Here is a 54,866-nt window from a genome sequence, read left to right on the forward strand (position 1 = left end):
TGGCAGCTGGGACGTCGCCCTGCACCCCAACGGGCACGAGGTGTGGACCTCCCACGGCGACGGGCACAGTGTGATCACCGAGGCCGAGGGGCCGCTGGGGCGGGAGACCTTCGCCCAGCGCAACGTCCGCAAAACCAAGGCGCTGGCCGAGTACCACCAGGCGATCGAAGAGCAGGAGGGCGGGCCGTCATACTGAGGTAGGACACGCAAGATCAACCCCTCGTCCGATGTGGGAACACCACCCCGGGCGGCAGCATGGGAACCATGATCATTGTAGAAAACCTCACCAAGAGGTACGGCAAGAAAACAGTAGTCAACGACCTTTCATTCACCATCCCGGACGGGCAGGTGACCGGCTTCCTCGGGCCAAACGGCGCGGGCAAGTCCACCACCATGCGCTGCATGCTCGGCCTCGACAAGCCGAACGCCGGCAAGGTGACCTTCAGCGGCAAGGGATACGCCGGCGATTTCGCAGGCCTGGATAACAAGTCCAGCATCGCCGGCGCAGTCCTGGACGCCGCCTGGTTCACCCCGGCCCGCAGCGGCCGCAACCACCTGCGCGTCATCGCGAAGGGTGCGGGCATCTCCGACAAGCGCGTGGACGAATGCCTCGACATGGTGGGCCTCACCAGCGCGGGCAAGAAGAAGGTCGGCGGCTACTCCCTCGGCATGAAGCAGCGCCTCGGCCTGGCCGCCGCCCTCCTTGGCAACCCGCAGCACCTGATTCTCGACGAGCCGGTCAACGGCCTCGACCCGGAGGGTGTGTCCTGGATGCGTCGCACCATCCGCCAACTCGCCGACGACGGGCGCGGCCTGCTGGTTAGCTCCCACCTGCTCAGCGAGATGCAGCAAACTGCCGACCGCCTCGTACTGATCGGCCAGGGCAAGCTCATCGGCGAGCAGACCCTAGACGAGTTCCTCGCCGGTGGCGCCCACGTGGAGGTCGAGTGCAAGGAAGCGGTCCTGCTGGCAGACAGCCTGCGCAGCCGCGGCTTCCAGGTCGATCTGGATCGCGAGCGGACGCTGCGTGTGGGCGTCAACAACATTCCAGAACACGAGGTGCGCGCAGCGATCGCGGCAACGGCGCTGGAGGAAAAGTTCGCGGTGACCAAGCTCGCGACTACCGCAGACAACCTGGAACAGCGCTTCCTCGCCGCGACGGCGGGGCAGCAGGAATACCGCAGCAACTAGGCCTGCACCGACCTCACACAGAAAAGAGACAAACCATGCTCAAAGCAATCTCCTCCGAAACTACGAAGCTGCTAAGCCTCCGCAGCACCTGGATCTACGTGATCCTGTTCACGGGGTCGCTCTACGGCCCGACCACTCTCTACATGCTGTTCAACGACTCCCCGCGACTCGACGGTGGCTGGCCTGACCTGCTTTTCGGCGGGATGATCTTCCTGATGATCGCCATCATTTTCGGCGCCTCGACGACCGGCGGCGACATCAGTAACCACATGACGGCCCACGCCTTCCTCACCCAGAAGAACAGAAGCTCCTGGTTGCTGGCCCGCGCGCTGGTGGCGGCGGTGTTCGTGGAGCTGAACTACATCCTCGGCGTGGCGCTCAGCTGGGCGGTGTTCAATGTATTCCCGGCCGGGCACTTCACTGGCGAAGATCAGCTGCTGCTGTGGGGATACGCGGTGGGCGCCCCCGCTTTCGCCGTGATGGCCGTCGGCATCGCCGCACTGCTGCGCAACCGCGTGGGTGCCATCGCGCTGCCGCTGGTGTGGATGCTGGTGGTCGAGGGGCTGCTGTACAGCGCTGGCGACAGCATCCCTTTCCTGAAGACCCTGTACCACCTGTCCCCGGGCAGCCGCGTGCAGGACATGCAGACCTGGATCTACGCCCAGGACCACACCGACATGGTCAGCCCCGGCTTCGGCTTCGCGGTGATGGTCGCCTGGATGGTCGCACTGCTGGTGCTGGGGCTATACAGCAACAAGACCCGAGACGTGAAATAGGTTTCAGTTAGACTGGCGTCATGATCGCAGTAAAAGAATTAACGAAAAAGTATGGGTCCACGGAGGTTCTCCATGGACTCACTTTTTCTGTCCCAGACGGGCAGGTCACGGGCTTCTTGGGCCCCAACGGTTCCGGCAAATCCTCAACGATGCGCTGCATCCTGGGGCTCGACACGATAGGCAAGGGCGAGGTTACCTTCGACGGCCAGCCCCTTAGCGCCTACCGCGCCCAGCGCCCGCACATTGCCGGCGCGCTGCTAGAACCCACCTGGTACATGCCCGGTCACTCCGCCAGGGCGCACATTCGCTCCATCGCGCAGGCCGCCGGGATCTCGCAGTCCCGCGCCGACGAGTGCCTGGAGCTGGTGGGCCTTGCCGGGGTGCAAAAGCGCAAGATCAAGAAGTTCTCCCTCGGCATGAAGCAGCGCCTGGGCCTGGCCGTGGCTCTGCTGGGCGACCCGAAGCACCTGATTCTCGACGAGCCGGTCAACGGCCTCGACCCGGAGGGCGTGCACTGGATGCGCGAGCTCATCCGCCGCAGCGCCTCCGAGGGCCGCGCCGTGCTGGTCAGTTCCCACCTGCTGCACGAGATGGAGCTCACCGCCGACCGCCTGGTTGTCATCGGCAAGGGCTCCCTCATCGGCGAATACACGATGGACGAGTTCCTGCGCACGGGCGCCCAGCCCGCCATCCGGATGCGCGTGGCCGATCCCGATTCTTTTGTGGACGCCACCTCGCGCGTCGATGGCATCAACCTCACACGGCGCCCCGACGGATCCCTGGAGTTCGCCTCCGAGGCCCCCGACTTGGACCGGCGCCTCGGCGAACTGGCGCGCGATACCGGCGCGGTGGTGCTGGAAATGACCCCGCAGCGCGCGGGCCTGGAGCAGAAGTTCCTGGACGCGACCGGGCAGGCAGTGGAGTACAGGACTCAAGACAGGAGGGGCCAGTAATGCTAGGAATCATCCGCAGCGAATGGACGCGCTCGCGCGTCATGTGGGGCACCTGGATCATGCTGGGCTTCGTCCTGCTGTTCTATATCGGTGCCAACGCGCTGACTCTGAGCTACTACCGGTCCGAATACGGGATGAACGAGCCGGAGGTGGGCCTGACGGAGCTGGGCGTGGGCCTCATGCCGGCCTACCTGATGATCCTGTCGCTGTCCGCCGTGCGGGTCAGCGGTACGCGCGGGCACAACCTGCACGCGCAGTCCTTCCTGGTGATCCCCGCCCGCTGGCAGCAGCTGTTCGCGCAGATGTTCGTCAACGCAGCCCTGGCGATGGTGACCATGGCCGTGGCGGTGGGAGTCTCGGTGGCGATGATGGCGACCCTGCCGCAGGAGATCAACACCGACCAGCTGCCGCTGCTGGGCTACACGATCCTGTTCGCCGGGCTGATCAGCCTGATGGCCTCGGCGATCGGCGTGTTGATTCCCTCCACGGCCGGCGCGGTGGCGCTGCCGCTGGTGTGGGCGACCGCGGTGGAGCTGATCTCCCAGCAGCTCAGCCAATGGATCGCCGACAACATCGCGCCCTACCTGCCGTTCAACAACATTTGGATGATCCTGGGCGGCAACGTCTCCATCGGCGGGCACGACACCCCCGTTAGTGTGGCCATCGTCTGCGCCTGGACGGTGGTGCTGGTGGCCTGGGCCTTCTTCGTCCACCAGCGCAAGGACGTTAAATAGTCGCGTTCTCCGCCGCTGCGATCTCGGCCGTGGGCTCGGTGGCCATCACCACCGACCCGCCGTCGCGCAGCGGCTTTAGTGTATCCAGCATCGACTGGGTATCGGTCCACGCGGGCACCAGCACCCGCGGACCTTCTGGGGCGGGGGCGGCCGCCGGGCCGGGGTAATCATCGGGCTGCACGCGCAGCTCGGGGGAGAAGTCGTTCACGCCGAAGGGCAGCTCGCCGCCGGACTCCTCCACGCCACGACCGAAAGGATCGTCGGAGAGCACGTAAACCTCACCCGAGTGGGTCTCCGCCAGAGCTAGGTCGTCGGTAAAAAGCACGTCGCAAGAGTCGGCGTCAACAATAGAAACACCAGTCCGCCAGCAACCCAGAACGATCATGAGCGGCTGCCAACCAGGGGCGCAGGCGATCCCGACCGATGCCGGGGCGAGCGAATCCAGCAGGTGGGCGGCCTTCGATTGCCAGTTGTGCAGGGTCTGGGCGGACAGCTCCATGCGGCCGGCGGGGGTGTAGGTGGTCAGGCGCGGGCTGGCCGGGTCCTGGGCTACGAGCGGGGCGATAATATCCATTAGTTCACACACATCGGACCGTCGCCGCCGGCGTCGATCGGATCCTTTCGGTCGATGCCCTCGCCGGAGCCCGGCGTGCCGACGGAGGCGGGCTTGTCAGAGTCGGAACCAGAGCCAGAGCCAGTAGTGTCGGTGCCGGTCTGGGCTGCGGAGGTGTCCTCGTCCGGGATGCCGTCGCCGTCGAGGTCCTTGATGCCCTTGGTGAGCGTGCCGACGTTCGGGTCGTCCGGCTTGGTCAGCGGGGCGGACTGCTCCAGGATGCCCGGGCCGGCGTAGGTGCCGGACAGCGTGACGGAGAGCTCGTGTTCGTCCAGGGAGGAATCCTCCACCACGTTCAGCCCGCCCAGCTGCTTCGCCAGCGCGCGAGCCGCCGGATCGTCGGGGTTCTTGGCGTTCACCTGGGACTCGGAAATGCCCGTCTCGGCGTGGTTGCCGACCTTGCCCGCCTTGTAGCCGTAGTCTTTCGCCAGGTCCGACACTCGGGCGGCGAGACCGGGCGCCTCGGAGGCGTTAAAGACGTTGACCTTGTAGTCCTTGGCCTTGTAGTCGGTGATGTCGGCGGGCTTGTCGGAGGAAGTGCTTTCCTCGCCCGGCTTGTCGCCCAGCAGGTCCTCGAAGAACTCGTGGACCTGGTCGTTATCCACCGTCACGACGGATTCGCCGTAGTCGCCCGTGCCGTCGATGCTGGTCACGGGGATGGTCTGGAAGCTCACGTCGCCGCCGGCCATGTTCTGCATCTGCGTGGCCAGGCCCATCACGTCCCAGCCACTGTCCAGCACCACGGAGCGCTGCACCGCGTCGTTGAGCTTGGACATGCTGCCCGGATCCGTCAGTGTCTTGGAGGAAAGCACCTTGTTGGCCAGGCTTGCCATGTAGGCCTGCTGGCGGGTGATGCGATCCAGGTCGCCGCGCGGCAGTTCGTGGCGCTGGCGGACGAAGCTCAGCGCATCCTGGCCGTTGAGGGTCTGGCGGCCCTTCTTGAACTTCGCGCCGGACAGTGGCTCGTCGACCTTGTTCTTCAGGCACACGTCCACGCCGCCGACCGCGTCGGTGAGCAGCACGAAGCCCAGCAGGCCGACCTCCGCGTAGTGGTCGACGTTGATGCCGGTGAGGTCCGCCACCGAGCTGATGAGCGCCTGGCGGCCCGCTTCGGTCGACTTGTGGTCGATGTCGGACTCGCTGTAGTCGCTGTTCTTCGCCAGCTCCTGGGACTTCTCGAACTTGGCGGTGCCATACACGCCGTTGAGCTTCATGTTGCCGTTGTCAGGGGTGCTGACGTACGTGTCGCGGGGCAGCGACACCGCGGTCGCCGAAGAGCCATCGTTCGGGATGCGGATGAGAATCATCGTGTCCGTGTTCGTGGCTTCTTCGTCGCCCGCACGGAGCATGTCGATTTCCTTCTGGGACAGCGGTTTGCCCTTCGCATCCGTACGGGAATCCACGCCCACCAGCAGAATGTCGGTCGCTCCATCCGGCTGGTTGCCGAGGTTCAGGTTGTCCGCCTGGGCCAGCCCACCGTTCAAGTTGCCGACCGCCATGTAGCCGATACCCATCACGACCAGCGCGAGTGCCGAGACCGCAGCCAGCACCCCGCGCGACCAGCCGGGGCCGATCTGCTTGGCTTCTACGCCACCGGGGGCTGCCTGGATACGCCGTGAATGGCGGCTTCTCTGATGCCCTGTCTGCTCTGTCATTATTCACACTTTAGCGGCAAAGATGCCGCTGGTGTAGTACTGATTTTATGAGTGTTTTGGTTTTCGGAGCTTCCGGTCAGGTAGGCCGGGCCCTGCTGCGTCTCCGCCCCGACTTTGTGCCGGTAGGGCGTGCGCACGCGGACCTCGCCGTTGCGGGATCTGTGGATTCTTTCTTATTGACGCCGCCGTCTGACGTGGAAGCCATCGTCAACCTCGCTGCATTCACAGCCGTGGACGCTGCCGAGAAGCCTGAGAACGCGGGCGTGGTGCACCAAGTAAATGCGGTAGCCCCGGGGAGGATGGCCTCCTGGGCCGAGGTGCACGGGGTGCCGATGTGGCACGTCTCCACTGACTACGTTTTCTCCGGAAATCTGCCGGTGGGCTGCGAAAATCCGGTTGACGGTCAGCCCGGCCCGCTGAACGCCTACGGGCGCAGCAAGCTGGAGGGGGAGCGGCGAGTGCTGAACCTCGGCGGGCACGTGGTCCGCACGGGCTGGGTTTACGACGCGACTAGGCGCAACTTCGCCACCACCATGGCGCGCCTGGCGCGGGCGGGCGTGAATCCCTCGGTAGTGGACGACCAGTACGGCCGGCCCACCCACGCCGACGTGCTGGCAGCGGAGCTGGCGGCGATGGTGGACGGGCGGCAGTCTCCGGCGATCAGCCACGTGACTGGTTCCGGGCCGCTGACCACATGGTGCGGCTTCGCCCGCGAGATCTTCGCCACACTGGGGTGCGATCCGGCACGGGTGAAGGCCATTCCGAGCAGCGAGTATCCCACTCCCGCGCGCCGGCCCCGCAACAGTGCCCTGCAGATTCCGGCGACCGGCCTGCCCGCGTGGCGGGATAGTTTGCGGGCTGCCCTGGGGTAACCTCAACGGCCATGACAGAGGCACCCATCGCGATTATCACCGTGACCTATTCACCGGGGGAGTACCTAAACAAGTTCCTGGACTCGGTGCCAACTAACGCGCGGGTCGTCATGGTGGACAACGGTTCTACGGACGGAGCTCCCGAGGCGGCTGCGGAGGCCGGGCGCGCGGAGTTGATCTACAGCGGGGGCAACGTCGGCTACGGGGCCGGCATGAACCTCGGCTCCCGGCATCTGCGCGCGGCCCGCGAAGCCGGAGAGATCAACCCGGACTACCTGGTGATCTCCAACCCGGACGTCGTGTTTAGCGAAGACGCGATCGAGAAACTATTGGAGGCGGCGCGGCGTCACCCTCGTGCAGGAGCGCTGGGCCCCCGCATCGTAGAGGCAGACGGCAGCGCCTACCCGTCCGCCCGCGCGGTGCCGCAACTCGGCTCCGGCATCGGGCATGCGCTGCTGGGCAAGATCTGGCCGACCAATCCCTGGACCAAGCGCTACCTGGACGACGAAGACATGGACAGCGAGCGGACCGCAGGCTGGCTGAGTGGCTCCTGCCTGCTGCTGCGCTGGGATGCCTTCGAGGCCCTGGGCGGGTTCGACGAGCGCTACTTCATGTACATGGAAGACGTGGACCTGGGCGACCGGCTGGGGCGCGCGGGTTGGCTGAATGTTTTCGTTCCGAGCGCGGAGATCCGGCACGCCAAGGGGCACGTGGCGGGCAAACACCCGGACGTGGTGCTGAAGGCCCACCACGACAGCGCCTACCGCTTCCAGGCGGATCGGCTGCCGGGGTGGCGCTACCTTCCGGTGCGCATGGTGCTGAAGGCCGGGCTGAAGATCCGCGAGAAGATTGCAATTGCGGCAGCGCACGGCGTGGGTTGAACGCCACGGCAAAAACAGTGACTAGTGTGTGAAAACCAATAGTAAAAAGCAGTAAGGAACAGAAAGGCCAAAGAAGTGGTAGATCTCGCAGCCACGACCGACGCAGTGATCCTGGTCGGAGGCAAGGGCACCCGACTGCGCCCCCTGACTAACTCCATCCCGAAGCCGATGCTGCCGGTGGCCGGTGCACCATTCCTGGAGCACCTGCTGGCTCGCATCAAGGCCGCCGGGATGACGCACGTGGTGCTCGGCACATCGTTCAAGGCCGAGGTCTTCGAAGAGCACTTCGGCGACGGCAGCCACCTGGGCCTGGAAATCGAGTACGTGGTGGAGGAGGAGCCGCTGGGCACCGGCGGCGGTATCCGCAACGTGCTGGACCACCTGCGCTACGACCGCGCGATGGTTTTCAACGGCGACGTGCTGGGCGGGACGGATCTGAATGCCGTGTTGAAGACCCACGTGGAGCAGGAGGCCGACGTGACGCTGCACCTGCTGCGCGTCTCCGACCCCCGCGCCTTCGGCTGCGTGCCGACGGACGCCGAAGGCCGCGTGAGCGCGTTCCTGGAGAAGACGGAGGATCCGCCGACGGACCAGATCAACGCCGGCAGCTACGTGTTCAACCGCTCCGTGATCGAGAAGATCCCCGCCGGCCGCCCGGTGAGCGTGGAGCGCGAGATCTTCCCGGCCCTGCTGGAATCCGGAGCCCGCGTGTTCGGCCACGTGGACCAGTCTTATTGGCGCGACATGGGCACGCCGGCGGACTTTGTGCGCGGGTCCTCGGACCTGGTGCGCGGCATTGCCCCCTCGCCGCTGCTTGCCGGACGCCACGGGGAGAGCCTGGTGGACGAGTCCAGCGCCATCGCCGGGGGTGCACTGCTGCTGGGCGGCACCGTGATCGGCCGCGGCGTGGAGATCGGCGGCGGGGCGCGCGTGGAGGAATCCGTGGTCTTCGATGGCGTGCAGATCGAGGCGGGCGCGACTGTGGAGCGCTGCGTGATCGCCGCCGGCGTGCGCATCGGTGCGCGGGCGCACCTGGTGGACTGCGTGATCGGAGAGGGGGCCGTCATCGGTGCCCGCTGCGAGCTGCGCGACGGCCTGCGCGTGTGGCCGGGAGTGAGTTTGCCGGACGGTGGCGTGCGCTTTTCCTCCGACATCTAGCGTTTTTCGCCGTCCGAGGAAAAATTTAGACAAATTTCACTACATCTAGTGTGTCCTGAACTAAAGGTTCAGGAAAATGTCCATATGTTGTGGTTTTAGGTAGCGTTCCGTGCATACGTTGTGGTTGCGTTAGAGCCTATTTTCTCAGGAGGCTGTGGCTGTAGGGGCGCTAGTGACTGATGTGACTGAAGTGGTTTGAGGGAATTTCCCAAAGCTTGACGCGGTGTAATTACCAGTGTGTAATCTTCAGTAGACCAACAAAGTCAGGCATCAGATACATCAGATGAGGAGACCTCCGTGGACAAGTCAGTAGACACCGCCCTTCGTGGCCACTTTGCTGACGGTTCCTCGGCGGTAGAGCAGGAGGCGAACGTGGACAATGAAGCTCGCCAGAAGAACCTCTTTGATCTGACGCAGGACTTCGATCTGCTTTTCGATGCCGTGGAGCAGGACTGGCAAGAGCAGGCGCTGTGCGCGCAAACCGACCCGGAGGCGTTCTTCCCGGAGAAGGGTGGCTCCACCCGCGAGGCCAAGCGCATCTGCCAGGCCTGCGGCGTGCGCGACGAGTGCCTGGAATATGCATTGGAGCACGACGAGCGCTTCGGTATCTGGGGCGGGCTCTCCGAGCGCGAGCGTCGTCGCCTGAAGAAGCGAATCGGCTAGCTAAAGCCGGGGGTCGATCTGAGTGGGGGAAACGTTCAGGTAGCAGGCCACCAGGCGCACAATGATCATCTGCAGAATGTCCTGCAGCTCCCGCGCGGAAGCCGCGCGAGACTCCACCGGACGGCGGAAAATAATGATGCGCGGCCGGGTAGGGGTGCCCGTGTTGTCCACGCCGGCGGTGACCAGCCGGCCCAGCGGAACCTGACCATCGGCGACCACATCCTCCGGCCACTGCCGGTAACCCGTGCTTAGCCGCATGCGCGGCACGACATCGACGGCGACATCGAGGCTGGACAGTTCGGCGTCAAAACGCTCCAAAATAGGTTCGAACGCATCCAGAACCGCATCGTCAAAGCGCTCCGAACGCGACTTATTCCGCGGCACCTCCGGCAGCAAGATGCCCCGGATGCCCCTGCCGCGGGGATCCTGCCTCATGCGCGCGTCCTGCTTCATAGGAACACATCTTAACCGCGCTGCGGCGACATGCCACGAGGGCACGCTCGAAAGCCAGGGTAAAAGGGCTACACTAATGCGCGTGACTTTTATCCGACAATGCTCTCGCCCCGGCTGCGGCAAGCCTGCCGTCGCCACGCTGGAGTTCAACTATGCAGAGCAGCTGGCCATCGTGGGGCCGCTGAGCGTTAGCGGAAACCCTCACAGGTGGGATCTGTGCGAAAGCCACGCCCGCCGCACCACTGTGCCGCAGGGCTGGACGTTGGAGTTCGCCGACGAACCCGCGGCCACCGAAGCTGACGAAGAAGACTTGATGGCGCTGGCCGAGGCCGTGCAGCAGGCCGCCGAGCACGAGAAGCAGGAGCAGGCGCAACCCGCCCCCCGGCTCTACCGGCGCTCGGAGATCCCCGAAGCCACGCCGCACCATCCATCCATGAAGAACCTGCCCCGGTCCACGCCGCGCCGCCACCTGCGCGCGGTCCGCGACCAGCACTAGCGAAAGGAAACCCCATGGCTACCCATTCCCCCAAAGACGTAGCAGCGGCCATCAAGGCCTATGACGTCCGTGGAGTTGTCGGCGAGGGCGCCGGATTCCTCAACGAGGAGTTCGTGCGCGACGTGGCTGCCTCCTTCGCCCGCCTGATGCGCGAAGAGGGCGCGGAGACGATCGTCATCGGCCACGACATGCGCGACAGCTCCCCGAGCCTGGCCGCCGCCTTCGCGGAAGGCGTGAACGCGCAGGGGTTGGACACCATCACCCTGGGACTCACCAGCACCGACGAGCTATACTACGCCAGCGGCGTGAAGGAATGCCCGGGCGCCATGTTCACCGCCTCCCACAACCCGGCGAAGTATAACGGCATCAAGCTCTGCCGCGCCGGCGCCCGCCCGGTGGGGCAGGATTCCGGCCTGGACCGCATCTCGAACGAATTGGTCGAGGGCATCCCCGCCTACGACGGCGAGCCCGGCACCAATACCACCGAGGACGTGCTGGAAGGCTACGCCGAATACCTGAACAACCTGGTGCCGCTGAACATCCACCCCCTGAAGGTCGCGGTGGACGCGGGCAACGGCATGGGCGGGCTGACCGTTCCCGCCGTGCTGAAGCAGGACTCGCTGGAGATCTTCGACCTCTACTTCGAGCTCGACGGCAACTTCCCGAACCACGAGGCCAATCCGCTGGATCCGAAGAACCTGGTGGATCTGCAGAAGTTCACCGTGGACAAGGGCGCGGACCTCGGCATCGCCTTCGACGGCGACGCAGACCGCTGCTTCATCGTGGACGAGCTGGGCGAGGCCGTTTCTCCCTCCACCATCTGCGCCATGATCGCCGAGCGCTACCTGGACGAGCAGCCGGGCGCGACGATCATCCACAACCTGATCACCTCCAAGTCCGTACGCGAACTGGTGGAGGCCAAGGGCGGCAAGCCGGCGCGCACCCGCGTGGGCCACTCCTTCATCAAGGCGCAGATGGCCAAGGAAGGCGCTGTCTTCGGCGGCGAGCACTCCGCGCACTACTACTTCAGCGACTTCTTCAACGCGGACTCCGGCATGCTGGCCGCCCTGCACGTGCTGGCGACCCTCGGCGGGCAGGACAAGCCGCTCTCCGAGCTGAAGCGGGCCTACGAGACCTACCGTGCCTCCGGGGAGATCAACTCCGAGGTGGCCGACCAGGCGGGACGCACCGAGGCCGTGGTGGAGGCCTTCGCCGACCGCACCGCATCCGTCGACCGGCTGGACGGCGTGACCATCGAGCTGCAGGACGGCTCGTGGCTGAACGTGAGGGCGTCAAACACCGAACCGCTGCTGCGCCTCAACGTCGAGGCGCGCGACGACGAGGGAGTGCAGGCCATCGTCGACGAAGCTCTCGCCGTGATCCGGGCTTAGGAGGCACATATGCGCCGCATCGAAGGTGCTGTCCAGAACTACGCCTGGGGGTCGCACGAGTCGCTGGCGAAGCTGCAGGGGCGGCCTACGCCCACCGAAAAGCCCGAGGCCGAGCTGTGGTTCGGCGCGCACCCGGGCGCTCCCGGGCCGCTGCTGGACCTGATTACCGCCGATCCCGAAGGCCAGCTGGGGCAGGGGCGAAAAAGCCTGCCGTTCCTGCTGAAGCTGCTGGCCGCCGAACGCGCGCTGAGCATCCAGGTGCATCCGACGAAGGCGCAGGCCGAGGTGGGGTTCGCCGCCGATGAGGCCGCGGGGATCGCCCGCGACGCCTTCGAGCGCAACTACAAGGACGACAACCACAAGCCCGAGCTGCTGGTGGCTCTGGGCGAGTTCGAGGCGATGGCGGGCTTCCGGCCCGTTACCCGCACCGCCGAGCTGCTGGATAGGCTGGCCCTCCCCGAGCTGGATTTCCTGCGCGGTGATCTGCGCGGTGCGGTCGAGCGCGCGCTGCACATGCCGGCGGGGGATCTTCCGGAGATTATTGACGCCCTCACGCGGCGCTGCCGAGAGCTCGCGGCCAACGCGGACGATTGGATGGGCGAGGTGGCGGACCTGGTGCTGCGCCTGGAGCAGCAGTACCCGAACGACCGGGGCGTGCTGTTCGCGCTGCTGCTCAACCGCGTGGTGCTGCAGGAAGGCGAAGCGCTATACCTGGATGCGGGACAGCTGCACGCCTACGTGCGCGGCACCGGAGTGGAGATAATGGCGAACTCGGACAACGTGCTGCGCTGTGGCTTGACCCCGAAGCACATCGACGTCGAAGAACTACTGAGCGTGGTGCGTTGGGAGGAACTCGCGGATCCGCGGCTGCAGGCCGATGCGGAAGGGGTGTACCACACCCCGGCGGAGGAATTCAGCTTGCGCAGAGTGGACGGAGAGGCCGAGGTCGCCGGACCGGCGATCGTGCTGGCTGTCGGGGGAACCGTGGAGTGCGGGGAGCTGCGCGTGGACAGTGGCTCCGCCGCGTGGGTGCCCGCAGGCGAGGAAGCGCGCGTGAGCGGGAAGGCCTTTATCGCTCGTCCCGGGGCTTAGGCTGCGGTCCCGCCGTGGTATCGGTGGGCTTGCCCGCTTCCTTGGGGGCGCCATGCTCGTCATTCTCGTCAGTCCCGCGCTGCGGCCCTGCGGGCTTTGTCGAGTCGGAAGGCTCCAGGGGGTTGTCTCCCGGCGGGAAAGGTATATCCCCGCTGCCGTGCGTGCCGTCACCGGGCTCGGTAATAGGGCCAGGCTTAGTGGTGCCGGACTGAGTAGCATCAGGCTGAGTCGTGCCGGGCTGGGGAGTGCCTGGCTGTTCTGCCTGAGAAGCGCCCGGCAGAGCCGACGAGATCTGCGGGGTGGGCTGGGTCGATGGGCGCTGGTTTGGAGCCTGCGGCTGCTGCGCCTGCCCGGGGGATTCCATGCCTTCCGCAACGATGGTCTCGGACGGCTGCGAGCCGTTATTCTGCTGGCCATTCCAGGCGTTGGGTGGCAGGTAGGGATCCTGGCCCAGCGGGGCGACGTTGCTGAAGTTCGACCCGTTCCCGGACTGCGGGGCGCGGGTGGAGTAGGCGGGAGGATCCGGCTGCGAGGTCGGCTCATCGGAGACCACATCGTGATTCTGGGAGGCCGCTCCCGTGCTGATGGCGACGGTCGACTCCTCTGCCGAATTGCGCTTCGGGGAGGTGGCCTCCGAACCCGACTGCCAGGTCCAGACGCCGATGATGCCGGCCAGGACTAAGCCGACGATGGCGATGCCACTGATGGCGCGGGGAACCGGGGAGTGCTGCTCACCGGTCTCGTAGATGACGGCGGTGCCCTTCTCTTCGGCTTCCTCGGTGCCATGGTCTTCTGTGGCCATCTGGCTCACCTCCTTTTCGGCAAAGATCACAATTTGGTTAAGGCACCCCAGAGCCTAGCAGGGATACAGGGCTTTGACCAGAGTTATTGGGCGTGTAAACGCGCTACAGTCGGTAATTGAGCGACAGAAAGGGCAGCACCATGAGTAACTGGGACGAATTCATCTTCTCGCAGGAAGACAATGTGGACTTCCTGGACGAACTGGCCGACCTGGACGGCCCCGAGGTGGCTGGGGCTCTCGTGGACGCCGTGAACCTGGCTTTGCGTGAGGAACAATCCGGTTCGGTAGACTACTCCATCGGCCTGTGCGCTGCCACGGTCGCAGCCATCTGGGGTGGTGCGCCCTTCAGCACGGCGACTGTGGCTGACGAACACCCCTTTATCCGCGCCCACATCGGCGAATGCCCGACCAACCTGCAGGAAATTTCGCTGCAGCTGCTGGACGGGGAAATGGAACGGCGCGAGGGCGAGGAAGACCTGGAAGCCGAGGGGCTGGAAACCTTTGTCGAGGCCTTGAGCTAGTGCGCGAGCGCCAGAACGCGAGATAGTAGACTGTCTGAAAGCTATACCGTGAGAATTTACCGAGGAGTCACCCCACCCATGGAGTTTAAAGTCAAGGATCTCTCGCTGGCAGAGGTCGGCCGCCACCAGATCCGCCTGGCGGAATACGAGATGCCCGGGCTGATGCAGCTGCGTAGCGAATACGCAGAAAATCAGCCCCTGAAGGGCGCCCGTATCGCCGGCTCCATCCACATGACCGTGCAGACCGCCGTGCTCATCGAAACCCTGGTGGCCCTTGGCGCAGAGGTGCGCTGGGCATCCTGCAACATCTTCTCCACCCAAGACGAGGCGGCCGCGGCCATCGTCGTCGGCGACGGTACGCCGGAGGCTCCCGCCGGCGTGCCGGTGTTCGCCTGGAAGGGTGAGACCCTGGACGAGTACTGGTGGTGCCTGAAGCAGATCTTCACCTGGGGCGAAGGCGTGGAGGCCAACATGATCCTCGACGACGGTGGCGACGCGACCATGGCCGTCATCAAGGGCATGGAATTCGAAAACGCCGGCCTGGTCCCCGACGCGGAGGAGCAGGACGCAGACGAGTACAAGGCCTTCCTCGGAATGCTGCGTGAGACCTTGGCGGAGGACGGTAAGTTCTGGAGCCGGGCGTCAGAAAACATCAAGGGCGTAACCGAAGAAACGACGACGGGCGTGCACCGCCTGTACCACTTTGCGGAACAGGGTCTGCTGCCCTTCCCGGCGATGAACGTCAACGATGCGGTGACGAAGTCGAAGTTCGACAACCGCTACGGCACCCGCCACTCCCTGATCGACGGCATCAACCGCGCCACCGACATGCTGATCGGCGGCAAGTCGGTGCTTCTGTGCGGCTACGGTGACGTGGGCAAGGGCTGCGCCGAGGCGCTGGCGGGCCAGGGCGCGATCGTGAAGGTCACCGAGGTCGACCCGATCAACGCTCTGCAGGCTCTCATGGACGGCTTCGAGGTTGTGCAGGTAGAGGACTTTATTAGTGACGCCGACATTGTCATCACCGCAACGGGCAACCTTGGAATCATCACGTTTGAGCACATGCAGATGATGAAGAACCACGCGGTGCTCGGAAACATCGGCCACTTCGACAACGAGATCGATATGGCCAGCCTGCTGCACCGTGAGGACGTCAGCCGCGTGACTATCAAGCCGCAGGTGGACGAGTTCACCTTCCCGGGTGCCAACGGCGACCCGGTCTCCATCGTGGTGCTGAGCGAGGGGCGCCTGTTGAACCTGGGCAACGCCACCGGCCACCCGTCGTTCGTCATGTCCAATTCCTTCGCTGACCAGACGATCGCGCAGATCGAGCTGTACACGAAGTCCGACCAGTACGGTAATGACGTCTACCGCCTGCCGAAGATTCTGGACGAGATGGTTGCGCGCATCCACGTCGAGGCGCTCGGCGGAAAGCTGACGACGCTGACCAAGGAACAGGCTGAGTACATCGGCGTGGACGTTGCCGGCCCGTTCAAGCCGGAGCACTACCGCTACTAGACATGATCGTTAGCTTTGAAGGGGTCGACGGCGCGGGGAAGAATACCCTGGTCACGGCCGTAGAAAAGGAGTTGGTGGAACGCGAGGTGCCGGTGGCGCGCGTCGCGTTCCCGCGTTACGAGGAATCCCACCCGGCGATGCTGGCGCGAGAGGCGCTGCACGAGAACCTGGGTGACCTGATCGATTCCGTGCACGGCATGGCCACCCTGTTCGCCCTCGACCGCGCCGAGATCGGGGCGGAGCTGGCGGATTTCGACGCAGATGGTTATGTGATCCTGATCGACCGCTACACCGCCTCTAACGTGGCCTACTCCGCCGCGCGCGTCCACGGCGACGTGGCCGAGGTCGGCCAGTGGGTTAACCAACTGGAGCAAGAGAAGCTGGGAATCCCGGCACCCGACCTGCAGATCCTGGTGGACGTCGAGGCGGAGGTGGCCGGGCAGCGCGCCGAGTCGCGCGAGGCCCAGGACCAGTCGCGGGCACGGGATGCCTACGAGCGGGATAGCAGCCTGCAGGAACGCACCGTCCGTGCCTACCGTGCACTGGCGGAGCAGCAGTGGCTGAGCCCGTGGGTGACAGTCGACAGCACCGGAGACGATTACGAGGCCCGCGCGGCTAAGGTCGCGGACCTGCTGGAAGAAATGAGAGGATGACAACCGTGGAAACGAAGATTCTGGTGGTCGACGACGACCCGGCAATCGCGGAAATGCTCACCATCGTTCTGCAGGGTGAGGGCTTTCGCACCGTGGTCGTGGGCGACGGCGTAGAGGCCGTGAAGGCCGCGGAGGAACACAACCCGGACCTCATCCTGCTGGACGTCATGCTGCCCGGAATGAACGGCATTGACGTGTGCAAGGCGATCCGCGAAACCTCCACGGTGCCGATCGTCATGCTGACGGCACGCACCGACACCGTGGACGTGGTGCTGGGCCTGGAGTCCGGCGCCGACGACTACGTGCACAAGCCGTTCAAGCCGAAGGAGCTGGTGGCGCGAGTGCGGGCACGCCTGCGCCGTACCCCCGAGGAGGCCCCTGCGGAGACGATCGAGGTGGCAGACCTGAAGATCGACGTGCCCGGCCACCAGGTGATCCGCGATGGCCAAGAGATCGCGCTGACCCCGATCGAGTTTGACCTGCTGGTCACGCTGGCTTCCCGCCCGCGCCAGGTGTTCTCCCGTGAGGAGCTGCTGGAGCAGGTGTGGGGCTACCGTAAATCCAGCGATACGCGCCTAGTGAACGTTCACATTCAGCGCCTGCGTTCGAAGGTGGAGAAGGACCCGGACGACCCGAAGATCATCCAAACCGTCCGCGGGATCGGCTACAAGACCGGCGAATAGGTTCTCGTGGAGCAGGAACAAGCGAGGGAACAAGCGAGGGCCAAGAAACGCAAGCCAGCCCGCCAAGCACAACCGAAGGCCCCGGGTTTCCCGCAGAAGGTGCAGGGGAAGACGCTGGCCGCGGGTGCGACGTTCTGGTCCGTGCTGCGCGACTTCTTCCGCCGGCCGCGGGATACCTGGCTGCGGCTCATTAATTCGATCCGATTGCGCTGGCAACAGTCCATCCAGCTGCGAGTCATCGGTAGCGTGGTGGCCTCCAGTACTTTCGCATTCCTGCTCATTGGTTTCCTGCTGGTCGGTTTCCTGAGCCAGCAGCTGCTGGCCACCAAGTTCTCCGAGGCCGTGGACAGCATGGATCGGGCACGCACGGCAGTGGAAGAGCAGATCAGCGCCACCGACTCTTCCAACCCGGTGTCCGTGCGTCTGACTTCCGCAAGGGCGGTGCTGACGAACCGCTCGCCAGGGGTGGAGCAATCAAGCGCCCCGGTGTACGACTCGGTGCTCATCGCCTCCAACGCGAGTGATGCGGAAACGCGGATCCCGGACAACATCGACATTCCCGAAAACCTGCGTGAGTTTGTGCGCCAGGGGCAGGTGGCCTACCAGTATGCCCGCGTAGAAGGGGAAAACGGTAGCTACAAGGCGCTCATCATCGGCGGTCCCGTGTACTCCGACATTCCTGGTCTCGAGCTGTACCTGCTGGTTCCGTTGACCTCTGAAGAGGCCACGTTGAACCTCATGCGCGGCCTGCTTATGGCCGGCGGGATCGTCCTGATCATTCTGCTGTTGGTGATCGGTTGGGTGTTCTCCCAGCAGATTACCGGCCCAGTCCGTGCGGCCTCGAAGATCGCCGAGAAGCTGGCTGCAGGCCACTTGCACGAGAGGATGGTCGTCGACGGCCAAGATGAGGTCGCTAGGCTCGCCTATAGCTTCAACGACATGGCGGAAAAGCTCTCTACCCAGATTCGCAACCTGGAGGAGTTCGGCTCGTTGCAACGCCAGTTCACGTCGGACGTTTCCCACGAGCTGCGTACCCCGCTGACGACGGTGCGCATGGCGGCGGACATGATCGAGGACAACGCCGACGAACTCGACCCGCTGACCGCCCGTGCAGCTCACCTGATGACGAAGGAACTCGACCGCTTCGAGACACTCCTGGGCGACCTGCTGGAAATCTCACGGCACGACGCGGGCGTGGCGAACCTGTCCGCCGAGAAGGTCGACGTGCGTGGCGTGGTGCGCTCCGCCCTGCAGCAGGTGCGCGCCATCGCAGAGGAGGTCGGCACCGAGTTCAATGTGGATCTTCCGGAAGATCCCGTGGTTGTCGCCGTGGACTCGCGCCGCGTGGAGCGCATCCTGCGCAACCTCCTGGCCAACGCTGTCGACCACTCGGAAGGCAATCCGATCGAGGTGAAAATGGCCGTCGGCGAGGACTCGCTGGCAGTCGCCGTCACCGACCACGGAGTGGGGCTGAAGCCGGGCGAGGAGGAGATGGTCTTTAACCGCTTCTGGCGTTCCGACCCTTCGCGCGAGCGTCGCACGGGCGGCACCGGCTTGGGCCTGGCCATCGCCAAGGAGGATGCCAACCTGCACGGCGGCCGCCTCGAGGCCATCGGCGAGCCCGGCGTGGGCGCTTGTTTCCGGCTGACCCTCCCACTGGAGCAGGGCCGCACCGTAAAGACCGCGCCGCTGCCTTTGGCGATGGAGGCTGAGGGCGTCACTACCCAAGAACAAGAAGGGGGCGATGATGAGTAACAAGACCACAAAGGTCACGAAGGTCACAAAGGTCAAAAAGGTACTGTCCGCGGTGACCGGGCTGGGGCTGCTGGCGTCGTGCTCGACCCTGCCGGACGATACCAACCCCGAGGCGATCTCCAGCTACGCTCCGGCCCCCAGTGGGCAGGAGGCACCGACCCCGACCGATGGGCAGCCCTCCGACCTGCTGCTGCGCGATTTCTTCACCGCCAGCGCCCACCCGCTGCGCAACCACCAGGCGGCAAAGAGGTTCCTCACCGGCGGCATGCAGGGGCGGTGGCAGTCCGATGCGCCGACGATGGTGCTGGACCGGATCGACATTGCCTCCGACGGTCCGGGCGATGATTCGAAGATCACCTACCGCGTGCGAGGCAACATCGTTGGCACGCTGGGCGTGGGCGGAGTGTTCGACCCGCAGTACAGCGCGTTCGAGACCAGCTACGAGATGCAAAACGTCGACGGCCAGTGGCGCATCAGCAACCTGCCGAACGTCGTGGTGCTGGACCGACAGGACTTCGTGGGCACCTATCGCGCGCGCAACATCTACTTCCCGGACCTCAACGGCCGGGCGCTGGTGCCGGACCGCCGGTGGATCTATACCGGTCAGCAGTCCACCGCCGCCTCCCTGGTCTCGTTGCTGGTTGCGGGCCCGCAGGATCGTTTAAAGAAGGCGGTGCGAAACCTTATTCCTAAGGACGCCACCGCCCAAGTCTCCAAGGACGACGAGGGAGACCCCGCCGTACACTTCACCGGCCTGCAGGAGCTATCCGCTGATGCGCGCCGGCTGCTGGCGGCGCAGGTGGTGTGGACGCTGGCGGGATCCGAAGTCCGTGGACCCTATGAGCTCACGGCGGATGGCACACCCATGAGCGATGACATGCATGGCAAGTGGCTGGTGCAGGACCTTTCTCAATACGACCCGAACGTGCAGGTGCAGGCGCCGCTGCGAGCCGTCTCCGGTGGCGACATCTATCAGCAGGACGGGACGCGGGCGAAGAAACTGGAGGGATGGCTATCACAACAGTATGTCGAGTCCGTGGCGCTAAGCCCGCGGGACGAAATCTTCGCGGCCGTGACCGGGCGGGGCGATGCACCACGCCAACTGATGATCGGGGCGAAGGGGGATCAGCCGGTGAGCTCCGTGCAGGCGGATTCGCTGACTCGCCCGACCTGGGGCCTGGATGCCACATCGGCCTACGTAGTGGCCGATGGTGAGCGGATCACGGAGATCACTCGCGACCCGGAGACCGGCGCGGTGGGGGAGCGGCAGGTGGATAGCTCCACAATGAGAATGGTCGACGGGAACGAGAAGCGCATCAGCGTTTTCCGCGTATCGCACGACGGCGCCCGCGCTGTGATGATCGTGAACGGACGGGTGTACGTGGTGACATTGGAGACAACCGACGATGGCACGAAGCGGCTGGGTGCGCCGGTGGAGATCGGCCACGCCGTGGGGGATACCGCGGTCAGCGCCGACTGGTCAGATGACGGGTCCGTGCTAGTGGGCACGCGCGCCAACGATGCCCCGGTGTGGGACATCGAGGTTGACGGGTCTTACTCCCAGCAGATCACGGGCCGCAACCTTTCCGCCCCGGTGGTGTCGGTGGCCACGGACGGGAGCAAGATTTACGTCACGGACGCGAATGCGTTGATGCAGTTCGACATCACCTCCGAGGAGTCGCGCTTCTGGCGCGAAGTGCCGACCATGCAAGGAAAGCGGGCAACCCCGGTACTGGCCGACTAAGCTGAGTGCCCGTGGGGATTAAGGGGGATCTCGGTGCGCTCGCGGGGCTGGTGTGGCGGGCGGACTGCGTGTGCTGCGGGGCGGTGACCGGCGGGCAGCTGTGCGAGGCCTGCGGGCTCCAGCTGATGCAGCGTTGGCAGCGCTGGCAGCCGCGGGTGGCGGCAGTGCCGGTTTTCGCCGCCGGGGTGTACGGCGGCGCGCGGCGGATGCTGATCCTCAGCGCCAAGGAGCGGTTGCGCCCGGCGGCCATTGACGTGGCCGGCCGAGTACTGGCCGCCGGGATTCTGCACGTCAGCGGTCTGGGTTTGGTGCCGGACCCGCGGTTGGGGCGGGTGGTGCTGGTGCCCGCCCCAACCCGCAAATCGGCCGCGCGAAAGCGTGGTGGGGACATCGTTACCCGCTTCTGCCAGGCCGCCGCGGCGCTGTATCCCGGGGTGGAGGTGCATCCGGTGGCGTGGCTGAGCGAGGCGAGTGTGGACTCGGTGGGGCTGGACCGCCACCAACGGCGCGAAAACGTGGCCAGCAGCATCCGTTTCGACCCGGCGGCTATCGGGCGATTACGCGGGGTGGGGGAGGTCGTGATCGTGGATGACGTGTGCACTACGGGCGCGACAACAGCGCAGTTTGCGCTGGCTCTGACGGCGCGGGGAGTGCGGCCGCGATTGGCGCTGGTATTGGCTGGCGCATAGATCACATAAATAAGGGGTATATGCACAAGTGCAGCAACGGCGATAGGTAGACTAGGAATTGGAACGATCGCCGTTGGAAGGTGGGTAATCCGGCCCGATTCTGGCGGTGAATGACTTTGGAGGTTGAGCAATGTCGACCGGCAAAAACTCGTCCGACTTTGGCAACGAGGAACTTGCTGCACCCGAGGCAGGCGTAGAGATCACTGGGCGCAACGTTGAGGTGCCGGAGCACTTCGCAGACCGCGTCAAGGGCAAGCTCGCGAAGATCGAGCGTCTGGACCCGACCCTCACGTTCTTCCACGTGGAGCTGCAGCACGAGCCCAACCCGCGCCGTGGTGACCAGCAGGATCGCCTGCAGATCACCGCAACCGGCAAGGGCCACATCGCTCGCGCAGAGGCTAAGGAAGACTCCTTCTACGCTGCCCTCGAGGTCGCAATTGGCCGCATGGAGCGTTCCCTGCGCAAGGTGAAGGCGCGTCGCAAGATCGCCCGTTCCGGCCACCGCGCTCCGATGTCCATGGGCGAGGCAGCTGCCAGCCTGGTGGAAGAGGCACAGCCGCAGGCGGAGACCAAGCCGGAGGAGGTCGGCCCGTACGACGTCGACCCCTACGAGGATCAGTTCAAGCCCGGCCAGATCGTGCGTAAGAAGGTGCACAAGGCCGCTCCGATCAGCGTTGACCAGGCGCTGAGCGAGATGGAGCTCGTGGGCCATGACTTCTTCCTGTTCATCAACGAGGAGACCGGCCAGCCGTCCGTGGTGTACCGTCGCCATGCTTTCGACTACGGCCTGATCACCCTGGAAGAGAAGGACGCAGAGAAGTAACCCCTTTCTCTAATCCGTCTTCAACCCATCAGTCGGCTCCCGCGACTAACCCGTGGGGGCCGGCTTTTTATGCCCGGACTTGCCGGGTGTAGTTGCCCCCGGCCTTGGGGGTGGGGGTAGGATTATCCGAAGCCGACAAATTAGCTAACCAGTATTAGAAATCGAGCAAAGGACAGCATCAGCGTGCTAGGACTTTCGAAAATCCTCCGTATGGGCGAAGGCCGTGCGGTTAAGCGTCTCGCGAAAATCGCCGACCAGGTGATGGACCTCGATGAGGAATACACCAAACTCACCGACGAGGAACTTCAGGCCAAGACCGACGAGCTGAAGAAGCGAGTTCAGGAAGACGGCGAGAGCCTGGACGACATCCTGCTCGAGGCTTTCGCCACCGCGCGTGAGGCCTCCTGGCGTGTGCTCGGCCAGAAGCACTACAAGGTGCAGATCATGGGTGGTGCTGGCCTTCACTTCGGCTACGTCTCCGAGATGAAGACCGGTGAGGGTAAGACCCTGACCTGTGTGCTGCCCGCATACCTCAACGCGCTGTCCGGCAAGGGCGTGCACGTCGTTACCGTGAACGACTACCTGGCTAAGCGTGACGCCGAGTGGATGGGCCGTGTGCACCGCTTCCTGGGGCTCAGCACCGACGTGATCCTGAGCGGCAAGAACCCCGCCGAGCGCCGTGAGGCCTACAACGCCGACATCACCTACGGCACGAACAACGAGTTCGGCTTCGACTACCTGCGCGATAACATGGCGCACTCCCTGAACGATCTGGTGCAGCGCGGCCACAACTACGCCATCGTGGATGAGGTCGACTCGATCCTCATCGACGAGGCCCGTACCCCGCTGATCATCTCCGGTCCGGTCGAGGGGTCCAGCAAGTGGTTCACCGCCTTCGCGGCAATCGCCCCGAAGCTGACCCGTGACATCCACTACGAAGTGGACGAGCGGAAGAAGACTGTGGGTGTCAAGGAAGAGGGCGTGGAGTTCGTCGAGGACCAGCTGGGCATCGAGAACCTCTACGCTCCGGAGCACTCGCAGCTGGTGAGCTACCTGAACAACTCCATCAAGGCGAAGGAGCTGTTCACCCGCGACAAGGATTACATCGTCCGCAACGGCGAGGTCGTCATCGTCGACGAGTTCACCGGCCGCATCCTGGACGGTCGTCGCTACAACGAGGGCATCCACCAGGCGATCGAGGCGAAGGAACACGTCGAGATCAAGAACGAGAACCAGACACTGGCCACCGTCACACTGCAGAACTACTTCCGCCTGTACGACAAGCTGGCCGGCATGACCGGTACGGCGGAGACCGAGGCCGCCGAGCTGAAGTCCACCTACAAGCTGGACGTCGCCGCGATCCCGACGAACAAGGAAAATAAGCGTAAGGATAACGTCGACCTGATCTACAAGACGCAGGAGGCGAAGTTCGAGGCCGTGGCTGAGGACATCGCAGAGCGCGTGGAGGTCGGCCAGCCGGTGCTGGTGGGTACCACCTCCGTGGAGCGTTCCGAGTACCTGTCCAAGCTGCTGCAGCGCCGCGGCATCAAGCACAATGTGCTGAACGCGAAGTACCATGAGAAGGAAGCGGAGATCGTCGCCCAGGCAGGTCGCCTGGGAGCCGTCACCGTGGCTACCAACATGGCTGGCCGCGGTACCGACATCGTGCTGGGCGGTAACCCGGACATCATCGCCGACATCAACTTGCGCGAGCGCGGCCTGGATCCGGTGGAGACACCGGAGGAGTACGAAGCGGCCTGGAACGACGAGATCGAGAAGGTCCGCGAGGAGTCCAAGGAAGAGGCGGAGAAGGTCCGCGAGGTCGGTGGCCTGTACGTGCTGGGCACGGAGCGTCACGAATCCCGCCGCATTGACAACCAGCTGCGTGGCCGTTCCGCGCGTCAGGGCGACCCGGGCGAGACCCGCTTCTACCTGTCCATGCGCGACGACCTAATGGTGCGCTTCGTCGGCCAGACCATGGAGGCGATGATGACTCGCCTGAACATCCCGGACGACGAGGCCATCGACTCGAAGATGGTCACCAACGCCATCAAGGGTGCACAGTCCCAGGTGGAGTCCGCCAACTTCGAGATGCGCAAGAACGTGCTCAAGTACGACGAAGTCATGAACGAGCAGCGCAAGGTGATCTACGGCGAGCGCCGCCAGATCCTCGAGGGTGAGGATGTGGAGAAGCAGATCCGCAACATGCTGAAGGACACCATCGAGGCATACGTCGACGGCGCGACCGCCGAGGGCTATGTCGAGGACTGGGACCTGGATACCCTGTGGAACGCGCTGGATTCCCTCTACGGCCCGACCTTTACCCACGAGGAACTGGTGGAAGGCGACGATTACGGCCGCCCGGGCGAGCTGAGTTCTTCGCAGCTGCTGGACGCGCTGCTCGATGACGCTAACCGCGAGTACGACGAGCTGGAGGAAAAGGTCACGGAGATCGCCGGCGAGGAGCAGATGCGCGGCATGGAGCGCGCGGCCCTGCTGAACGTCGTGGACCAGAAGTGGCGCGAGCACCTCTACGAGATGGACTACCTGAAGGAGGGCATCGGCCTGCGTGCGATGGCGCAGCGTGATCCTCTGGTGGAGTACCAGCGCGAGGGTGGCGACATGTTTAACCGCATGAAGGACGGCATCAAGGAAGAGACCGTCCGCCAGCTGTTCCTGGTGCGCAACCAGCTGAAGCAGGCCGGCCAGGTGCACGTTGATGACCCGGCGGCGGGTAACGAGGGCGTGGCCGTGGACCGCGCCACGCAGACCACCATGGGTGGCTAAGAGCTAGATCAAGCTGAGGCTATCGATCGCCCAGACCTTGACCCCGCGCCGTGCGGAGCTGTGCAGTTGATGCAGCTCCGCGCGGCGCTTTTGCGTGTGCTGCGACATGCTGCCCGCAATCGCCCGCACCCGATCGCCCATTTGCACCGATGCGCAAAAGCGAACACAGTCGCCCGCGCTGGGCTGGATGTGCAGGCTTATTATTGACGCCCCCTTCTCCACCCGCCCACTCGTCGGTTCCGGCCGCACGTGCCGGCGGACGCGCAGTTGCTCTAGCACCCGTTCGCCGAAGGGCGCGCGGCGCAAATGATCGATCGGACGGCGCCCCTCCAAAGCCTCCAGCCACATTTTTACGATCTGCGCGATGCGCTGGGGCGGTGGGGTGTTGGCGTCCCGAAAAGAATCAGTGACCTCCTCCTCGGTGACCTGCACCGCGACGGCCGGGGTGGGTGGGCGCAGGAACACGAAGTCCGGAAGTGGGCGCGTGGAAGTTGAAGTGGTCACGAAAGAAAATCCCCCTGTTGTTCATGCCAGTGATGCCGTACGGTGCGTTCCCCCGAAGGCGCCATACGGGCATAACTATAGCGAAGTGCGCGCCCCGCGGGGCGCCGGAGGGCGAAAAGATGGCAGAATATAGGGCATGCGTGGACTAGTAGTTGATTATTGCGGAGTGTTGGACGGCGCCGAGGAAGACCGCAGGCGGTGGCGCAAGCTGCTGTCGGCGGCGCGAGCGGAGGGCATTGCCACGGCGATTCTTTCCAACGACCCGGGCGGGGCGGGCGCGGCCCCCATCCGTACGTGGCTGGAGGGCGGCTACGTGGATGCCGTGGTGCTGTCCGGCGAGGTGGGCGCGGAGAAGCCCTCGGAGGAGATCTTCCGCATTACCGCCGACCGCCTGGACCTGCCGCAGCAGGATCTGGTGCTGGTGGACGACAACATCCTGAACATCCGCGGCGCCGTGGATGCCGGCCTGATTGGCATTTACTTCCAGCAGTTCGACCGCGCGGTGGTGGAGATCACCGGCGTGTTTGAGCTGGAGGGGGAGTTTTAAACCATGCTGGTGTACATTCCCGCGACCTTTGACATGCTGGGCACCCTCGCGGAGCAGGGGGAACACCCGGTGCGCTCTGCGGTTGGCTTTGCTCTGACCCCGGCGGTGCGGGAGTTCTACACCGGCGGCGACGAGGAGGAGCTGGCGTACACGGCCTTCCTGGATGCCGCACGGGCCTCGCTGCGCCTGCTCAGCGCGGGCGGGGAGGAGCGCTTCCCGCACCGGCGCGTGGTGATCAGCGCGGAGATCGACGACTCTGCGGTGTCGCTGGCGCCGGCCGACGGTGAGTCCGTGGTGCGGCTGGACCCGGCCGTTGTGAAGGTGCAGCAGTTGTTGGCGATCCATGTTGATGACGCCGACGCGGAGGCCGCCACGGCGAAGGCGATCGAGTGCATAGACGCAGCTGACTTGGGGGATGAGGACGCGGAGTTCGCGCTGGGGGACTGCGAAGACAACCTGATGAGCTGGTACGACGCGAAGGAGCTGCCGTTCCTGGTGGATTTGATGTAGCGGGTTAGCTACATTTCCCACTCGTTGTTGCTACGCAGGGCCTCCAGCAGGCGGCGGATCGCGGTGACGCGCCGGGCGGACGCGCCGGTGAGGGTATCCAGGGCGCACTCCGGGTCGGCGGGCGGACCCATGTGGGTGCAGCCGCGGGGGCAGTCTTCGGTGACTTCGCGGAGGTCTTCGAAGACGTCCACAACGGTGTCCGGGTCGACGTGTGCGAGCCCCAGGCTGCGGATGCCAGGGGTGTCGATGATCCAGCCGCCCGCGGGCAACTGGAGCGCGACGGACTGGGTGGAGGTGTGGCGGCCCTTGCCCACCCCGCTGACTTCCCCGGTGGCGCGTTCTGCGTCGGGGATGAGGCGGTTAAACAGGGTGGATTTGCCCACCCCGGAGTGGCCGACGAGGGCGCTGACCTTGCCGGTGATGTGCTCGCTGAGTTCGTCCAGGGAGTCGCTGACGCCGGTGGTGAGGACCTCTACGTCGAGATCGCGGAACTCGGCGGCGAAGGCACTGGGGTCGGCGAGGTCGGATTTGGTGAGGCAGACCAGCGGGGTGAGGCCGCCGACGAAGGCGGCGATGAGGGCGCGCTCCACGAAGCCGGTGCGCGGCGGCGGGGCGGCCACAGCGCTGACGATCAGCAGGTAGTCCGCATTGGCCACGACGATCCGTTCGAAAGAGTCCGTGTCATCCGCAGTGCGGCGCAGAATGGAGGTGCGGTCCTCGAGCCGCACGATGCGCGCTAGGGTGTCCTTCTTGCCGGAGGTATCGCCGACCACACCGACGTGGTCACCGACGACCACGTTGGTGCGTCCCATCTCGCGGGCACGCATGCAGGTGACGAGGGTGCCGTCTTCGTCCAACACCACGCCCCAGCGGCCGCGGTCCTTGGAGACGACCATGCCCCGCTTGGCGTTTCTATGGCTCGGCCGATCCTTCGTCCGTGGGCGGGAGCCCTTGCCGGGGCGGACGCGGACATCGGATTCGTCCCAGTGATGGGCGTTGCTGTGCCTTCGCCCCATCTAGCGTTCCTGGCCCAGCAGCTGCGCCCAGCGGCGGCGGAAGCCGGGGAGGGTCTTGGCGGTGGTGTCCACGTCCGAGACCTCGATGCCTTCGACGCGGAGTCCCAGGATCGCGCCGGCGGTGGCCATGCGGTGATCGGCGTAGGACTCCCAGCGACCGCCCTCCAGGGCGGCTGGGTGGATGATCAGCCCGTCGGCGGTCTGCTCGACGTTGCCGCCGAGGGCGTTGATGTTATCCGCCAGTGCCTGCAGGCGGTCGGTCTCGTGCCCGCGCAGGTGCGCGATTCCGTAGAGGTGGCTGGGACCGTCGGCCAGGGCTGCCAGGGCGGCGACGGTGGGGCTGAGCTCCCCAATATCGTGCATGTCCCAGGTGATCCCGTTGACGCGGCCGGTGCCGGAGACAACTAGATCGCCGTGGTGGACGTCCAGCTCCGCCTCCGCCCCCATGTCCAGCAGGATCTGGCGGAACTGGTCGCCCGGCTGGTTGGTGGTGGCGGGCCAGTTCTGGATGCGCACGGTGCCGCCGGTGAGCACGCCCGCGGCCATGAACGGCGTGGCGTTCGACAGGTCCGGCTCCACGTGCCACTGGCGGCCGCTGATCGGGCCGGGGTGGACGGTCCATCGGTTGAAGGAGGTTTCCACGTCCACCCCGGCCTCGCGCAGCATCTGCACCGTCATCTCGACGTGGGGCTGGCTGGGCAGGGAGTTGCCCTCGTGGATAACGGTGACGCCCTCGGTAAAGCGGGCACCGGCCAGCAGCAGGCCACTGACGAACTGGGACGACTGGGAGGCATCGATGGTGATCTCCCCGCCCTGGATCTCCCCGGAACCCTCCACGAAGAAGGGCAGTCCTTCCGGGTTGCACTCGGTGCTGGTGTTCACGGTGGCGCCGAGGGCACGCAGGGAGTTCAGGGTGGTGGACATCGGACGGCGGCGGGCCTCCACGTCACCGTCGAAGGCAACCGTGCCGGTGGCCAGGGCAGCGATCGGCGGGACGAAGCGCATCACGGTGCCAGCCAGGCCACAATCCACCTGACCGCCGTGCAGCTTCTCCGCCGGGGTGACGTACATCTGGTCGTTCTTCAACAGGATCTGGGTTCCTATGGAACGCAGAGCCGACATCATCAGCTCCGTATCGCGACTGACAAGACCGCCGGTGATGGTGGAAGGCGCATCCGCCAGCGCGGCTAGGATCAGTGCACGGTTTGTAATGGATTTCGAGCCGGGGATAGCCACGGTGGCCTGTACGGGCTCGGTGGCGACCGGAGCCGGCCAGAGTTGTTCAGACATACCCATATTGTCTCACTTTTTCGCTGGAAAAGAAGTGCGGGGTGGGCATAATGGGCGAGTATGTGTGGCCGATACGTTTTGTTCAGCTCCTTAGAAGAGCTTTCGGGTGACCTGCAACGACGGCTGGGAGCCCCGCGCATACCCCGCGCCGGGGCCGGGGAGTGGCCCGCCAACTACAACGTGGCGCCCACCACCGAGGTGCCCATCGTGCGGGAGTTTAGAAGCGAGGCCGCGGTCGGCCCCGCACGCTGGGGCTACCCGCCGAAGACGGTGTTCAACGCGCGGGGAGAGACCGCATTCTCCAAGCCCTTGTTCGCCGGCTCCCTGCCATGCGCCTTTCCGATGGACGGCTGGTACGAGTGGACGGTCGGGGAGGATAGCAAGAAGCAACCCTGGTTCACCACCGCCACCGACGGCCACCCCCTGTACGCCGCCGGGCTGTGCAAGGCCGTGGAAGGCAAGCTCTACGGCACCATCATTACCGTCGCGGCCCTGCCGGAACTCGAATGGCTGCACAGCCGCATGCCCAGGATCCTGGTGGGCGACGAGCTAGGTGCTTGGCTGAAGGGCGCAGGGGCGGAGCTGGTGGCGTCACCAAACAAGGCAACAGAAGTACACAGCAGGAAGGCGGACAGGAAGGTCGGGTCCGTGGCGAACAACTTCCCGGAACTGGTGGGAATGAACCGGCGATAGAATTGCGTTGGAAGAAAGGTGAGAGGTGAGCGAATGAAACGCAGCGATGACACTGCAGACGAGCTGCTGCAAAGATTCGAGGCTGATGCGCTGCCCCTGCTGGATCAGCTCTACGGTGCGGCGTTGCGGATGACGCGCAACCCGGCCGACGCGCAGGATCTGGTGCAGGATGCGTACATGAAGGCCTACCAGGCGTTCGGTTCCTTCAAGGAAGGCACGAACCTAAAGGCGTGGATGTACCGAATCCTGACGAACACGTACATCAACAGCTACCGCAAGGCGCAGCGCCGCCCGACGGAGTCCAGCGCTGACGAGATGACCGACTGGCAACTGGCCGAAACGGCGAAGCACGACTCCGTGGGGCTCGAATCCGCCGAGGTGGAGGCGCTAAAGAACATCCCGGATAAGCGCATCCAGGATGCCCTGATGAGCCTGGGCGAGGACTACCGCATGGTCGTGTACTACGCGGACGTGGAGGGGCTGGCATACAAGGAGATCGCCGAGATTATGGACACTCCCATCGGCACCGTGATGTCGCGGCTGCACCGCGGGCGCAAGCAGCTGCGCAGCAAGCTGAAGGACGTGGCGGCGGAGCACGGGATCGTGACGGAGGCAGCACAAAACAAGACGGCTCATAACAAGCTGACGGAAGCGAAGGGATAAGAGCACATGTGCAAAGACAATTCGCGAAAGACGGACTGCGACGACCTGCTGGATGCCCTGTACGAGGTGGCTGATGGTGACGCCGACTGTGAGAGCCGCGAACGTTTGCGTGCTCACGCCGACGCTTGCCCGGAGTGCCTGCGGCAGCTAGGACTCGAGCAGCAAGTGCGCGACCTGCTACGGAGCTGTTGTAGCCAGCCCGCCCCGGTGGAGCTGCGGGCGCGGATCTGCACGCAGTTGCGGGTGATTAGCTACCGGGTGGAAGAGTAGCTCGCAGAGGAGTAGCGGGCAAAGCAAAAGGCCGACGGGCACCGTTTTCTGCGGTGCTCCTGCCGGCCTTTTGAGTTACGGCTTAAGAGTTCGGACGCTTGCCGTGGTTAGCCTTCTTCTTGCGACGATCCTTGCGCTTGCGGCCACGCTTGCTCATTGTGCAGCTCCTTGGTGTTTAAGGGGACAGTTTCAACCTGTTCAGCTTAGCGGGGGCGCGTAGCTGGACAAAATAGCTGAACAAAAGGATGGGATTTAAACGGTGATGCGCTTGCGGGTACGAGTGCGGCCACGGTTGGTGCGGCGCTTCAGTGCGCGGCGCTCGTCCTCGGCCATGCCGCCCCACACGCCGGCATCCTGGCCGGACTCGATGGCCCAGTTCAGGCACTGGGAAGCAACGGGGCAGCGGTTGCAGACCAGCTTGGCCTTGGCGATCTGAGCCAGGGCGGGGCCGGAGTTTCCTACAGGGAAGAACAGCTCGGGGTCTTCTTCACGGCAAACAGCTTTGTGGCGCCAATCCATTATTGTATTTCCCTTCTATTTTTTCGGACAAAGGATGTCCGAAGGTGCGTCGTTTTGGTTCTTTGCAGTCGGTGTGGGCACTTTGGCCGGTGATCGAAGTTGGGCTCGACGAATTGACCTAGAGAATCTCTAGGTAAATTCAGGCAAAAGTGGTGGTGGCGAAGTGGCGTGCAGACCTGTGTGTAGAGGGGGTCGCGGCGGCTTTTCGCCTTGCGATTAAGACCTTGTTGGTTTGTTGTTAACCTTTTGGCCTCTTATCGGTTACTTGGATGATTTTGGCACGTTATTGCCGGTTTGGCTAGAGCTTTTTCTCAAATTGTGACGAATATCACAAGAGAATGATTTGGTATGCCAGGGGAAAGCGGTTAAGGGATAGCGTTACCCAGCGCTCGCATTGCCCAGCGCTACGACGGACTCGCCGCGCTTTTCCACCAGCACCTCACCCGCCAGCTTGAGCGTCACTTGCCCGGTGTAGCCCTTGCGATCCACCGGGATGGTGCGCAGAACCTTGCCGTTATCCCAGTCCACCACTGCAATCCCCTTAGCGGTGGGAACCAGCAGCCGCCCGCCCATAGGAGCGGCGGGGCCGATAGCGCCGTTAACTTGGAACGCAGGCTCCATGGTTGACGGGGTGAACGTAACCACTCGGGCGCCATCAAACCAGCTCATCAGGTGCGCCGAATCCGCCGTCTGGGAGCGGAACAGCTTGCCATCCCGCTGCTGCGGATCCAGTAGCGGGGCGGGGTCGGCGGGGAACTGCTGGAAGTCGCCTTCCTTATCCAGCACCTGGAAGCGCGAGCCTTCGTTATCGTTCCCGTCCTTCGCGCGGGTGCCGTTGCCGGGGGCGTAGATCACCACCCGGTCTAGCCCCACGCCCACCAGTTCGCTGTCCGCGGGGACTTCGTACTCGTGGTACTTTTCCGGGGCATCCGAGTCCTCCGGGTTCGTCTTAAGCAGCCGGATCAGTTTCTTTTCGCTATCGGGGCACGTCTGCGCCGTAACCAGCAGGTCCCTGCGCGTCAGAGCGGAGGTAAAGGTGCACTCGGTATAGGCCTGCTTGTTCGGCTTCACTGCCGTCAGCTTGTCGCCGACCTCCACGCGCCGCACTGCGTCCGAGCGCAGTAGTTCCGTGCGCGTGGGGGAGAGCATCCCGATGTTGTCCCGGCTCTGGAACAACTCCACGTGGTCTGCGGCCAGCATGTCGCGGGTGTGACGGTATTCGCCGGTCCCGCTATCCAGTGCCACTACCTGCCCGCACCCCTTGGATCCCTGCAGGAAGAGGTTCATCTTTCCCCAGTTCGCCGCCACGGCGCACAGGTCGTGGGGTGCCTTATAGTGCCAGACCTCGGTACCATCGTCGCCCCGTACCATCGTGGCCTTGTTGCCGGAGGTTAGAACGACCCCACCCTGATCTACCACCAGGTCGGCGGAGTCCGTCCTCGCATCCCACAGCTCGCGCAGATGCTCTGGAATCGGCCGGTCGCCTTTGGCGGAGTCGGAAGAGGCGAGGGTCTTGTCCTCGGCCTCGATCGGGTGATCGGCGACCCGATGGTCCACCTCGCGGGCGTCGGAATCCAGCCACGTGATCCCGCCGAGGGCAAGCAGCCCGCAAGCCAACGCAGCTGCGACGATGTGGTCACCGCGACGGGCGCGCTCGGGGGAGGGGATGCGCCGGCTCATGGGCGCGGCCTCCTGCGGGACTTTTTCACCTTCAGAGCTGCACCTTTCACGCCGCGCGGTGCCCCCACCCGGTCGCCAACATCGCCGGGAAGGTCGAACTCAGCCAGAAATTCCGCGCTGGAAGAGAACCACTGCGGTGGGTCCTGTAAGTCCAGACCCAGGGCGTCGCTGATGGCGTTCCACCGCGCGACCTCGTCCCAGCCGATGAGGCTCACCGCCGTGCCCGTGTTGCCCGCGCGCCCCGTACGGCCGATGCGGTGAACATAGGTGCGCTCGTCGTTCGGGACCTGGTAATTGATCACGTGCGTGACATCCTCGATGTCGATACCGCGCGCCGCCACGTCGGTGGCCACCATCACGTCCACCTCGTTGCGGCGGAACTCGTCTAGGGATTCCTCGCGGTCCTTCTGGCGCATGTCCCCGTGCACTGCGCCTACGCGGAAGCCCAGCTTGGCAAGCTCCTCGGCCACGCCCGCCGCCTGCCGCTTCGTGCGGGCAAAAACGATGCTGCGGCCTCTCCCGGGGGATTGCAGAATACGGGCGAGTGCGGAGAGCCTATCGAGCTTGTGGGACTGGAACACCACCTGTTTCGTCGATTCGTGGGTTGCCTCCGTCGCCGCGCTATCCGCCTGAACCAGCACCGGGTGCCGCATAAACGTCCTAGTCAGTGCCGCAATCGGGCCTGGTATGGTGGCGGAAAACAGCATCGTCTGCCGCAGTGGGCTGGTTTGCGTGATGATGTCGCGCACATCGTCCAGGAACCCCTGATCCAGCATCTCGTCCGCCTCGTCCAACACGACGATCTCGACCGTCTGCAACTGCAAATACCCCTGTTTCGCCAGGTCCAGCAGCCGTCCCGGAGTACCGACGACCACGTCCACGCCGCGCTCCAGGGCCGCCGTCTGCGCGTCGAAGCCCACGCCGCCGTACACCGCCTGTACCTGCAGGGCACGGGTCTTGCTCTTCTTTCTTTGGGACGCCCCCTCGGCCCCCACCGGCACACGCAAGTTGCGGGCGGCCAGGGTCAGGTCGTCGGTGACTTGCAGGCACAACTCTCGGGTAGGCACCACGATCAAGGCGCGCGGGGTGCCGTCCGGGGCGGTGACGGTGGCGTCATCAAAAACCCGATCGAGAACAGGAATGCCGAAACCCAAAGTCTTGCCCATACCAGTGCGCGCCTGGCCGATAACGTCGGAGCCCTTCAGCGCGATGGGCAGGGTGTATTCCTGGATGGCGAAGGCGCGCGTAATGTTGGCCGTGGCCAGAGCCTCCGTGATTTCCGCGGCCACGCCGAGCGAGCTGAAGGTTGGGCGGGAGGCAGAGGATCCAGAAGACCTAGAGGGCATCAGCACCTGCAGCACCTGCCTTCCTTGCTCGACCTGATAGCTATGATGGTCACAATACTGCACGTGAGTATAGAACGAACATGAAGGAAGGGTTTCCCATGCAGATCAAGGTCGGATTCGTACACAACGCCCGCGAGCTGGCTATCGCCATCGACATCAAGAGCGAGCAGGCCAAGTCCCAGGACGAGTACGTGGCAGAGATCGAGAACTTCCTGCGTTCCGGCGAGAATGAGACGCTGACCATTGAAGGCGCCAAGGGGGCGCGCTACGTGCTGGTACGTGGACAGATCGCTTACGTAGAGGTCGGCGCAGAGGCCAAGAACTCTGTCGGTTTCGTAAGCTAGGGAGGCTGCGACTAGCTGTATGAGTAGCGGCAGTAACGTGGAGCGCCACCCCATCCCGCCGGCGCGGAAGTCTGCGCCGGAAGTGCCGGGCGCAGATATAAGGCAGCCCGAGCGCGGGCGGTTTAGCTTCCGTGGAGTAATACTGATTACTGTCGCATTTGTGCTGGTTACCCTCCTGGTTATGTACAGCATTTTGAATGGTCTGGGCGACGAGGAAGATACGCAGGCCACCGGCGAGGTCGCAGTTACGACCAGCGACGACGGCGGCACGGCCGGCGCCGAACACGGCGATTACGAGGGGCTGAAGTTCGGTTCCCTGCCCCCGGGCGGCAAGTACACGAAGGAGGGCAGCGGGAAGTTCCGCACCGCCGGCGAGCCCGGCAAGACCTTCGGCAAGGGGAAGAAGAAGTTCACCTACGTCGTGGAGGTCGAGACGACGCTGAAGTCCTCGGCCTACGGCGGTGACGATGCGTTTGCCGCGATGGTGGACGCCACCCTGGCCAACCCGAAGTCGTGGGTGGGCGATCCGCAGTATTCCTTCCAGCACGTGGACGAAAAGAAGCTGCCGAAGGGGAAGAAGCCGGATATGCGGATTCAGCTGACCTCGCCGGAGACCACCGCCGCGACCTGTGGCGATAGCTATGGCATTGAGACCAGCTGCAACTTCCCGGGCGAGGGGCGGGTGGTGCTCAACGAGGCGCGCTGGGTGCGCGGCGCCATCCCGTTCGAGGGCGATCTGGGCGCGTACCGGCAGTACATGATTAACCACGAGGTCGGCCACGGCATCGGGCACAAAGCCCACGTGCCGTGTTCCAAGGATGGCGCGCTAGCGCCGATCATGATGCAACAAACCATCAGCCTGAACAACGCCGAGATCTATAAAATCAACCCAGACAAGGCCTTCAAGGACAATCCGAACACCTGCAAGGCAAACCCGTGGGTGTTCCCGTTTGGGTACAAGAACAGCAAATAAGCGAGCGCATGATCAACGAAGATTCTCACAGCGACTTCAATTCCCCGCCGCCGGCGCACATCCTGGCCAGCTTCCAGGTGCCCTCGGCGCACCCGGTGCTGCTGGAACAGGAGTGGAGCCAGGGGTGGCGCTGCGACCGGGCGGTGATCTCCCGGGCGGATGAGCCGGCGCGGGCGGCGTGGATTGCCAAGATCATGTCGAAGGTGCGCCCGGCGGGGGTCTCCATGTCGCGACCCATCTTTTCCTCCGACGGGCGCTTTAGCGTGTCCGGTTGGCGGGCGCGCACTTTCATGTCCGGCCACCAGTCGCCGCGCTTCGACGAGATGGTGGCGGCCGCCTTGCGCCTGAACGAGGCACTGCGTGGCGAAAAGAAGCCGACGTTCCTGGCGCCGCCTGTAGCAGGGGAGAAGTGGAACGAACACGACCTGTTTGCCGCGGCGGACCAGGCCGCGTTCGCCGAGGATCCGGCGCAATGGGTCACCCCGGTGCTGGCGCCCGAGAGCGTGCCGCGAGAGGACGCTGCCGCCGCCCTGGTGAAGGCCGCAAGCCTTGCCGAGCTGCGCGAACCGATCGTGGAGGACGACCAGCTGGTGCACGGGGACATCGCCGGCTGCACCATCTTCGACGGCACTGCCGACCCCATCGTCACGGATCTTTACCCAGCGTGGCACCCGGCGGCCTGGAGCGTCGCGCTGCTGATCGTGGACACGATGGCCTGGGGCAACGCGCCGGATGCCCTGCTGGATCGTTGGGCGCATTTGCCCGACTTCACGCAGCTGGTGCTGCGGGCGGCGATGTACCGGCTGTTCTTGCATGCCATGCTGCCGAACTCCCAGCCGGAATCGTGGGAGGGGCTGGCGCGCGTGGCCGACGTTGTGGCCGCCTGGGTAGCGAAGCGGGAAGGCTAGTCGCCGTCCGTAATCGAGGTCCTCGCCCATAATCGAACACGAAATAGGTATTCGCCGGGAGGTTGTCCGGGGCACATGACAGACTTAGAGCCATGGACCACGGCAGCCTAAAGAACCCTCACAGCAACCCACCCCTAAACCCTAACCACGACCTCGAAAAACGCCTCGGCGCCAGCGGGAAACCCAAGGTTCGGCTGGGGCAGCCCACGGATGCGATCCAGCCGTCGGAGTTATTCGATGGACTTGCCGGTGCCCTGGTCGAGGGCTCGGCGCAGGTGGATTATTCGCGGCCGTATGCGATCCTCGGCGGGCCGGGCACGGGTAAGACGTCGCTGCTGATCTCCGCGGCGCGGGACTTTCTGCTACAGGGGGGATCGGCTTCCGAAATAATGTTCTTCGCACCGTCTAAGGAGGCGGCGACGGCCGTGCGCGCGGCGTTGTACCAGCGCATGGCCGGGGAGGGTGACTACGCAGCCTCGGGTACGTTCGTGCGTTCGGTGCACTCGTGGGCCTTTGCGTTCTACCGCAGTGTGCAGACTCTGCGCGGGCAAAAGCAGCCACGGTTGATTACGGGTGCGGAACATGACATGCAGATCCGCGAGATTCTGCGGGGCACTGAGGAGGACGGCAACCGGTACTGGCCCGCTAACGTTGTCCCCGCGCTGAGCTACGCGGGCTTTGCCCAGCAGCTGCGCGACCTGCTGCTGCGTGCCACCGAGCGTGGTCTATCAGCCCAGCAGCTGCAGCAGCTAGGGGTCGAACACAACCGCCCGATGTGGGAGGCTGCGGGGCAGTTCCAGGAGGAATACCAGCAGGTCCAGCGCTTGAGCCGCTCGGAGAGCCTGAACGCTTCCGAGCTGCTGCACGCGACCCTGGCCGCCTTTGAGAAGCCGGAGGGCGAGCAGCTGGTCGAGCGGCAGCGGGAGAAGGTGAAGCTGCTGCTGGTCGACGATGCGCACAACCTGGACCCGGCCTCCGCCCGGCTGATCGAGAGCTTCATGGTGCCGGGGACCCGGACCCTCATCGCAGGCGATCCGGACCAGTGCGTGTTCCACTTCCGCGGTGCGGACGAGGCCTTCCTGGACTCCTACTCGCAGGACCCGGACCACCGGGTGGTTTTGAGTGCTTCTTATCGTTTGACGCCACCTGCGGCCCAGTCCGTGAACGCCCTCCGTAGGCACTTGGGCGCGCAGCCGAGCCGCGTGGAGCTGCGCTCTGCCGGTTTCGGTGCCGATGCTCATTCGAGCGCAGCGGAAGGAACAGGTCGAGGCTTCATAGATTCCGAGCCTGTGCAGGTGACGATCACGCCGACGGAGACCGCGGAGCGACTGAAGATTGTGGATGTGGTGCGGCGCGCGCACATCGAACAGCAGGTGGCTTGGGACGACATCGCCGTGATCGTGCGCGGGACCGGCAGCATCGCGCGGGTGCGCAGGACGCTGATGGCCTACGGCGTGCCCGTGAAGGTGGACCCGACCTCCGTGGTGCTGGCGGAACAACCCCTGGTGCGGATGCTGCTGCTGGCTGCAGAAGCGAGCTACCGGGATCTCACTGTCGCGGAGATGCACAGTGTGCTGGAAGGCAGCGTGGGCGGCGCGGATCCGGTAATGGTGCGCCGCGTACACCGCGCGGTGGCGCTGGCCATCCGCTCCGCGCAGATGGCCGGGCAGTCGCTGCGAGCCCACGAGGACGGCAGGCCCTTCCAGGCCGCGGACTACGTCACGGAGCTGCTGAACCACCCCGACGATCCGGACAATCAGTGGATTCTTGGCCACTGCGGACCCCGCGAGCAGGAGGTCATCCAACGTGTGTCCACGGTCTTGGAGGCCGGGCGGCAGGCTTGGAAGAACCGCCAGGGCACGGAGATGGTGCTGTGGAAAATCTGGCAGGCCACCAAGCTGGACATGCACCTGCGTGCGCAAGCGCTGAAGGGTGGATCGCTCGGCGCGCAGGCCGACGCGGACCTAGACGCGGTGATGAGCCTGTTCGATATTCTGGGCGACTTCGCAGAGCGCAACCCGCACGCACAGATGGAGAGCTTCGTAGAGAACCTCCGCGCCCAGAAGGTGCCCACCGGAGGGCGCGACCAGCGCGGCGTGCGTGCCGGGGCCGTGGAAATCCTTCCGGCTCACGCGGCTGCGGGGCGCCAGTGGAAGGTGGTGGCCATCGCCGGAGTTCAGGAGGGCGAGTGGCCGACCGGCCCGACCGTCGGCGGGCTTTTCGGCCAACTGGAGCTGGTGGACCTGCTGGACCGGGGGATCGACCCGAGCGTGCCGGTGGCGCGTATCAACGATGCCATCGAGGAGGAGCGCAGGCTTTTCCTGCTGGCACTCAGCCGCGCATCCGACAGTGTGCACGTGACCTGCGTGCGGAACTCCGGCGATGAGGCGCTGGTGCCCTCAAGGTTCATCGCCGAGATGGGTGTGGAGCCCACGGAACTGGCTACAACCGACGAGGCGGAAGCTGCAGCGGGGAGCAAGGTCTCTGGCTCCGGGGCGGGCTCCTTGCCGCGCGTACTGGCCATCGAATCGTTGCTGGCGGAGCTGCGCGATGCCGTCACCGCCCCTAACCGCCCCGGCCACGAACGGCGTGCGGCAGCACGGAACCTGGCCAAGATGGCGCAGGCCGGGGTGCACGGTGCAGCTCCCGAAGATTGGTGGGGCATGGCGGAGCCCTCCACGGACGCGCGTGTGCTGGCCGGGGATAAGATCCGATTGAGCCCTTCCAAGCTGGAGAGCTGGAGCACCTGCGCGTTGCGTACCTTCCTGGACAGCAACGGAGGGGTGAGCGAATCCACCGAGCCGATGCGCGTGGGCATCTTCATTCACGCTATCGCCGAGCAAATTGTGCAGGGCATGGATCTCGACGAGGCGCAGCTGGCCGTCCGCGAAATCCTTCCGCACGTGCTGGACGGACCAGCGTGGAAGGACGCGCACACGGTGGCGCGCTGGGAAAAGGGCGTCAAAAAGCTACACGACTTCATTACCGGCTACAGCGACCAAGAGCTCGAGACCGAGCGAACGCTACGGGCGCGCGTCGGACAGACTGCCGACGGGGTTGAGGTGACGCTGAGTGGGCGCGCCGACCTGCTGGTGACGAACCCGGAGGACGGGCTGACACAGGTGATCGACTTCAAGACCGGCAAAAACGCTGTTTCGAAAAAAACTGCGGCGGAAAGTCCGCAGCTGAGCGCGTACCAGTTCCTACTCACGCTCACCGAGCGCCCAGGTGGTAATGGGCAAAAGTACCGCCCCGGGGGCGCAGAGTTGGTGTACCCGGGGACTTCGGCCAAGACGATTACTGAAAGAAACCAGGCGGAGCTGACGAAAGAACAACTGAGCGGAGTACACGACCAACTTATGGAGATTGCGCCGGTGACAGCGGGGCCGACATACCTGGCCACGCTGAATGACGGCTGTAGGTATTGCGCCTTCAAGGCGATCTGCCCCGCACAGGACGAAGGGAACCAGGTGATTTAAATGGATAGCAACCGACACATCTTCAGCCCTCAGGAGCTATCCCAGCTGATGGAGCAGAAGTTCGCCCCGACTGACGAGCAAGCGGAGGTTATCCAGGCCGGGCCATTCGGCAACTTCCTGGTCGTTGCCGGCGCAGGTGCGGGCAAGACCGAAACCATGGCGGCGCGTGCCGTGTGGATGGTGGCCAACGGCTACGCTCGGCCCGAGCAGATCCTGGGTCTGACCTTTACCCGTAAGGCCGCGGCCGAGCTGGGAGAGCGCATCCGCCAACGCCTGCAGACACTGGCGGGAAGCGCCTTCATGGACCAACTGCCAGCAGACGATCCGCGGCGCGAGGTGCTAAAGAACATTGCGCCGGCGGTGGCGACCTACGACTCCTACGCAGGGGATATTGTCCGTGAATACGGTCTGCTGATCCCCTCAGAGCCAGCCGCCCGGCTCATTACCGCTGCCGAACGGTGGATGGTCGTCCGCGACGTGGTGTACAACTCTGACAGCTCTTTAAGCGCTCAACGGACCGTCCCCAACGTGATTGCGGACGTGTGCGCTCTATCGGACGAGATGGATAACCACCTGGTCGGCATCGAGGAGGTCGAGCAGGAAAACATGGCAGCGATGAAGCTGCTGGAAGAGCTGCCCAAGGGAGCGCGAAGCAGGAAGGAATTCACCGACGACAACACCAAATTCCTGGAAGCCCAGCAGTATCGCACCGAGCTGCTGAAGCTGGTGCGGAAATTTCGCGAGACTCTGCAGGAGCGCGATCTGCTGACCTTCGGGCAGCAGATGAGCAAGGCAGCGGAGCTCGTGCGCGATCACGAGATGGTGGGGCAGGACCAGCGGCGCCGCTTCCGCGTGGTGATGCTGGACGAATACCAGGACACCGGCCATGCCCAACGGGTCATGCTGCGTTCGCTATTTGGCGGCGGGCGCGCGGGCGAAGGGAACTTCTCCGCGATGGCGGTGGGCGACCCCATGCAGTCGATCTACCAATTCCGTGGAGCCACGGCCTCCAACCTGGAGAAATTCCGCACCGACTTTCCCGACGCGGCCGGGAAGCCGGCCGGAAAGCTGCAGCTGCTGACCTCCTGGCGCAACCCCACCATGGTGTTGGACATGGCCAACAAAGTCTCTACATGGTCCATGGAACGCAGCACCGAAAGCACCGGGCGCCTGGTCTCCGAACTACGCCCGCGACCCGGTGCGGCAGCGGGGGAGGCGGCAGTGGCGTTCTTCGACGAGCGGGAGCAGGAACTCGACTGGCTGGCCGACAAGCTGCAGGCCCAATGGCAGGCTTACCAACGGAAACTGGAGACGGCGGACGACCCGGCGAAGGTCAAGCCATTCTCCGCAGCGGTGCTAGTGACCGTAAACGCCGATGCAGTGCCGATCTACGAAAAACTAGTGGAACGCGGGGTGCCCGCGGACATGACAGCAGGGCCGGGGCTACTGAACATTCCCGAGGTCGCGGACGTGTTCGCAACACTGCGAGTACTGGTGGATCCGACCGATGACGTGGCACTGCTGCGGCTCTTGACGGGCCCGCGTTGGAACATCGGAGCCGCCGACCTTGCAGTTCTTACGCGCCGGGCGGAGCAGATCGCCCAACGCGGAGCTGAGGAAGCGGGCGCCATCGACGACGCTGCAATGGAACGGCAGCGTCAGGAAAGCATCGAACTACTCCGCACCCCTGGAGTGCGCGACGAGCTGATCGAGGCAGTGCTAGAGGCCATCCCGAACGCCACGGAGTTCTCCGTGGGACTGATCGATGCGCTCGCCGACCTGACCGACGCCGAGGAGATGGGCATGTCGGTCGAGGGAGCCCAGCGGCTAGCGCAGCTCGGCCGAGAGCTTGGATACCTGCGCCGCCACAGCCTGGGTAAGAACCTGCCGGACCTGCTGGCGGACATCGAAAAGATGCTGGGAGTCCGCACGGAAGTCCTCACCCGCTGGCACCGCCGCCCCGAACAGGCGATCGGCACCAGCCACCTGGATAAATTCGCGCAGATTGTGCGGGACGTTTCCCGCACCGGAACCGCCACCCCTAAGGCATTGGTGGAGTACCTGCTAGCAGCTCAATCGGAAGAAGACGGGCTGGACCCGGGCGAGGTGCAGCGCAAGGACAACACCGTCCAGATTCTCACCGTTCACAAGGCAAAGGGGCTGGAGTGGGACATCGTCGCCGTGCCGCATGCCTCGCGTGAACGCTACGGGGATTATTCCCAGCCACGATCCGAGGATGCGTGGAGCACCAAGGCACAAGTGCTGCCGAGCAGCCTGCGCGGCGATGCCGGAGACGGCCCGGGGGCATACCCGACGCTATTAACCGACGAGGCGGAAGACCGGGTCGGTCATACCAAGGCGTACAAAGAGTTCAACAAGCAGGTCAGCCGCTTCCGCGCCAAGGAGAACGATCGACTGTTTTATGTGGCCATCACCCGATCCGAACGGGTGTTGTACGTCAGCGGATCGGCCTTTAAAGCGTCTGCGAACCGAGGCAACGACCCATCAATTTGCCTTGCTCTGCTGCATGAGCACCTCCAGCAGAGTGGCGCAACGGACAGCGTGGGGCACTGGTCCGAAATGGGCAAGTACTACAAGGACCTGGATAAGATGCTGGACGATCCGGACGGCCTGCCTATTGAAGATAAACAGATGCTGCCCGACCCAGAGATCAACGGCAAGCGCTTGGACTTTGAGGAGGCGCGCAAAGAACGAGATGCTGCCGCAGCCACCGGCGCCGTCTGGCCGTCCCCTGCCTCAGCCATTGCGAGCCCCGGCGTGGCCGAAGGTGCAAAGCAGGTGCGCAAGGAAATCGAGGCTACGTACGCAGCACACGCGCAACACGCACAGGACCAGCCCGAGCCAGGCGTCGCTGCGAGCGAAGCGCCCACCACCCTCGCCGAGGCCTGGGACCTCGAGACGAACCTGCTACTCGAGGAGTTCTCGGCAATGGATAATGCCGAGCTGGTGGTTCCGCTGAACGTTCGCATGACTGCCACCGAAGCCGTGAGCCTACGCAAGGATGACCAGGAGTTCGCCCTGCGCGCCCGCCGACCCATTCCGCTGGAGCCGAAGCCCTATGCCAAGCGCGGCACTGCTTTCCACAACTGGGTGGAGGAACGATACAAGCAGGTCAGCCTGCTGGACGAAGATCAGCTCCCCGGCGCCTCCGATGCAACCCTGGAAGACCCGTATCTCGAAACGCTCAAGGAGGCCTTCCTGCGCTCCGAGTGGGCCGACCGCCAGCCCGAGAGCGTGGAAGGGGCGTACTCCGTCACTATCGGCGGCCACGTGTTCGAAGGCCGAATCGACGCGGTCTTCCACGACGGAACCGATCCCACCGCCGGATGGATCGTTGTGGACTGGAAGACCGGACGCAAACCTACCGGCGCGGATATGGATGCAGCCGCCATGCAGCTGGCCGTCTACAGGCTCGCCTGGGCGAAATTGCTCAGCGCGAAACTGGGGGTGGATGTGCCCGCCGAGAACGTCCGGGCTGCGTTCCACTATGTCGCGGCAAATGAAACCTATGAACCGCGTACACTACTGTCTGCAGACGAGCTCGAAGGGATGCTTGGGGGCGTCACTACAAAGACCAACCAAGACAACAACGAGCAGTGACGAGAGGACGTAGATGAAGTACCGGCTGCGCGAACGCTTCCGCGCCGACGATGAAGTCGATGAGCTACCGCCGCACGCGCTGCTTAACATCGTCCAGATCCCGACCTCAGTGGTGCAAAGCCCCTGGTGGCTCATCGTCCGACGAATGTTCTACGCTTTCCTGCTGGTGCTGTTCGTCGCCTGCCTGGCCTACTTCGACCGGGACGGGTACGAGGGGATGGAAACGTTTGTAGACGCCCTGTACTACTCGTCGGTATCCCTGTCGACCACGGGCTATGGTGATGTCTCGCCGCAGACGCAAAATGCGCGGCTCGTAAACACCCTCATCATCACCCCGGCCCGCCTGATCTTCCTGATCCTGCTGGTCGGTACCACGCTGTCCGTCCTTACCGAAGAGTCCCGCAAGACCCTCAACATCCGCCGCTGGAGGAAGAAAATGCGCAACCACACCATCGTCATCGGCTATGGCACGAAGGGGCGCTCCGCCATCGCAGCACTCTTGGCCGACGGCGTATCGCCCTCGCAGATCGTGGTCGTGGATACGGACCGGGAGGTGCTGGACCAGGCTTCCGCACAGGGGTTGGTAACTGTGCAGGGCTCCGCCACCAGGTCCGACGTGTTGAAACTCGCCGGTGTTAACCGTGCCCGCGCCGTCGTTGTGGCTCCGAACCAGGACGATACCGCCGTGCTGATCACCCTGTCGGTGCGCGAGATCGCCCCGGCGGCAACCATCGTCGCCAGCGTGCGCGAATCCGATAACTCGCACCTACTCCGCCAATCCGGCGCGGACTCCGTGGTGATTTCCTCCGAAACGGCGGGCCGTCTTATGGGGCTGGCGACCGTCACCCCGTCGGTGACGGAGATGATGGAGGATCTGCTGTCCCCGGACGAAGGTTTTTCCATCGCCGAGCGGCTGGTCAGCGAAGAAGAAGTGGGCGGCAACCCGCGCGTTCTGGAGGACGTGGTGCTGGGCGTGGTGCGCTCCGGCGAGCTGTACCGCATCGACTCCGCCGAGGCGGAGACCATCGAACCGGGCGACCGCGTGCTGTATGTGCGCTCTAACCCGGGAGCCGACGACATCCTCGGCGCGAAGTAGGGGTGCCTTAAGTGAGCTCCCTGCTGGACGGACTGGATCCGGAACAGGCAAGAGCTGCCTCGGCCCCGCGCGGGCCGGTCAGCATCATCGCCGGCGCCGGCACCGGTAAGACCCGCACCATTACCCACCGCATTGCCCACCTCGTGGACGGCGGGTTCGTCAACCCCGACCACGTGCTTGCCGTCACCTTCACCGCCCGCGCCGCCGCCGAGCTGCGCGAGCGCCTGGCGCTCATGAACATCCCGAAGGTGCAGGCCAAGACGTTTCACGCCGCGGCGATGCGGCAGCTGAAGTACTTCTGGCCCGCCTACGCCGGCGATCTGCCGTGGACGTTGCTGGATAACAAGTTCCGCATTGTCTCCCGCGTCGCCCGAGCCGTGGGCGTGGAAACCAGCACGGCGATGCTGGCCGACCTGATTGGGGAGATCGAGTGGGCTAAATCCTCCCTGATCAGCGCGGAAGACTACCCGGAATACGTCGAACCCCGGCGCCGCGACTGCCCGGTGGACCCCAAGACATTCGTCAAGGTCTTCCAGGGGTACGAGAGCATGAAGACCACGCCCGAGGGCATGCTGCTGGACTTCGACGACCTGCTACTGCACATGGCGGCGGCCATCGAATCCAACACGGGTATCGCAGACGAGTTCCGCTCTCGCTACCGCACCTTCGTCGTCGACGAGTACCAGGACGTCACGCCCCTGCAGCAGCGCGTGCTGGACGCCTGGGTGGGCGACCGCGACGACCTGACCGTGGTGGGCGACGCCAACCAGACGATCTACAGCTTCAACGGAGCCACCCCGGAATACCTGCTGGACTTCACCACCAAGTATCCGGAATCCACCACGGTGCGCCTGTACCGCGACTATCGCTCCACCCCGCAGGTCGTGGACCTGGCGAACAACGTCATCGGCAAGGCGAAGGGGCGTGTGGCGGGCACTCGCCTGAAGTTGGAGGGCCAGCGCCCCGCTGGCCCACTCCCGCAGTTCCACGAGTACCCAGACGAGCCCGCCGAAGCCGTGGCGGTGGTTAAGGAAATCCAGGCGCTCATCAGCAAGGGCGTAGAGCCGGCGAACATCGCGATCCTGTACCGCATCAACTCGCAGTCGGCGAATTACGAATACGAGCTAGAACAGGCCGGAATCGGCTACCAGGTCAAGGGCGGCGAGGGCTTCTTCAAACGCACCGAGATCCGCGAGGGCATGAATGCCATCATCGCCGCGGCGAAGAAGTACGACCCAGCTCCGGAAGACGTGCCCGATGCCGTCCGCGCCGCCCTCGTCCCCGTCGGCCTGACCACCACCGAACCCTCCGGCTCGCAGGAACGCGCCCGCTGGCAGTCCCTGCAGGCGCTGTTCGACCTGGTTAAGGAGATCACCTCCAGCGCCGCCGAACCCTTAAGCATGCCGGGCGTGGTGGCGCTGCTGAAGGAGCGCATGAGCGCGAAGAACCCGCCGAAGTTCCAGGGGGTTACCCTCGCCAGCATCCACGCCGCCAAGGGCCTGGAGTGGGATGCGGTCTTCCTCGTCGGCCTGAACGAAGGCACCCTGCCGATCCGCCATGCGCTCAAGGGCGCGGGCTCGGAGGAGGCCATCGAGGAGGAGCGCCGCCTGTTCTACGTCGGCATCACCCGCGCCCGCGAGCACCTGCACCTCAGCTGGTCGCTCGCACGCCAGGAGGGGTCGAAGGCGAACCGTCACCGCACCCGCTTCCTCGACGGGCTGGTCCCGCAGGAGGAAGTAGCCGCCGCTCAGCGTCGCTCCGGCAGTGGAAACTCCCGCGAGAGGCTCGGCGCGCCGAAGAACGCCTGCGTCGTCTGCGGCGCCCGCCTGGGCAGCCCCGAACTGAAGATCCTCGGCCGCTGCGGCCAGCACGCCCCCGAAACCGACCACCTTTTGCTCACTGAGCTGCGCGATTGGCGCACCACCCAGGCGAAAGACAAGGCGGTGCCGGCGTATGTCATTTTTACGGACGCCACGTTGCGCGCCATCGCCGAAAAGCTGCCCACCACGTCTGACCAGTTGCTGGCTGTGCCGGGCATAGGCCCGGTGAAGGTCCAGGAGTTCGGTGAGGACGTGCTGGCGATCGTCAGCAACTATGCCTAACTGTGCCTAACCGTGGCCAACTAGACCCGCACTGCCCGGCAGGAAAGGCAGCTGTCGTTGAAGGGCACCTGATAGGTCTGCACGGCGCCGGTGGCGAAATCCACCAACCGCCGTTGCTTCAAAACCTCGGGGATCTCCGGCTCCTCCGGTGGGGGTTCCTGCTGGAGCCGCGCCGCCCGGCGTGTGCGGATGAAGTCCTTGTGCGCCTGCCACCAAGGCAGGACGTGCTCATTTAGCATCATCGCCAGCTGCGTGGAGGCAGCCTGAATGAGGTGCCTCTCCGTGCTGCCGGGCCTGCCCGTGGCCTGCAGGCGAACGCCGCGCCAGCCGTCGTCGATCCTGCCGTAGTAGCTATCCGCGCAGGCCAAGCAGGGTGTAACGCCCGGAACGACCAACGGCCCCAGCACGGTTTTGCCGTCCACGATGCCGGCGGGGTAGTGGGCCACGCGGTTGACCATCAGCGCATGTTGCACGTCCGGGGTGGGGAACACCGCGCCGGGCAAAGCGATTAGCGAACGCCGGGCCTCGCTGGGCGTGGACGTGATGCTGTAGCTTAAGCCCAGCGCCTCCAGAACGGGTTCCAGCCGCTCGCTAGCCACGCCGGAGGCCAGGACGTGGAAGCTTACGTTCCCCTGGGAGGGGCGCAGAATCTTCGCCTGCATCATCTCGGAGAGCATCAGCCGCGCATCCTCTGATTCCAGCCCGCAGTAGCCCAGTTTCTGGTGCAGCTCGTCGAAGTCGATTCCCCCGCGTGCCAGGGCGAACACGTGTGCCACCTGGCCAGGGTTCACACTCTTCGGTAGCGGCAGAATCATCGACTCGTGCGGCAAGACCCCGAACTGCAGGCCGATCGTCGGCCTGGCCAGGATGGCTGTGCTCGACGGCAAGTTAAGCTCTAGCATGATTGCATTCCCCTAAACCCCTGTCCCCTTAGATCCCCAGTCCCTAATATCCCAGTGCGGCAGCCTGCGCTCCCCATGCGCGCTGTGCAGTCGCCTCTCACACTAGCAGCGCAGCATTGTCCTCGCTGGTGGAAAGGTTGTTCCGATGGCTCCCTCCTTCCGCTCCCAAGCGATCGACCCGCAGCGGTTGGCCCGCGAGGTGCAGGAGGAACTTGCTGCCCAGCAGAGCCCAGAGGTGACAGAGGCGACGGTGCCGCCCATCACCATCCGCCTGTCCGCCCGGCGCAAGAAGACAGTTGCGGTGCGGGAAGAAGGCGAAGGGTTCCTGGTCATGTCTCCCGCGGCCATCGGAGAGGCCGAGCTGCGCAGAATCAGCGTAGAGCTGGTGCGGAAGGCGCTGAAGAGTCGGCGTCAAACAATGGGCAACAAGGAGCTAGCAGCGCGGGCGGCGCAGCTCAACGACAAGTACCTCGACGGCCGGGCGACAATCGGGGAGATCAAGTTCGTCACGAACATGAACACGCGCTGGGGCAGCTGCTCGGTGCAGTCCAAGCGCATCCGGATCGCGCACCAGCTGCAGGAAGTGCCCGGCTACGTGCTGGACGCCGTTATTATCCACGAACTGATCCACACGTTTGTGCCGAATCACGGGCCAGAGTTTCGTAAGTGGGAGGCGCGCACCCCACACCTGGAGAGGGCGCAGGGCTACCTGGAGGCCTTCAAGCGCTGGGGGATGCGCGGCTAGCTACTCTTTGTCGCTGTCGCCGTCCTCGCCGGTGCCGTTCTCGCCGTCTTCTTCGCCGCGCTTCTCGTTGAGCTCCCGCTCCAGCTTCTCGATCTCGCTGATGGGGTTGAAGTCCTCCATCTCGTCCTCGTCGAAAGCCACGCTGCTGATGAAGGCCGCCGGGTTGTTCAGGTCGGAGGCCACGGGAAGGAAGTCGGGGTGGTCCCACACGCCGTCGCGCTTAGTGACGCCCACCGCATCATCCAGCTTGCGCCACAGCTCGGCTGCCTCGTTTGCCTTCGGGGCAGTGAAGCTGATTCCGACGGCCTTAGTCAGCGCATCCATGGCGGGGGAGCCGTTGTTGCGGAACTCGGACCAGGCGGCACCGATCATGGCCGCGCCGGGGATGCGGGAGTTCAAGGCGGAACCTACGACATAATCCACCCAGCCCTCGATGAGTGACAGGCTGGTTTCCAGGCGTTCGCGGGCGTGGGCGTTGGTGGAGACGACCTGGGGGGAGAGGTCCTGCCCCTGCATCCGCTCCATCATCTCCTGCATCTTTGCAGGATCGTTCATGGATTCCGGGGTGATTTCCCGAGTGGCTTCCTCGATGGCGGAGTAGTCCAGCGACAGGCCGGCGGCAAACTCCTCGACGTCCAGGATGAGGCGCTCCACCAGCCATGGGACGTGCTTAAACAGGCGCAGGTGCGCGGCCTCGCGGGCGGCCAGGTAGATCAGCGCCTCGCGGGGCTCGCAGCCCAGCTTCTTGGCCATGGAATCCAGGTGTTCGGTTGCGATGGCGGCGGTATCGCCCTCGGCCAGCGGCACGCCCCACTGGGTGGACAGCACGACGTCGGTGGCCATCGCGCCCAGGGTGTTGCCCAGCTGGGCGCCGAAGTTCATGGCGTTGATCTGCTTCATCATTCCCGCCAGTGGGCCAATCTGGCTGCGCATTTCCTCCGGCACGCCACCCAGGGCGGCGTCGCCGAGCTTGTCGGCCAGGGGAGTGACGACGCGCTTCCACGTTTCGAAGGTTTCGTCGAGCCACTGCGCCGGGCCAAAGGCCACGGAGCCGGAGGCGCCGGCGGGCAGGTGGGTGGCCTCGTCCAGCCACAGTTCGGCCAGGCGAACGGAATCGGCGACTGCCTGCGAGTCGTTATGACTGGGGCGGGAGTCCTTATTGGTGGCGGCGATCCGCTGGCGCGCGGTGCGCTTGGCCAGTCCGTAGTTGACCGGCCCCTGGCCCTCGGCACTGTTCATGTCTGTACCGAATCCGGAGAGCATGGAACCGAACTGGTTCAGGATGTCGCCCAGGTTGCCGGCCCCCATGTTGCCCGCGCCGCCGTTCATTCCGCCTGCGCCGCCGCCCATCGGGCCGCCGAAGAAGAAGCCGAACGGGTTGTTCTCGTTCCCGTTGTTTCCGTTTTCGTCGCGGTTGTTATCGCCGTCTTTGTCGCGGTCGTCATCGGAATCGTGCGGGCCGTGGAAGCCAAAACCGAATTTACTCATGTACCCCACCGTACCGACTGTTGCAGGGTGAAAACGACCTCGAAAGGCCGTGAAGGCGGCTAAAAGCGTGTGCTGAGAGCGAACAGGGTTCGGCCTGTGCCAGGGTGGGCGAACCTGGTGGGGGAAGCATGTAAAGTTGGGCGGGTGAAATTCTGGAACAGGCGAAATCGCACCATCGTCGTGGGTGCAGTGCCCGTCGTGGCGATCTTTTCCCTCCTTGGCCTGCCGTCGATCCCCGGCACCGACATCAACCTGACCGTCCCCTACGCAGCTGAGGGGAACGGGCCGACGTTCAATACTTTGGGCGAGGTCGATGGCCGCCAGATCGTGGACATCAGCGGTGCGAAGACTCACCCGACCAGTGGAAACCTCAACATGACCACCGTGTCCGTCCGCACGAACATGACCTTGGCGCAGGCGCTGAAGCGCTGGATCTCCACGGACGACACCTTGGTGCCGATCGAGCACATCTTCCCCTCCGGCAAGTCTTCGGAGGAAGTGCAGCGCCAGAACGCCGCCGCGTTCGCCAATTCGGAGTCTAACGCCACCATTTCGGCGATGAACCACCTGGACAAGCCCCTGGAGACCATGGCGCTGGAGATCTCCGAGGATTCCCCGGCGCAGGGCAAGATCGAGGTCAACGACATCATCACGAAGGTCGATGGGGAGAAGATCACGCTGCCCAGCGAACTGTCCGACAAAATCAAGGGCTACAAGCCGGGCGACGAGGTCACCGTCACCGTCAAGCGCCAGGAGAAGGACAAGGACATCAAGGTCAAGCTCGCCGAACTACCGGAGGAGGTGCGTGGCGACCATCCGAAGGACACTGCCTTCCTCGGCGTGACGGCCGTCGCCCAGCCCGGCGGTGACATCAAGGTGGAGTACAACCTGACCGACATCGGCGGCCCGTCCGCCGGACTGATGTTCTCTATGGCGGTCGTCGACAAGCTGACGCCCGAGGAACTGACAGGTGGGAAGTTCGTCGCCGGTACCGGAACTATTGACGCCGCAGGCAAGGTCGGCCCGATTGGTGGCATCACTCACAAGATCGCCGCCGCCAAGGAAGCCGGTGCAGAGGTGTTCTTAGTGCCGGCGCAGAACTGCGCCGAAGCGGTCCACGAGCCGCCGGAGGGGATCACCTTACTGAAGGTCGATACGCTCGACGATGCGATCAAGGACCTCAAGGACTACAACGACGGCAAGCAGGCCGATACCTGTAAGTAGCGGCCAGCGGCTACCCGCTTTTATCTGCTCTTATTCGTCGGCCTCGAAGGTGGCGCGCAGGGTGTGAATCACGCCGGGGGCGATGTCGTCCCCGCCGAGCAGCTGCACCTTGTCTTGGCCGAAGGGATCCTTCGCAAGCTCCTCCTCGCTGGGGCGGAGCTGGATAAGGGAGCGTTCGGGGCCGGAAAAGTCGGCGTCACAAAGAAGTCCGCTAAACAAGCGAGCCTGGCGCGGGGCAGGGTCCGCACCGGGCGCGGCGTTGGAGAAGGTGATCTCCTGGGCGAGGATCGCGCCGACGACGGGGGCAGGCCAGCGGATGGTGGCGAGGAACTGTCCGAGTTCCTCACTGCCAGGGCGGATGTGCTCCGGGATGTCCTCCTGCACCACCAGAGCCAAAGGGTTGGCCGGGGCATCGTCGTCGAAGGCCTGGGGTGCGGCATCGGCGATCAGAGAGGCCGGCACCAGGGCGAACAGGGTGGCCGGTTGATCCCAGCCCTCGGCCTGCACGAAGTCCACGGCCTCGCGCAGAGCTGCGTTGAGCACGCGCTCATCCTGCAGATCGACGTTCGGGGAGGAATCGGGAGAGGTCATTCGTGATGCCTTTCTTTCGTTGGGGGATGGGTTGGGGTTTGTTATGAGGCTTTAAGAATTGTACGTATCCTGGTAGAAACATCGCGATCAGCGATACCCACAGGTGCAATTAGCAGGAGAGTATTTAAGCCTTGAGCACGCCCACGCCACCGTCTTCGGGTCGCCCGAAGCAGCCGTTCCCGTCCAGCCCAGGGTCGAGCAGGCGCTCGAAGTTCCTGGGAATCCTGGTGGCAGCTATCGCCATCATTATCTTCATTGTGCCGGTGGTGGTGAGCACATACACCGACTTCGCCTGGTTCCGCAGCGTGGATTACCAGGGCGTGTTCATGAATGTGATTGTGACTCGCCTGGTGCTCTTCGGGATCTTCGGGCTGATCGGTGCGCTGATTTCCTGGCTGGCGGCGTATCTGGCGTACCGCGCGCGGCCGGACGAGATCGAATCCCTTGGCACGTCCTCGCCCCTGGCTGAGTACCGGCCGCTGATCCGCCGCAACATGCGCCCATTCCTGGTGGGCATTCCGCTGTTCGTCGGCGTGATCACCGGCATGATTGTGCAGGCCAACTGGCGCTCGGTGTTGCTGTTCCTGAACGGGTCGAACTTTGGGGTGCACGATCCGCAGTTCGATAAGGACTTGGGCTTTTACGCCTTTAACCTGCCTTTCCTGCAGATGCTGGTCTCCACCTTCAGCGTGCTGCTGATCCTGGCCTTTGTGATCAACGGCGTTGGCCACTACCTGCTGGGGTCCATCACCACAGGTAACCCGCGGGTGGGGGAGAAGGCCTCTATCTCTACGAATGCCCGCCGTCAGCTGGCGGTTATTGCAGGTGTGTGGATGCTGTTGAAGGCGGTCGGCTACTGGTTTGACCGCTACGGGTTGCTTACCCGTTCGCACGAGACGTTCACGGGTGCCTCTTACACGGACATCAATGCTGTGCTGCCCGCGCAGATTGTGCTGCTGGTGATCTCGATCTTCGTGGCAGCCATGTTCTTCATCACGATTGTTCTGCGCGACCTGCGTATCCCGGCGCTGGCGGTTGCACTGATGGTGGGTTCTTCTCTGACCGTGGGGCTGGCGTGGCCCGCGATGCTGGAACAGTTCTCCGTCAACCCGAACCGTGCGGAGAAGGAACGCGAGTACATCGCCCGCAACATCGAGGCCACCCGCTTCGCCTACGGCATCGGTGAAGACAAGGTCACCTACGACCGCGACTGGGGGTCTGCCGGTGACGCTGCCTCTCAGGAGCAGAAGAAGGCCGTTGCCGACGACTCCGCCACGCTCTCTAACGTGCGTTTGCTGGATCCGGAGGTGCTGAGCCCGACGTTCACCCAGCAACAGCAGCTGCGTAACTTCTATGGTTTCCCGGATGAGCTGGCGATCGACCGCTACGAGGTGGATGGCGAGATGCGCGACTTCGTGGTCGCCGCCCGCGAGCTGAACCCGAACACCCTGGACGGCAACCAGAACGACTGGATTAACCGCCACACGGTTTACACCCACGGAAATGGCTTCGTGGCAGCGCCTGCCCGCAAGGTCGACGAGGTCGCCCGCGACGTCGGCTCTGCCCGCGGTGGCTACCCGGTCTACACGGTCGCGGATCTGCAGTCGATGCAGTCCGGTAAGCAGGGTGGCGAGCTGGAGCTGGATATCAAGCAGCCGCGCATCTACTTCGGCCCGGTTATTGCCTCGTCGAAACAGAACAACTCTGACTACGCGATCGTCGGCAATTCCGAGGGCGAGCCGTTGGAGTACGATACCGACGCATCCAATTACACCTACACCGGCACCGGTGGTGTGGATGTTTCTAACTACTTCAACCGCCTGATGTTCTCTGCCCACTTCGAGTCGATGAATATGCTGCTGACGGATCGCATCGGTGAGGGCTCGAAGATCCTTTACGAGCGCGACCCTCGCGAGCGTGTGCACAAGGTTGCTCCGTGGCTGACCACGGATTCCAAGACCTACCCGGTCGTCATTGACGGCCGTGTGAAGTGGGTCGTTGACGGTTACACGACGTTGAATAACCTGCCCTACTCCGAGCGGATTGGGCTCACCGATTCTACTGCGGACGCCCTCAATCCCGACGGCGTAAGCGAGAGCCAGGTCGTCGACAATGAGGTTGGCTACATTCGCAATTCCGTGAAGGCCGTGGTCGATGCCTACGACGGTAGCGTGGATCTGTACGCCTTCGATGAATCGGACCCGGTGCTGAAGGCCTGGCGGGGTGCGTTCCCGGACGTGGTTAAGCCGCGCTCCGAGATCAGCAAGGAGCTGGAGGACCACCTGCGCTACCCGGAGGATATGTTCAAGGTGCAGCGCGAGCTCATCGCCAAGTACCACGTCTCCGACCCGGGCGTATTCTTCCAGAACGACTCTTTCTGGTCCGTGCCGACGGATCCGACGGCTCCGCAGGACCGCCAGGATAATGCGCAGCCGCCGTACTACGTGGTGGCGGCTGACCCGGAGACCAACAAGCCGTCGTTCCAGCTGATTACCCCGTTCCGTGGCCTGCGCCGTGAGTTCCTGGCGGCGCACATGTCTGTGGGCTCCGACCCGGATAACTACGGACAAATCAACGTGCGGGTGTTGCCGACGGGCACGCAGACGCTGGGCCCGAACCAGGCGCAGGACACGATGATGTCCTCCGACGAGATCGCCCGCGAGCGTACTCTGCTGAAGGGCACGAACGACCTGACGAACGGTAACCTGCTGACTTTGCCGGTGGGCGACGGGCAAATCCTGTACGTCGAGCCGGTGTACTCGCAGCGCAGTGGCCAGGATTCGGCCTTCCCGAAGCTGCTGCGCGTGCTGGTGAGCTACAACGGCCAGGTGGGCTACGCGCCGACCATCGCTGAGGCTCTGGACCAGGTAGGGATCAAGACGTCCTCCACCACTGACATCCAGGAGATCGACGGTTCGGTCGTTGATCCGACTAAGGGCGGAGGCAGTGGCGACAAGGGCGACAAGGCCAAGGACACAGACAAGGACAAGAAGTCCAAGGACGAGCAGGGTTCGGATGCGAAGGGCGCTGCCGGCAAGTCCGATGGCAAGGGCACCGATACGGCTCCGGAGCAGCGCGTGCGCGATGCGATGGACAAAGTGAACAAGACCCGCGAGTCTGGCACCTTCGAGGAGTTCGGTAAGGCACTGGATGAGCTGGATAAGGCAGTCCAGGACTTGCAGTCCGAGCGCTAAAATCCGGTGAGATTGCCTGTGACCAGGCGATTTCACTTTATCCAAGCTCTGCGTTACAGTAGGGGAGTCGCTGACGCGATAGCGTACAGCACTCGTCGCGGGGTGGAGCAGCTCGGTAGCTCGCTGGGCTCATAACCCAGAGGTCGTAGGTTCGAATCCTGCCCCCGCTACAAATTAATCCCCTCGCTGGTTTAGATACCGGCGAGGGGATTTTCTCATTGCTCAGCGAAGTTCTAGTCCAGGGTTAAAGGGTTAAAG

48 protein-coding genes, 1 tRNA gene and 1 pseudogene are annotated in these 54,866 nt (G+C 64.4%); 37 read left to right on the forward strand and 13 right to left on the reverse strand.

Annotated features, from left to right (window positions below):
* The 5 genes and pseudogenes from QKE30_RS08640 to QKE30_RS08660 form a co-directional block, all read left to right on the forward strand.
* Nucleotides 1-196: pseudogene (locus QKE30_RS08640) on the forward strand (HNH endonuclease); the annotation flags it as partial.
* Nucleotides 197-255: 59 nt separating this feature from the next.
* Nucleotides 256-1,191 (forward strand): ABC transporter ATP-binding protein, encoded by a 936-nt coding sequence (locus QKE30_RS08645; protein WP_347934598.1) that lies wholly within the window; start codon nucleotides 256-258, stop codon nucleotides 1,189-1,191.
* Between the two features lie 35 nt (nucleotides 1,192-1,226).
* Nucleotides 1,227-1,967 carry an ABC transporter permease gene (locus QKE30_RS08650; protein ID WP_347934599.1) on the forward strand — a complete coding sequence of 247 codons (741 nt, stop codon included), beginning with the start codon at nucleotides 1,227-1,229 and terminating at the stop codon, nucleotides 1,965-1,967.
* Between the two features lie 20 nt (nucleotides 1,968-1,987).
* A complete protein-coding gene (locus QKE30_RS08655; protein WP_239199331.1) occupies nucleotides 1,988-2,920 on the forward strand; it encodes an ATP-binding cassette domain-containing protein in 933 nt (310 codons plus the stop codon).
* The gene (locus QKE30_RS08660; RefSeq protein ID WP_239199334.1) at nucleotides 2,920-3,654 is read left to right on the forward strand and encodes an ABC transporter permease subunit; all 735 of its coding nucleotides are present in this window, start codon (nucleotides 2,920-2,922) and stop codon (nucleotides 3,652-3,654) included. The genes QKE30_RS08655 and QKE30_RS08660 overlap by 1 nt, the downstream gene beginning before the upstream one ends.
* Here QKE30_RS08660 and QKE30_RS08665 read toward each other — a convergent pair.
* Nucleotides 3,647-4,228, reverse strand: coding sequence for a TIGR03089 family protein (locus QKE30_RS08665; protein ID WP_347934600.1), 582 nt, complete (start codon nucleotides 4,226-4,228; stop codon nucleotides 3,647-3,649). The two genes, QKE30_RS08660 and QKE30_RS08665, sit on opposite strands and share 8 nt — an antisense overlap.
* Nucleotides 4,228-5,922, reverse strand: coding sequence for an LCP family protein (locus QKE30_RS08670; RefSeq protein WP_347934601.1), 1,695 nt, complete (start codon nucleotides 5,920-5,922; stop codon nucleotides 4,228-4,230). The genes QKE30_RS08665 and QKE30_RS08670 overlap by 1 nt, the downstream gene beginning before the upstream one ends.
* Nucleotides 5,923-5,969: 47 nt before the next feature.
* Here QKE30_RS08670 and QKE30_RS08675 point away from each other — a divergent pair, with 47 nt between their 5' ends.
* The 4 genes from QKE30_RS08675 to QKE30_RS08690 all read left to right on the forward strand — a co-directional run bounded on the left by QKE30_RS08675 (nucleotide 5,970) and on the right by QKE30_RS08690 (nucleotide 9,496).
* On the forward strand, nucleotides 5,970-6,794 hold the full coding sequence (locus QKE30_RS08675) for a sugar nucleotide-binding protein (RefSeq protein ID WP_347934602.1): 825 nt from the start codon (nucleotides 5,970-5,972) through the stop codon (nucleotides 6,792-6,794).
* Between the two features lie 11 nt (nucleotides 6,795-6,805).
* Nucleotides 6,806-7,675, forward strand: a complete 870-nt coding sequence (locus tag QKE30_RS08680; RefSeq protein WP_347934603.1) for a glycosyltransferase family 2 protein — start codon at nucleotides 6,806-6,808, stop codon at nucleotides 7,673-7,675.
* Between the two features lie 75 nt (nucleotides 7,676-7,750).
* Nucleotides 7,751-8,833 (forward strand): NDP-sugar synthase, encoded by a 1,083-nt coding sequence (locus QKE30_RS08685; RefSeq protein ID WP_347934604.1) that lies wholly within the window; start codon nucleotides 7,751-7,753, stop codon nucleotides 8,831-8,833.
* A gap of 297 nt (nucleotides 8,834-9,130) precedes the next feature.
* A complete protein-coding gene (locus QKE30_RS08690; protein WP_034971252.1) occupies nucleotides 9,131-9,496 on the forward strand; it encodes a WhiB family transcriptional regulator in 366 nt (121 codons plus the stop codon).
* Here QKE30_RS08690 and QKE30_RS08695 read toward each other — a convergent pair whose 3' ends face one another.
* Nucleotides 9,497-9,949, reverse strand: coding sequence for a metallopeptidase family protein (locus tag QKE30_RS08695; RefSeq protein ID WP_347934605.1), 453 nt, complete (start codon nucleotides 9,947-9,949; stop codon nucleotides 9,497-9,499). It abuts the gene before it with no gap.
* A gap of 82 nt (nucleotides 9,950-10,031) precedes the next feature.
* On the opposite strand from QKE30_RS08695, the gene QKE30_RS08700 reads away from it, so the two are divergent.
* Genes QKE30_RS08700 through manA form a run of 3 tightly spaced genes read left to right on the forward strand, consistent with a single transcriptional unit; the run spans nucleotide 10,032 to nucleotide 12,928 of the window.
* Nucleotides 10,032-10,445, forward strand: coding sequence for a DUF3499 domain-containing protein (locus QKE30_RS08700; RefSeq protein ID WP_239199352.1), 414 nt, complete (start codon nucleotides 10,032-10,034; stop codon nucleotides 10,443-10,445).
* A 14-nt stretch (nucleotides 10,446-10,459) separates the two neighbouring features.
* A complete protein-coding gene (locus tag QKE30_RS08705; protein WP_347934606.1) occupies nucleotides 10,460-11,836 on the forward strand; it encodes a phosphomannomutase/phosphoglucomutase in 1,377 nt (458 codons plus the stop codon).
* A 9-nt stretch (nucleotides 11,837-11,845) separates the two neighbouring features.
* Nucleotides 11,846-12,928 carry a mannose-6-phosphate isomerase, class I gene (gene manA / locus QKE30_RS08710; protein WP_347934607.1) on the forward strand — a complete coding sequence of 361 codons (1,083 nt, stop codon included), beginning with the start codon at nucleotides 11,846-11,848 and terminating at the stop codon, nucleotides 12,926-12,928.
* On the opposite strand, the gene QKE30_RS08715 is transcribed toward manA, so the two are convergent.
* The gene (locus tag QKE30_RS08715; RefSeq protein ID WP_297666428.1) at nucleotides 12,906-13,730 is read right to left on the reverse strand and encodes a hypothetical protein; all 825 of its coding nucleotides are present in this window, start codon (nucleotides 13,728-13,730) and stop codon (nucleotides 12,906-12,908) included. The genes manA and QKE30_RS08715 overlap by 23 nt on opposite strands.
* A 140-nt stretch (nucleotides 13,731-13,870) precedes the next feature.
* Between QKE30_RS08715 and QKE30_RS08720 the strand changes: the two genes are divergently transcribed.
* From QKE30_RS08720 to secA, 9 genes are all read left to right on the forward strand, one after another.
* On the forward strand, nucleotides 13,871-14,251 hold the full coding sequence (locus QKE30_RS08720; protein WP_297666427.1) for a DUF4259 domain-containing protein: 381 nt from the start codon (nucleotides 13,871-13,873) through the stop codon (nucleotides 14,249-14,251).
* A 78-nt stretch (nucleotides 14,252-14,329) separates the two neighbouring features.
* On the forward strand, nucleotides 14,330-15,769 hold the full coding sequence (gene ahcY / locus QKE30_RS08725) for an adenosylhomocysteinase (RefSeq protein WP_347934608.1): 1,440 nt from the start codon (nucleotides 14,330-14,332) through the stop codon (nucleotides 15,767-15,769).
* A 2-nt stretch (nucleotides 15,770-15,771) separates the two neighbouring features.
* On the forward strand, nucleotides 15,772-16,422 hold the full coding sequence (locus QKE30_RS08730; RefSeq protein ID WP_297666426.1) for a dTMP kinase: 651 nt from the start codon (nucleotides 15,772-15,774) through the stop codon (nucleotides 16,420-16,422).
* A 5-nt stretch (nucleotides 16,423-16,427) separates the two neighbouring features.
* The gene (mtrA, locus tag QKE30_RS08735) at nucleotides 16,428-17,105 is read left to right on the forward strand and encodes an MtrAB system response regulator MtrA (protein ID WP_155271074.1); all 678 of its coding nucleotides are present in this window, start codon (nucleotides 16,428-16,430) and stop codon (nucleotides 17,103-17,105) included.
* Between the two features lie 6 nt (nucleotides 17,106-17,111).
* The gene (gene mtrB, locus QKE30_RS08740; protein ID WP_347934609.1) at nucleotides 17,112-18,860 is read left to right on the forward strand and encodes an MtrAB system histidine kinase MtrB; all 1,749 of its coding nucleotides are present in this window, start codon (nucleotides 17,112-17,114) and stop codon (nucleotides 18,858-18,860) included.
* Complete coding sequence (gene lpqB, locus QKE30_RS08745) at nucleotides 18,853-20,604, forward strand: MtrAB system accessory lipoprotein LpqB (protein ID WP_347934610.1); 1,752 nt, start codon at nucleotides 18,853-18,855, stop codon at nucleotides 20,602-20,604. Before mtrB ends, lpqB begins: the two co-directional genes overlap by 8 nt.
* A gap of 11 nt (nucleotides 20,605-20,615) precedes the next feature.
* Nucleotides 20,616-21,293: a ComF family protein gene (locus tag QKE30_RS08750; protein WP_347934611.1), complete on the forward strand. Its 678-nt coding sequence runs from the start codon at nucleotides 20,616-20,618 to the stop codon at nucleotides 21,291-21,293.
* Nucleotides 21,294-21,423: 130 nt separating this feature from the next.
* Nucleotides 21,424-22,116, forward strand: a complete 693-nt coding sequence (gene raiA / locus QKE30_RS08755; protein ID WP_297666422.1) for a ribosome-associated translation inhibitor RaiA — start codon at nucleotides 21,424-21,426, stop codon at nucleotides 22,114-22,116.
* A 183-nt stretch (nucleotides 22,117-22,299) separates the two neighbouring features.
* On the forward strand, nucleotides 22,300-24,903 hold the full coding sequence (gene secA / locus QKE30_RS08760; RefSeq protein ID WP_347934612.1) for a preprotein translocase subunit SecA: 2,604 nt from the start codon (nucleotides 22,300-22,302) through the stop codon (nucleotides 24,901-24,903).
* A gap of 3 nt (nucleotides 24,904-24,906) precedes the next feature.
* Here the strand turns inward: secA and QKE30_RS08765 are convergent, their stop codons facing one another.
* Nucleotides 24,907-25,407, reverse strand: coding sequence for an Rv3235 family protein (locus QKE30_RS08765; RefSeq protein ID WP_049049834.1), 501 nt, complete (start codon nucleotides 25,405-25,407; stop codon nucleotides 24,907-24,909).
* Nucleotides 25,408-25,543: 136 nt separating this feature from the next.
* Between QKE30_RS08765 and QKE30_RS08770 the strand changes: the two genes are divergently transcribed.
* Nucleotides 25,544-25,954: an HAD-IA family hydrolase gene (locus QKE30_RS08770; RefSeq protein WP_347934613.1), complete on the forward strand. Its 411-nt coding sequence runs from the start codon at nucleotides 25,544-25,546 to the stop codon at nucleotides 25,952-25,954.
* 3 nt (nucleotides 25,955-25,957) lie between these two features.
* Entirely contained in the window at nucleotides 25,958-26,464 is a 507-nt protein-coding gene (locus QKE30_RS08775; RefSeq protein ID WP_347934614.1) for a hypothetical protein, read from the forward strand.
* Between the two features lie 8 nt (nucleotides 26,465-26,472).
* Here QKE30_RS08775 and rsgA read toward each other — a convergent pair whose 3' ends face one another.
* On the reverse strand, nucleotides 26,473-27,480 hold the full coding sequence (gene rsgA / locus QKE30_RS08780; protein WP_347934615.1) for a ribosome small subunit-dependent GTPase A: 1,008 nt from the start codon (nucleotides 27,478-27,480) through the stop codon (nucleotides 26,473-26,475).
* A complete protein-coding gene (gene aroA / locus QKE30_RS08785) occupies nucleotides 27,481-28,770 on the reverse strand; it encodes a 3-phosphoshikimate 1-carboxyvinyltransferase (RefSeq protein ID WP_347934616.1) in 1,290 nt (429 codons plus the stop codon).
* 60 nt (nucleotides 28,771-28,830) lie between these two features.
* On the opposite strand from aroA, the gene QKE30_RS08790 reads away from it, so the two are divergent.
* From QKE30_RS08790 to rsrA, 3 genes are read left to right on the forward strand one after another with little or no spacing between them, the layout of a single operon-like run.
* Nucleotides 28,831-29,463 (forward strand): SOS response-associated peptidase, encoded by a 633-nt coding sequence (locus QKE30_RS08790; RefSeq protein WP_347934617.1) that lies wholly within the window; start codon nucleotides 28,831-28,833, stop codon nucleotides 29,461-29,463.
* A gap of 33 nt (nucleotides 29,464-29,496) precedes the next feature.
* Nucleotides 29,497-30,126, forward strand: coding sequence for a sigma-70 family RNA polymerase sigma factor (locus QKE30_RS08795; RefSeq protein WP_239199398.1), 630 nt, complete (start codon nucleotides 29,497-29,499; stop codon nucleotides 30,124-30,126).
* Between the two features lie 6 nt (nucleotides 30,127-30,132).
* Complete coding sequence (gene rsrA / locus QKE30_RS08800; protein WP_347934618.1) at nucleotides 30,133-30,396, forward strand: mycothiol system anti-sigma-R factor; 264 nt, start codon at nucleotides 30,133-30,135, stop codon at nucleotides 30,394-30,396.
* Between the two features lie 252 nt (nucleotides 30,397-30,648).
* On the opposite strand, the gene QKE30_RS08805 is transcribed toward rsrA, so the two are convergent.
* From QKE30_RS08805 to QKE30_RS08815, 3 genes are all read right to left on the reverse strand, one after another.
* Nucleotides 30,649-30,915, reverse strand: a complete 267-nt coding sequence (locus tag QKE30_RS08805; RefSeq protein ID WP_005293852.1) for a WhiB family transcriptional regulator — start codon at nucleotides 30,913-30,915, stop codon at nucleotides 30,649-30,651.
* Nucleotides 30,916-31,293: 378 nt separating this feature from the next.
* Nucleotides 31,294-32,595, reverse strand: a complete 1,302-nt coding sequence (locus QKE30_RS08810; RefSeq protein WP_347934619.1) for a hypothetical protein — start codon at nucleotides 32,593-32,595, stop codon at nucleotides 31,294-31,296.
* Nucleotides 32,592-33,941, reverse strand: coding sequence for a DEAD/DEAH box helicase (locus tag QKE30_RS08815; protein ID WP_347934631.1), 1,350 nt, complete (start codon nucleotides 33,939-33,941; stop codon nucleotides 32,592-32,594). The genes QKE30_RS08810 and QKE30_RS08815 overlap by 4 nt, the downstream gene beginning before the upstream one ends.
* A gap of 98 nt (nucleotides 33,942-34,039) precedes the next feature.
* Here QKE30_RS08815 and QKE30_RS08820 point away from each other — a divergent pair, with 98 nt between their 5' ends.
* From QKE30_RS08820 to QKE30_RS08850, 7 genes are all read left to right on the forward strand, one after another.
* A complete protein-coding gene (locus QKE30_RS08820; protein WP_347934620.1) occupies nucleotides 34,040-34,285 on the forward strand; it encodes a DUF3107 domain-containing protein in 246 nt (81 codons plus the stop codon).
* Nucleotides 34,286-34,304: 19 nt separating this feature from the next.
* The gene (locus QKE30_RS08825; protein WP_347934621.1) at nucleotides 34,305-35,258 is read left to right on the forward strand and encodes a DUF3152 domain-containing protein; all 954 of its coding nucleotides are present in this window, start codon (nucleotides 34,305-34,307) and stop codon (nucleotides 35,256-35,258) included.
* Nucleotides 35,259-35,266: 8 nt separating this feature from the next.
* Entirely contained in the window at nucleotides 35,267-36,166 is a 900-nt protein-coding gene (locus QKE30_RS08830) for a TIGR02569 family protein (RefSeq protein ID WP_347934622.1), read from the forward strand.
* Between the two features lie 92 nt (nucleotides 36,167-36,258).
* On the forward strand, nucleotides 36,259-39,645 hold the full coding sequence (locus tag QKE30_RS08835) for an ATP-dependent DNA helicase (RefSeq protein ID WP_347934623.1): 3,387 nt from the start codon (nucleotides 36,259-36,261) through the stop codon (nucleotides 39,643-39,645).
* On the forward strand, nucleotides 39,646-43,266 hold the full coding sequence (locus QKE30_RS08840) for a UvrD-helicase domain-containing protein (RefSeq protein WP_347934624.1): 3,621 nt from the start codon (nucleotides 39,646-39,648) through the stop codon (nucleotides 43,264-43,266).
* A gap of 13 nt (nucleotides 43,267-43,279) precedes the next feature.
* Nucleotides 43,280-44,362, forward strand: coding sequence for a potassium channel protein (locus QKE30_RS08845; protein ID WP_035004280.1), 1,083 nt, complete (start codon nucleotides 43,280-43,282; stop codon nucleotides 44,360-44,362).
* Nucleotides 44,363-44,373: 11 nt separating this feature from the next.
* Nucleotides 44,374-46,464 (forward strand): ATP-dependent DNA helicase UvrD2, encoded by a 2,091-nt coding sequence (locus QKE30_RS08850; protein ID WP_347934625.1) that lies wholly within the window; start codon nucleotides 44,374-44,376, stop codon nucleotides 46,462-46,464.
* Between the two features lie 20 nt (nucleotides 46,465-46,484).
* On the opposite strand, the gene QKE30_RS08855 is transcribed toward QKE30_RS08850, so the two are convergent.
* Nucleotides 46,485-47,366 carry a hypothetical protein gene (locus QKE30_RS08855; RefSeq protein ID WP_347934626.1) on the reverse strand — a complete coding sequence of 294 codons (882 nt, stop codon included), beginning with the start codon at nucleotides 47,364-47,366 and terminating at the stop codon, nucleotides 46,485-46,487.
* Between the two features lie 145 nt (nucleotides 47,367-47,511).
* On the opposite strand from QKE30_RS08855, the gene QKE30_RS08860 reads away from it, so the two are divergent.
* Nucleotides 47,512-48,111 (forward strand): SprT-like domain-containing protein, encoded by a 600-nt coding sequence (locus tag QKE30_RS08860; protein ID WP_347934627.1) that lies wholly within the window; start codon nucleotides 47,512-47,514, stop codon nucleotides 48,109-48,111.
* Here QKE30_RS08860 and QKE30_RS08865 read toward each other — a convergent pair whose 3' ends face one another.
* Nucleotides 48,112-49,599 (reverse strand): zinc-dependent metalloprotease, encoded by a 1,488-nt coding sequence (locus tag QKE30_RS08865; RefSeq protein WP_347934628.1) that lies wholly within the window; start codon nucleotides 49,597-49,599, stop codon nucleotides 48,112-48,114.
* 144 nt (nucleotides 49,600-49,743) lie between these two features.
* On the opposite strand from QKE30_RS08865, the gene QKE30_RS08870 reads away from it, so the two are divergent.
* The gene (locus QKE30_RS08870; protein ID WP_347934629.1) at nucleotides 49,744-50,823 is read left to right on the forward strand and encodes a PDZ domain-containing protein; all 1,080 of its coding nucleotides are present in this window, start codon (nucleotides 49,744-49,746) and stop codon (nucleotides 50,821-50,823) included.
* A gap of 30 nt (nucleotides 50,824-50,853) precedes the next feature.
* On the opposite strand, the gene QKE30_RS08875 is transcribed toward QKE30_RS08870, so the two are convergent.
* Nucleotides 50,854-51,414, reverse strand: coding sequence for a PPA1309 family protein (locus tag QKE30_RS08875; protein ID WP_035004270.1), 561 nt, complete (start codon nucleotides 51,412-51,414; stop codon nucleotides 50,854-50,856).
* A 131-nt stretch (nucleotides 51,415-51,545) separates the two neighbouring features.
* Here QKE30_RS08875 and QKE30_RS08880 point away from each other — a divergent pair, with 131 nt between their 5' ends.
* Nucleotides 51,546-54,608, forward strand: a complete 3,063-nt coding sequence (locus QKE30_RS08880) for a UPF0182 family protein (protein WP_347934630.1) — start codon at nucleotides 51,546-51,548, stop codon at nucleotides 54,606-54,608.
* A gap of 96 nt (nucleotides 54,609-54,704) precedes the next feature.
* A tRNA-Met gene (locus QKE30_RS08885) sits at nucleotides 54,705-54,778 on the forward strand.
* Nucleotides 54,779-54,866: the final 88 nt, after the last annotated feature.

This window comes from Corynebacterium sp. c24Ua_83 (genome assembly GCF_039907245.1).
GTDB lineage: Bacteria > Actinomycetota > Actinomycetes > Mycobacteriales > Mycobacteriaceae > Corynebacterium.

What these genes read in the sequence shown, in the direction of transcription:
- QKE30_RS08875 (WP_035004270.1), bottom strand. Translation starts at nt 51,414, where the DNA reads ATGACCTCTCCCGATTCCTCCCCGAACGTCGATCTGCAGGATGAGCGC.
- QKE30_RS08790 (WP_347934617.1), top strand. Translation starts at nt 28,831, where the DNA reads ATGTGTGGCCGATACGTTTTGTTCAGCTCCTTAGAAGAGCTTTCGGGT.
- QKE30_RS08820 (WP_347934620.1), top strand. Translation starts at nt 34,040, where the DNA reads ATGCAGATCAAGGTCGGATTCGTACACAACGCCCGCGAGCTGGCTATC.
- QKE30_RS08840 (WP_347934624.1), top strand. Translation starts at nt 39,646, where the DNA reads ATGGATAGCAACCGACACATCTTCAGCCCTCAGGAGCTATCCCAGCTG.
- QKE30_RS08805 (WP_005293852.1), bottom strand. Translation starts at nt 30,915, where the DNA reads ATGGATTGGCGCCACAAAGCTGTTTGCCGTGAAGAAGACCCCGAGCTG.
- QKE30_RS08645 (WP_347934598.1), top strand. Translation starts at nt 256, where the DNA reads ATGGGAACCATGATCATTGTAGAAAACCTCACCAAGAGGTACGGCAAG.
- aroA (WP_347934616.1), bottom strand. Translation starts at nt 28,770, where the DNA reads ATGTCTGAACAACTCTGGCCGGCTCCGGTCGCCACCGAGCCCGTACAG.
- QKE30_RS08680 (WP_347934603.1), top strand. Translation starts at nt 6,806, where the DNA reads ATGACAGAGGCACCCATCGCGATTATCACCGTGACCTATTCACCGGGG.
- QKE30_RS08655 (WP_239199331.1), top strand. Translation starts at nt 1,988, where the DNA reads ATGATCGCAGTAAAAGAATTAACGAAAAAGTATGGGTCCACGGAGGTT.
- QKE30_RS08865 (WP_347934628.1), bottom strand. Translation starts at nt 49,599, where the DNA reads ATGAGTAAATTCGGTTTTGGCTTCCACGGCCCGCACGATTCCGATGAC.
- QKE30_RS08770 (WP_347934613.1), top strand. Translation starts at nt 25,544, where the DNA reads ATGCGTGGACTAGTAGTTGATTATTGCGGAGTGTTGGACGGCGCCGAG.
- QKE30_RS08660 (WP_239199334.1), top strand. Translation starts at nt 2,920, where the DNA reads ATGCTAGGAATCATCCGCAGCGAATGGACGCGCTCGCGCGTCATGTGG.
- QKE30_RS08830 (WP_347934622.1), top strand. Translation starts at nt 35,267, where the DNA reads ATGATCAACGAAGATTCTCACAGCGACTTCAATTCCCCGCCGCCGGCG.
- QKE30_RS08845 (WP_035004280.1), top strand. Translation starts at nt 43,280, where the DNA reads ATGAAGTACCGGCTGCGCGAACGCTTCCGCGCCGACGATGAAGTCGAT.
- QKE30_RS08810 (WP_347934619.1), bottom strand. Translation starts at nt 32,595, where the DNA reads ATGAGCCGGCGCATCCCCTCCCCCGAGCGCGCCCGTCGCGGTGACCAC.
- rsrA (WP_347934618.1), top strand. Translation starts at nt 30,133, where the DNA reads ATGTGCAAAGACAATTCGCGAAAGACGGACTGCGACGACCTGCTGGAT.
- QKE30_RS08720 (WP_297666427.1), top strand. Translation starts at nt 13,871, where the DNA reads ATGAGTAACTGGGACGAATTCATCTTCTCGCAGGAAGACAATGTGGAC.
- QKE30_RS08835 (WP_347934623.1), top strand. Translation starts at nt 36,259, where the DNA reads ATGGACCACGGCAGCCTAAAGAACCCTCACAGCAACCCACCCCTAAAC.
- raiA (WP_297666422.1), top strand. Translation starts at nt 21,424, where the DNA reads ATGTCGACCGGCAAAAACTCGTCCGACTTTGGCAACGAGGAACTTGCT.
- QKE30_RS08775 (WP_347934614.1), top strand. Translation starts at nt 25,958, where the DNA reads ATGCTGGTGTACATTCCCGCGACCTTTGACATGCTGGGCACCCTCGCG.
- QKE30_RS08815 (WP_347934631.1), bottom strand. Translation starts at nt 33,941, where the DNA reads ATGCCCTCTAGGTCTTCTGGATCCTCTGCCTCCCGCCCAACCTTCAGC.
- QKE30_RS08795 (WP_239199398.1), top strand. Translation starts at nt 29,497, where the DNA reads ATGAAACGCAGCGATGACACTGCAGACGAGCTGCTGCAAAGATTCGAG.
- QKE30_RS08860 (WP_347934627.1), top strand. Translation starts at nt 47,512, where the DNA reads ATGGCTCCCTCCTTCCGCTCCCAAGCGATCGACCCGCAGCGGTTGGCC.
- QKE30_RS08650 (WP_347934599.1), top strand. Translation starts at nt 1,227, where the DNA reads ATGCTCAAAGCAATCTCCTCCGAAACTACGAAGCTGCTAAGCCTCCGC.
- lpqB (WP_347934610.1), top strand. Translation starts at nt 18,853, where the DNA reads ATGAGTAACAAGACCACAAAGGTCACGAAGGTCACAAAGGTCAAAAAG.
- QKE30_RS08675 (WP_347934602.1), top strand. Translation starts at nt 5,970, where the DNA reads ATGAGTGTTTTGGTTTTCGGAGCTTCCGGTCAGGTAGGCCGGGCCCTG.
- QKE30_RS08730 (WP_297666426.1), top strand. Translation starts at nt 15,772, where the DNA reads ATGATCGTTAGCTTTGAAGGGGTCGACGGCGCGGGGAAGAATACCCTG.
- ahcY (WP_347934608.1), top strand. Translation starts at nt 14,330, where the DNA reads ATGGAGTTTAAAGTCAAGGATCTCTCGCTGGCAGAGGTCGGCCGCCAC.
- QKE30_RS08665 (WP_347934600.1), bottom strand. Translation starts at nt 4,228, where the DNA reads ATGGATATTATCGCCCCGCTCGTAGCCCAGGACCCGGCCAGCCCGCGC.
- rsgA (WP_347934615.1), bottom strand. Translation starts at nt 27,480, where the DNA reads ATGGGGCGAAGGCACAGCAACGCCCATCACTGGGACGAATCCGATGTC.
- QKE30_RS08695 (WP_347934605.1), bottom strand. Translation starts at nt 9,949, where the DNA reads ATGAAGCAGGACGCGCGCATGAGGCAGGATCCCCGCGGCAGGGGCATC.
- QKE30_RS08670 (WP_347934601.1), bottom strand. Translation starts at nt 5,922, where the DNA reads ATGACAGAGCAGACAGGGCATCAGAGAAGCCGCCATTCACGGCGTATC.
- QKE30_RS08825 (WP_347934621.1), top strand. Translation starts at nt 34,305, where the DNA reads ATGAGTAGCGGCAGTAACGTGGAGCGCCACCCCATCCCGCCGGCGCGG.
- QKE30_RS08705 (WP_347934606.1), top strand. Translation starts at nt 10,460, where the DNA reads ATGGCTACCCATTCCCCCAAAGACGTAGCAGCGGCCATCAAGGCCTAT.
- QKE30_RS08715 (WP_297666428.1), bottom strand. Translation starts at nt 13,730, where the DNA reads ATGGCCACAGAAGACCATGGCACCGAGGAAGCCGAAGAGAAGGGCACC.
- manA (WP_347934607.1), top strand. Translation starts at nt 11,846, where the DNA reads ATGCGCCGCATCGAAGGTGCTGTCCAGAACTACGCCTGGGGGTCGCAC.
- QKE30_RS08855 (WP_347934626.1), bottom strand. Translation starts at nt 47,366, where the DNA reads ATGCTAGAGCTTAACTTGCCGTCGAGCACAGCCATCCTGGCCAGGCCG.